General features: G+C 46.6%; 51 protein-coding genes and 1 pseudogene (1 of these 52 cut by a window edge). 19 read left to right on the top strand and 33 right to left on the bottom strand.

All coding sequences use genetic code 11. The features are described from left to right. The 9 genes from ACHZCY_RS06735 to ACHZCY_RS06695 all read right to left on the bottom strand — a co-directional run. A protein-coding gene (locus tag ACHZCY_RS06735; protein ID WP_319548282.1) for a hypothetical protein crosses the window boundary here: on the bottom strand, positions 1-891 show its 5' portion. The gene continues 396 nt to the left of window position 1, outside the view; only the first 891 of its 1,287 coding nucleotides appear in the window; its start codon is at positions 889-891; its stop codon lies off the left edge, out of view. Then, entirely contained in the window at positions 875-1,558 is a 684-nt protein-coding gene (locus ACHZCY_RS06730; protein WP_205221819.1) for an ABC transporter ATP-binding protein, read from the bottom strand. The genes ACHZCY_RS06735 and ACHZCY_RS06730 overlap by 17 nt, the downstream gene beginning before the upstream one ends. A gap of 201 nt (positions 1,559-1,759) precedes the next feature. Then, entirely contained in the window at positions 1,760-2,998 is a 1,239-nt protein-coding gene (locus ACHZCY_RS06725; protein WP_319548281.1) for an ABC transporter permease, read from the bottom strand. Positions 2,999-3,020: 22 nt separating this feature from the next. Beyond that, complete coding sequence (locus ACHZCY_RS06720; RefSeq protein WP_319548280.1) at positions 3,021-4,244, bottom strand: ABC transporter permease; 1,224 nt, start codon at positions 4,242-4,244, stop codon at positions 3,021-3,023. A gap of 2 nt (positions 4,245-4,246) precedes the next feature. Continuing rightward, positions 4,247-5,032: an outer membrane lipoprotein-sorting protein gene (locus tag ACHZCY_RS06715; RefSeq protein WP_319548279.1), complete on the bottom strand. Its 786-nt coding sequence runs from the start codon at positions 5,030-5,032 to the stop codon at positions 4,247-4,249. Positions 5,033-5,064: 32 nt separating this feature from the next. Continuing rightward, positions 5,065-5,790 (bottom strand): LutC/YkgG family protein, encoded by a 726-nt coding sequence (locus ACHZCY_RS06710; protein WP_319548278.1) that lies wholly within the window; start codon positions 5,788-5,790, stop codon positions 5,065-5,067. A 1-nt stretch (position 5,791) separates the two neighbouring features. Next, positions 5,792-7,258, bottom strand: a complete 1,467-nt coding sequence (locus ACHZCY_RS06705; protein WP_319548277.1) for a LutB/LldF family L-lactate oxidation iron-sulfur protein — start codon at positions 7,256-7,258, stop codon at positions 5,792-5,794. Continuing rightward, positions 7,251-8,000, bottom strand: a complete 750-nt coding sequence (locus ACHZCY_RS06700) for a (Fe-S)-binding protein (protein WP_319548276.1) — start codon at positions 7,998-8,000, stop codon at positions 7,251-7,253. The genes ACHZCY_RS06705 and ACHZCY_RS06700 overlap by 8 nt, the downstream gene beginning before the upstream one ends. Before the next feature lie 196 nt (positions 8,001-8,196). Beyond that, the gene (locus ACHZCY_RS06695; protein ID WP_319548275.1) at positions 8,197-8,676 is read right to left on the bottom strand and encodes an Lrp/AsnC family transcriptional regulator; all 480 of its coding nucleotides are present in this window, start codon (positions 8,674-8,676) and stop codon (positions 8,197-8,199) included. Between the two features lie 395 nt (positions 8,677-9,071). On the opposite strand from ACHZCY_RS06695, the gene ACHZCY_RS06690 reads away from it, so the two are divergent. The 3 genes from ACHZCY_RS06690 to ACHZCY_RS06680 all read left to right on the top strand — a co-directional run bounded on the left by ACHZCY_RS06690 (position 9,072) and on the right by ACHZCY_RS06680 (position 12,643). Next, positions 9,072-10,493: an aminotransferase family protein gene (locus ACHZCY_RS06690; RefSeq protein WP_319548274.1), complete on the top strand. Its 1,422-nt coding sequence runs from the start codon at positions 9,072-9,074 to the stop codon at positions 10,491-10,493. A gap of 81 nt (positions 10,494-10,574) precedes the next feature. Next, positions 10,575-12,029: a CoA-acylating methylmalonate-semialdehyde dehydrogenase gene (locus tag ACHZCY_RS06685; protein ID WP_319548273.1), complete on the top strand. Its 1,455-nt coding sequence runs from the start codon at positions 10,575-10,577 to the stop codon at positions 12,027-12,029. A gap of 176 nt (positions 12,030-12,205) precedes the next feature. Next, entirely contained in the window at positions 12,206-12,643 is a 438-nt protein-coding gene (locus ACHZCY_RS06680) for a hypothetical protein (RefSeq protein ID WP_319548272.1), read from the top strand. On the opposite strand, the gene ACHZCY_RS06675 is transcribed toward ACHZCY_RS06680, so the two are convergent. The 5 genes from ACHZCY_RS06675 to ACHZCY_RS06655 form a co-directional block, all read right to left on the bottom strand. Beyond that, positions 12,629-13,471 (bottom strand): hypothetical protein, encoded by an 843-nt coding sequence (locus ACHZCY_RS06675; protein ID WP_319548271.1) that lies wholly within the window; start codon positions 13,469-13,471, stop codon positions 12,629-12,631. The two genes, ACHZCY_RS06680 and ACHZCY_RS06675, sit on opposite strands and share 15 nt — an antisense overlap. 11 nt (positions 13,472-13,482) lie before the next feature. Continuing rightward, complete coding sequence (locus ACHZCY_RS06670) at positions 13,483-14,766, bottom strand: TRAP transporter large permease (RefSeq protein WP_319548270.1); 1,284 nt, start codon at positions 14,764-14,766, stop codon at positions 13,483-13,485. Continuing rightward, positions 14,766-15,245, bottom strand: coding sequence for a TRAP transporter small permease (locus ACHZCY_RS06665; RefSeq protein WP_205221806.1), 480 nt, complete (start codon positions 15,243-15,245; stop codon positions 14,766-14,768). Before ACHZCY_RS06665 ends, ACHZCY_RS06670 begins: the two co-directional genes overlap by 1 nt. Next, positions 15,246-16,277, bottom strand: coding sequence for a DctP family TRAP transporter solute-binding subunit (locus ACHZCY_RS06660; protein ID WP_205221805.1), 1,032 nt, complete (start codon positions 16,275-16,277; stop codon positions 15,246-15,248). It abuts the gene before it with no gap. A gap of 279 nt (positions 16,278-16,556) precedes the next feature. Continuing rightward, on the bottom strand, positions 16,557-18,695 hold the full coding sequence (locus ACHZCY_RS06655) for a hybrid sensor histidine kinase/response regulator (protein WP_319548269.1): 2,139 nt from the start codon (positions 18,693-18,695) through the stop codon (positions 16,557-16,559). A 405-nt stretch (positions 18,696-19,100) separates the two neighbouring features. On the opposite strand from ACHZCY_RS06655, the gene ACHZCY_RS06650 reads away from it, so the two are divergent. The 9 genes from ACHZCY_RS06650 to ACHZCY_RS06610 all read left to right on the top strand — a co-directional run bounded on the left by ACHZCY_RS06650 (position 19,101) and on the right by ACHZCY_RS06610 (position 27,217). Continuing rightward, entirely contained in the window at positions 19,101-19,385 is a 285-nt protein-coding gene (locus tag ACHZCY_RS06650) for a hypothetical protein (protein WP_319548268.1), read from the top strand. A 369-nt stretch (positions 19,386-19,754) separates the two neighbouring features. Then, entirely contained in the window at positions 19,755-19,922 is a 168-nt protein-coding gene (locus tag ACHZCY_RS06645; RefSeq protein WP_205221802.1) for a hypothetical protein, read from the top strand. A 56-nt stretch (positions 19,923-19,978) separates the two neighbouring features. Next, positions 19,979-20,803 (top strand): transporter substrate-binding domain-containing protein, encoded by an 825-nt coding sequence (locus ACHZCY_RS06640; protein WP_394713370.1) that lies wholly within the window; start codon positions 19,979-19,981, stop codon positions 20,801-20,803. 62 nt (positions 20,804-20,865) lie between these two features. Next, entirely contained in the window at positions 20,866-21,873 is a 1,008-nt protein-coding gene (locus ACHZCY_RS06635; protein ID WP_319548266.1) for an amino acid ABC transporter permease, read from the top strand. 27 nt (positions 21,874-21,900) lie between these two features. Continuing rightward, a complete protein-coding gene (locus ACHZCY_RS06630) occupies positions 21,901-22,632 on the top strand; it encodes an amino acid ABC transporter ATP-binding protein (RefSeq protein ID WP_205221799.1) in 732 nt (243 codons plus the stop codon). A gap of 21 nt (positions 22,633-22,653) precedes the next feature. Continuing rightward, positions 22,654-23,427: an EI24 domain-containing protein gene (locus tag ACHZCY_RS06625; protein ID WP_205221798.1), complete on the top strand. Its 774-nt coding sequence runs from the start codon at positions 22,654-22,656 to the stop codon at positions 23,425-23,427. A gap of 180 nt (positions 23,428-23,607) precedes the next feature. Next, complete coding sequence (gene lhgO / locus ACHZCY_RS06620) at positions 23,608-24,816, top strand: L-2-hydroxyglutarate oxidase (RefSeq protein WP_319548265.1); 1,209 nt, start codon at positions 23,608-23,610, stop codon at positions 24,814-24,816. Positions 24,817-24,826: 10 nt separating this feature from the next. Beyond that, positions 24,827-26,074 carry a lactate racemase domain-containing protein gene (locus tag ACHZCY_RS06615; RefSeq protein WP_319548264.1) on the top strand — a complete coding sequence of 416 codons (1,248 nt, stop codon included), beginning with the start codon at positions 24,827-24,829 and terminating at the stop codon, positions 26,072-26,074. Positions 26,075-26,356: 282 nt separating this feature from the next. Next, positions 26,357-27,217 (top strand): response regulator, encoded by an 861-nt coding sequence (locus ACHZCY_RS06610; protein WP_319548263.1) that lies wholly within the window; start codon positions 26,357-26,359, stop codon positions 27,215-27,217. Between the two features lie 137 nt (positions 27,218-27,354). On the opposite strand, the gene ACHZCY_RS06605 is transcribed toward ACHZCY_RS06610, so the two are convergent. Beyond that, positions 27,355-27,549, bottom strand: a complete 195-nt coding sequence (locus ACHZCY_RS06605; RefSeq protein WP_319548262.1) for a hypothetical protein — start codon at positions 27,547-27,549, stop codon at positions 27,355-27,357. A gap of 156 nt (positions 27,550-27,705) precedes the next feature. Next, positions 27,706-28,224: an HPP family protein gene (locus ACHZCY_RS06600; RefSeq protein ID WP_319548261.1), complete on the bottom strand. Its 519-nt coding sequence runs from the start codon at positions 28,222-28,224 to the stop codon at positions 27,706-27,708. 458 nt (positions 28,225-28,682) lie between these two features. On the opposite strand from ACHZCY_RS06600, the gene ACHZCY_RS06595 reads away from it, so the two are divergent. Next, positions 28,683-29,531: a serine hydrolase gene (locus ACHZCY_RS06595; RefSeq protein ID WP_319548260.1), complete on the top strand. Its 849-nt coding sequence runs from the start codon at positions 28,683-28,685 to the stop codon at positions 29,529-29,531. 11 nt (positions 29,532-29,542) lie between these two features. Here the strand turns inward: ACHZCY_RS06595 and ACHZCY_RS06590 are convergent, their stop codons facing one another. From ACHZCY_RS06590 to ACHZCY_RS06510, 17 genes and pseudogenes are all read right to left on the bottom strand, one after another. Further along, positions 29,543-30,988, bottom strand: a complete 1,446-nt coding sequence (locus ACHZCY_RS06590; RefSeq protein WP_319548259.1) for an NTP/NDP exchange transporter — start codon at positions 30,986-30,988, stop codon at positions 29,543-29,545. 30 nt (positions 30,989-31,018) lie between these two features. After that, positions 31,019-32,305, bottom strand: coding sequence for a serine hydrolase (locus ACHZCY_RS06585; RefSeq protein ID WP_319548258.1), 1,287 nt, complete (start codon positions 32,303-32,305; stop codon positions 31,019-31,021). Then, positions 32,302-35,106: a PEP/pyruvate-binding domain-containing protein gene (locus ACHZCY_RS06580; protein ID WP_319548257.1), complete on the bottom strand. Its 2,805-nt coding sequence runs from the start codon at positions 35,104-35,106 to the stop codon at positions 32,302-32,304. Before ACHZCY_RS06580 ends, ACHZCY_RS06585 begins: the two co-directional genes overlap by 4 nt. A gap of 545 nt (positions 35,107-35,651) precedes the next feature. Then, positions 35,652-36,425: pseudogene (gene map / locus ACHZCY_RS06575) on the bottom strand (type I methionyl aminopeptidase); the annotation flags it as partial. A 388-nt stretch (positions 36,426-36,813) separates the two neighbouring features. Further along, positions 36,814-37,470 carry a class I SAM-dependent methyltransferase gene (locus ACHZCY_RS06570; protein ID WP_319548256.1) on the bottom strand — a complete coding sequence of 219 codons (657 nt, stop codon included), beginning with the start codon at positions 37,468-37,470 and terminating at the stop codon, positions 36,814-36,816. Positions 37,471-37,621: 151 nt separating this feature from the next. Continuing rightward, a complete protein-coding gene (locus ACHZCY_RS06565; protein WP_205221792.1) occupies positions 37,622-38,095 on the bottom strand; it encodes a MarR family winged helix-turn-helix transcriptional regulator in 474 nt (157 codons plus the stop codon). Positions 38,096-38,398: 303 nt separating this feature from the next. Next, complete coding sequence (proX, locus tag ACHZCY_RS06560; protein WP_319548255.1) at positions 38,399-39,427, bottom strand: glycine betaine/L-proline ABC transporter substrate-binding protein ProX; 1,029 nt, start codon at positions 39,425-39,427, stop codon at positions 38,399-38,401. 16 nt (positions 39,428-39,443) lie between these two features. Continuing rightward, entirely contained in the window at positions 39,444-40,283 is an 840-nt protein-coding gene (locus ACHZCY_RS06555; protein WP_205221864.1) for an ABC transporter permease, read from the bottom strand. 292 nt (positions 40,284-40,575) lie between these two features. Further along, complete coding sequence (gene proV / locus ACHZCY_RS06550; RefSeq protein ID WP_319548254.1) at positions 40,576-41,793, bottom strand: glycine betaine/L-proline ABC transporter ATP-binding protein ProV; 1,218 nt, start codon at positions 41,791-41,793, stop codon at positions 40,576-40,578. Between the two features lie 470 nt (positions 41,794-42,263). Then, positions 42,264-42,575, bottom strand: a complete 312-nt coding sequence (locus ACHZCY_RS06545) for a hypothetical protein (RefSeq protein ID WP_205221788.1) — start codon at positions 42,573-42,575, stop codon at positions 42,264-42,266. Between the two features lie 256 nt (positions 42,576-42,831). Further along, positions 42,832-43,515 carry a class I SAM-dependent methyltransferase gene (locus tag ACHZCY_RS06540; RefSeq protein ID WP_319548253.1) on the bottom strand — a complete coding sequence of 228 codons (684 nt, stop codon included), beginning with the start codon at positions 43,513-43,515 and terminating at the stop codon, positions 42,832-42,834. A 744-nt stretch (positions 43,516-44,259) separates the two neighbouring features. Further along, positions 44,260-44,961 (bottom strand): ABC transporter ATP-binding protein, encoded by a 702-nt coding sequence (locus ACHZCY_RS06535; RefSeq protein ID WP_319548252.1) that lies wholly within the window; start codon positions 44,959-44,961, stop codon positions 44,260-44,262. Continuing rightward, positions 44,948-45,718 (bottom strand): ABC transporter ATP-binding protein, encoded by a 771-nt coding sequence (locus tag ACHZCY_RS06530; protein ID WP_319548251.1) that lies wholly within the window; start codon positions 45,716-45,718, stop codon positions 44,948-44,950. Before ACHZCY_RS06530 ends, ACHZCY_RS06535 begins: the two co-directional genes overlap by 14 nt. Then, on the bottom strand, positions 45,718-46,596 hold the full coding sequence (locus ACHZCY_RS06525) for a branched-chain amino acid ABC transporter permease (protein WP_205221784.1): 879 nt from the start codon (positions 46,594-46,596) through the stop codon (positions 45,718-45,720). Before ACHZCY_RS06525 ends, ACHZCY_RS06530 begins: the two co-directional genes overlap by 1 nt. Beyond that, entirely contained in the window at positions 46,596-47,468 is an 873-nt protein-coding gene (locus ACHZCY_RS06520; RefSeq protein WP_319548250.1) for a branched-chain amino acid ABC transporter permease, read from the bottom strand. The genes ACHZCY_RS06525 and ACHZCY_RS06520 overlap by 1 nt, the downstream gene beginning before the upstream one ends. 95 nt (positions 47,469-47,563) lie before the next feature. Next, positions 47,564-48,649, bottom strand: a complete 1,086-nt coding sequence (locus ACHZCY_RS06515; protein ID WP_319548249.1) for an ABC transporter substrate-binding protein — start codon at positions 48,647-48,649, stop codon at positions 47,564-47,566. A gap of 98 nt (positions 48,650-48,747) precedes the next feature. After that, positions 48,748-49,866: a M20 family metallopeptidase gene (locus ACHZCY_RS06510; RefSeq protein WP_319548248.1), complete on the bottom strand. Its 1,119-nt coding sequence runs from the start codon at positions 49,864-49,866 to the stop codon at positions 48,748-48,750. Between the two features lie 320 nt (positions 49,867-50,186). Between ACHZCY_RS06510 and ACHZCY_RS06505 the strand changes: the two genes are divergently transcribed. The 6 genes from ACHZCY_RS06505 (at position 50,187) to ACHZCY_RS06480 (ending at position 57,310) form a co-directional block, all read left to right on the top strand. After that, positions 50,187-52,019 carry an SLC13 family permease gene (locus ACHZCY_RS06505; RefSeq protein WP_319548247.1) on the top strand — a complete coding sequence of 611 codons (1,833 nt, stop codon included), beginning with the start codon at positions 50,187-50,189 and terminating at the stop codon, positions 52,017-52,019. Positions 52,020-52,137: 118 nt separating this feature from the next. After that, positions 52,138-53,724, top strand: a complete 1,587-nt coding sequence (locus ACHZCY_RS06500; protein WP_319548246.1) for a cation:proton antiporter family protein — start codon at positions 52,138-52,140, stop codon at positions 53,722-53,724. Then, complete coding sequence (locus tag ACHZCY_RS06495; protein ID WP_319548245.1) at positions 53,721-54,407, top strand: potassium channel family protein; 687 nt, start codon at positions 53,721-53,723, stop codon at positions 54,405-54,407. Before ACHZCY_RS06500 ends, ACHZCY_RS06495 begins: the two co-directional genes overlap by 4 nt. After that, the gene (locus ACHZCY_RS06490; RefSeq protein WP_319548244.1) at positions 54,404-54,985 is read left to right on the top strand and encodes a hypothetical protein; all 582 of its coding nucleotides are present in this window, start codon (positions 54,404-54,406) and stop codon (positions 54,983-54,985) included. Before ACHZCY_RS06495 ends, ACHZCY_RS06490 begins: the two co-directional genes overlap by 4 nt. A 182-nt stretch (positions 54,986-55,167) precedes the next feature. After that, on the top strand, positions 55,168-56,982 hold the full coding sequence (locus ACHZCY_RS06485; protein ID WP_319548243.1) for a putative Na+/H+ antiporter: 1,815 nt from the start codon (positions 55,168-55,170) through the stop codon (positions 56,980-56,982). A 52-nt stretch (positions 56,983-57,034) separates the two neighbouring features. Next, positions 57,035-57,310 carry a hypothetical protein gene (locus ACHZCY_RS06480; protein WP_319548242.1) on the top strand — a complete coding sequence of 92 codons (276 nt, stop codon included), beginning with the start codon at positions 57,035-57,037 and terminating at the stop codon, positions 57,308-57,310. The last annotated feature ends 361 nt before the right edge of the window (positions 57,311-57,671 follow it).

The raw sequence follows: 57,671 nt of genomic DNA, 5'->3' as shown, positions 1-57,671 counted from the left end.
CCAGGTCCACGAATAATCCAGGTTGGCTACCGCCGATAGATAGGTGCCTGCCTGGTCGCCTGCATCGGTCACGATAATATCCGAACGGAACAGGGCACTGCCCAGGAAGCGATTTATTCCCAGGCCATAAACAGTATCCTCATAATTGCGCATGAGATACAGGTCTATATCGTTTTCTAAAGCAGTAAACTTGAGTTTTACCCCAGCCGTAGACGTACTGGTCTCAACTTCTCCGGTCTCTTCGTCCCGCCGGGGAACAACGGCAAGCTGGACGTCGTTTATGCGGTTCGTGGTTACCTGATAAAGAGCCATATCACTGCCGACTTTATAGTCACGGATAATGTCGGACGGAGCAAAAGGGTTGACCAGGTCAGCAGGATTAAACAGCATGCCGTTTCCCCAGGTAAGTGCTTGCCTGCCCAATGAAAAACTGCCAATATCTGTTTGTAGCACTGCAAACAAGCGGTCCAGTCGGTGGTAGGCAATAACATCGCTGTCTTCTTTGAGAAGACCGGTTAAAGAAAACAGCTGACGACTGTCGTCGGGATAAGATGAGGCCGTGGAAAAGGGCGAACCAGAAGGTGCGTCCAGTGCCTGGAGAGCACGTCTGGTCTGCCCGCCCCCTATGGCGGCCTCATAACTACATTCCATAAAGAAAGAGGGCGTTGCCTGGTACTGCAGATTGAGCCTGCCGTCCAGAGCTCCATCAATAAAGGAGTGTTGGTCCTCGTTTTGGGAAAGAGCGTCCTCTCCATCCCGCAAAGAGGCAACTCCTTGAGCTCGTAATTGTCCTTGCCAGGTAAGCTCCGCCCAGGCGTTGAAAGGCAATGCAGTCAGGGGCAGCAATACCAGGCCGATTGCCGGCAGCAGCAAATTACTTGCGGATGTCATCTGCAATGCGGCCATCTTTCAGGGTGATAACCCTGCGCGCATAGTCCATGACCATCTTGTCATGGGTTGCAAAAACAAAGGTTACCTGCTTGTCGGTGTTCATTTGCTGCATCAGGTCAAGCAGTTTTTGCCCGGTTACCGAATCCAGGTTGGCGGTCGGCTCATCTGCCAGAACGATGGCAGGGGAGGCAACCACTGCTCTGGCTACCGCAATCCGCTGCTGCTGTCCACCGGAAAGCTCGCTGGGACGCTGGTCGGCCTTGTCGGCAAGCCCTACATCTGCGAGAATGGCTTTTACTTTTTGTCTGCGTATGGATGAGGGGATTTTTTGCAAGCGGAGGATGTATTCAACGTTTTCAGCGGCGGTTAATACCGGTATCAGGTTAAAGGACTGAAAGACAAAACCAATGTCCTGGAGACGCAGGTCGGCAAGCTCGCCTTTTTTCAAACTGCTGAGATCTTGTCCGTCGAGAAGGATGGTTCCCTTGTCAGCTGTATCTATGCCGCCTATAAGGTTGAGCAGGGTGGTTTTTCCGCTCCCTGAAGGGCCGGCAAGGGCTGTAAACTCTCCTTTGTTAATGGTCAGGGAAACATCATCAAGGGCTTTGAATTCGGTTTTTCCCTGATGGTAAATCCTACTGACATTGTTGACTGTTACAATCGCCATTAAATGATTCCTGTGGTGAATGTTCCGGAAGCGTGCTTATAAATGAGTCTGTTGATTTACTAGAATTTTCGTTCAAGGTCGAGGCATGATGAAAAAATAACCACAGGCATATATTTGATATTCCGAGGATTATTTTTTCATCATAACGAGGTAAGCGATAGACTCCGAGAGATTGGGCGAAAAGGCAGTAAAACAACAGGCTCATACGTGCCGCATGGTTTGTACCGGTGAAAATTTTGTAGCCCGAAGTGCTGGATACAGGCCGGTGAACATGCCCAGCAACAACACCACACTGTTGGCGGCAATAATGTCCCAAGACGTCAGCAATGGGTAAATTATTCTGCTGATACCCCAGAATTCTGCTCCTTCTGCGAAAATTGCGAGATCAATACCGGAAGAGAAAAAAAAGTGTACGGTTATGAAGGCCGCTACACTGGAAATGCTGCAACCAATGGTGAGCAGCAGCAACAGCTCGCTCATAACCATCTTGATGATGCATCCCGGTCGCATGCCAAGGGCCTGTAGCAGGCCAAACTCCCGCATCCGCTCGTAAACTGCCATGAGCATGGTGTTTACCAGGCCAAAGGCCATAGCCAGGAACACGATAAGATACCAAATCAGCATAAAGCCATCAAACATTTCAAGGTAGCTGCTGATTGCGGGAAGCATTTGTCGCCAGTTCCTGGCAAGGAGCTGTTTGTCGCTCACATTTGCCTGGAGAAAAGCTGTGGTGGCTGCCAGGTCAACAGGCGGGTTACCGTTATTGTCAGGCAACTGGATAGCTATTTCAGTAATGTCGTTGCCTACACCAAGCATTTGTTGCATGGTATGGAGCTGCACAAAGGCAAAGGCTCGTTCGGTACTTTCAAGCTCGGCGGCAAAAACGCCTTGTATGCGAAAAGCTTTGGCAATATTGGTGCCGTCAGCCCCCTGGCAGGTGATCACCACCTTTTGCCCCAGTTTACCGTTTATTTTTTTGAGCAAGCTGCGGCCGACGATAATACCGCCTTGGTTTTGGTTGCCAAACAGCGTGCCCTGCGCCGGCGGTCTGCCGATGAATGAAACGCCCTGTTCCAAATCAGGATCAATCCCCACCAGCACCAGGCCAACATGTTCTCTGCTGGTGCTGAGCATGGCGTCGGCGCGAATGCGTTGCACAACTCTTGATCCCGACGGCAGCATTGCTGTAATCTGACGGAGTAGCTTTTCCGGGGTAATAATACGATGTTCTATCGCCGGGTCAGCAGGGTGTTGCTGATGCTCAATTTTTATATGCCCTACCAGGTTATTGATGGAATTAGAAACCATGCCCTGGACAGTGCCTCTGGAAAAGGCTGCCATGACGATCATGCTGCTGATGCCGATGATCACCGCAGTGAGGATGATTAAGGTCCTGCGTCGGTTTCTCCAGAGATTTCTCCAGGCCAGGATTATGTACATATATCTCCTCTAAACATTGTATCTAACAGGACCTGAGCGCATCCACCGGTTTCAGGCCAGGTACTTTCAGTGCCGGAATAAGCGCTGTGAAAAATGTGATGATCAGCAGGAGGGCAGGGCCAAGGCAGGCGGATATCCATGAAAGCCGGGGGTAAAAACGATCTTCAAATCCATATTGGGCCAGGAGTTCACCACCATCTCCAAAGCTGATACCCTGGTGGCTGAAATACACGGTGAGACCTATACCGATCAACGTGCCGAGCGCAATACCGGTGAAGGTCAGGAGCATTGATTCCGTCAGGATCATTCGTACCAGACGAGCCGGCCTGGCACCAATGGAAAGAAGAACGCCGAACTCTCTGGTTCGTTCAAAAAAAGCCATGAAAAAAGTGTTCAGCACGCTAAAGGCAACCACCACCACCAAGATGATATACATGATAATGCCGCTGATTAAATCAAGCTCCATGGATTGCCTGAGGCCTGGTGCCAGCTTGTCCCAGGTGAGGATGGTGAGCGAACGGAAAGCTGGGTTGCTTTGCAGGGCCTGGGTAATGGGAGTAATGTCTGCAAGGTGCTCGGCGGTGATGATGACCCGGTGTGCAGCTTTTTCCATGAAAAAGATGTGGTTAAAGTCAGCAAAGGTGATGTGAACTGTTGCCCGGTCAACGGCATCAACACCGGTTGTGTAGATGCCGATGATGGTAAACAGGGCTGCGGCAATGGAGCCGTCCTTACCTTGACCAAGCATGGTGCATTCGTCGCCGATGGTCAGTTGGAGCCGTTTGGCAAGCAGAGAGCCGATCAAGGCAACGCCATGATCACCCTTTTGAAGGTATCGTCCTTGTTTGATTTGCCTGGGCAGGGTGGTGACCTTTTTCTCTTTTTCCGGCTGGATGCCGAAAATGGTTGTTCCCCTGCTTCGCTTTTCCCCAGACATCAGGGCAAAGGCCTCAGAACGGAGGGCTACGTTGTTTACCCCGTTAATGGGCTCTATCTCAGCGACAAGGTGTTGAGCGTCGGCAACCACAAGGTGCATTTCCTGGCGATCATGATAGCCAGGTGACTGCACTTGCAGGTGGCCCGTGCTTTGTCGCACGGTTGCATTGATCATATCCTCGTAGGAGCCGAACTGAAACGAGAGCATGAAGACGAGGAGGACGGCGGCAAAGACGATGGCAAGAATGGTCAGCAGCGACCTTCTCGGGTTGCGCCACACATTGCGCCAGGCCAGGATCATGTCACCCATCTTTAGCGTCCTTTTTGTTTAAGGCTCATCAGGGAGAAGGTGGTGTCGCTGATGTCCACATCAAAAACAATATCACGGTATTCGAGCCGGGTGTAATGATCTGCCTTGTCTGCCCGGCGTATCTCCCAGCGTCGTGGAAAAAGTCGGTCGTCGAGTGAGATAATATCGCTGCCGATCATCTCCTTCACCAAGACCATATCTTCGTCATAGAACGATTGACGGAGTAGGATATCGTCTTCGCGTACCAGTAATTCCTGCTTGCCCCACACCACAGGCGCTTCCTCTTTGGCAGTGGCCTCTATGGTATAATGGGTAAGGCCGTTGATGATTTCCTCGCTAATAATGCGGTGGGTGTATTCGTCGAGCACACTGTCGGATTTGGCAAGATCATTGTTGGAGAAATCCGATCCCATCCAGGATTGACTCATCATCGAGGGCGGCAATTTGATGACCCTGTTGATTTTGGGATTGTAGGTCCACATTTCCCGACCCTTTTTAAGGGTGCCGTTGCCGGCGTCTTTGGGAGGTTCCAGGACAAAAAAAAGGCCGTTCTGTCGCCCCTTTGTCCAGCCTTTCATGCGCATTGTACGTTCAAAGTCGGGGCGATGGATGGTAAGGGAAAAGGTGGCAATGGAGCTGGTGCCTCGCCAGTGGTCTATGGCATGTTCAAGAATGGTAAGAGCCTGGGAGGAGGAGTCGGCAGCACGTGAAGACGTACTCCATATCGTACAGGAAAGAAAAGTGTAAAGCAGGAAAATGTGTAAAACCATTCGAAGGGGAAAGCTCATAGCAGCGACTCCTTTGAGGTTAAGACCATATATTACACTGCTTTTCCCTCCGTATCAACCAGGATGGTATGCATTTCCTTGGGGCCGTGGGCACCGTGTACCATGTGGGCCTCGATGTCTGCGGTCTTGGACGGACCCGAGATAAATACAAAAGAGTCCGGCAAGGGTATATTCATGAGCATGGCATAGGCCTGCTCCAGGGTTGCGAGCAGTCTGTTTATCGGTAACACGCCAATGTGGATGGAGGGAACCAGGGAGGTGGATCTTGGGCGCCCCTCAGTCGTGAGTTGAATCAGGGTAGCTGACTCTGCCACCCCCCAATCAGCTATAGTGATGCCGATGAAACTGTTGCGAGTATTTTTTTGTATCTCGGCCCCGTTCCCGCTAGTCAGATGGAATGGAATCCGCTGTTTGGCAAGCAGTGGTCCCAGGTCCAACTGTCGAAGATCCGGGTGGTCGTGGGCGATAATTTCCTTTTGTGTGGTGAACTCCAGGCTGGCTTGTTGGGCAATGGCTGCGATGGTTGCAGCCGCGTCCTGCCAATCGGAGCAGCGGTGCACATGTAGGTTGAGTGGAATCGCGTTGTGCTGGAAAAGAGCAACCACGTCTTGCTGTATAGGCTCGCTGCTGTCGGTCACCGGGCAGGCAATTTGTTTGTGTGCCTCAGCCAGTTCAGCAAAAGTTGCCGCTGTTCTTTGTCCTTGATTTTGGCTGCAGATGGAATGTAGTTTGTTGAAAAACATTTCGTGGTTGTTCATGCTAATCCTTTTGCCCCTTACGGACAACGTTCTTGGAAGCTATCTTGTTTTGTAGCCATTTTTGCCTGAAAGAAGATTCGGCAATCGGAGGCAGGTCCCTTGTGGTGGTCCAACCATGGAATTTGCCTGGTAGCTTGGAGACCATGTTGTCTCTGCTTAGAAAGGGGCGCTGTAGTACTCCGCTCAGCCTGATCAGGAGGTGATATAGTTTTGGCGTTCGGACCAACCTGCTCCAGAGGCGGAAAAAACGATGCTCGCTTTTGTTATGCGGGGTAACATTCCATTGTGGATCACCGTAAGCCAGCTTATGGCGAAGGACAGAGAGCATCCGGGGGAGATCATTCTCCACAGGACACACTTCTTTGCAGGCACCGCACAAGGTCTCTCCCTTGCACAGATCTGCATGGTTGTTTATTCCGTGGAGCAGTGGGGTGATGACTGCTCCTATGGGCCCGCTGTACGGTGAGTTGTAGGCATGGCCGCCAATGCGTCCGTAGACGGGACAGATGTTGAGGCAGGCCCCGCAACGAATGCAGGACAACACCTCTTTGAAGTCTGAGTCAGCAAGAATCTTGGAGCGGCCGTTGTCGATAATCACCAGGTGAAATTCCTCCGGCCCGTCAGGGGAACCTTTTTCGCTCGGACCTCCCTGGAAACTGACATAGGTCGATAACTTCTGCAGGGCAGCCCCCCGGGTCAGGAGTTGTAACAGGGATGCATGTTCGTCCAAAGTGGCTGCCACCCGTTCCATTCCCATCAACGCTACATGGATTTTGGGCATGGTTGTCGCCATGCGGATGTTTCCTTCGTTGGAGACCAGCGATATGTGCCCGGTTTCTGCGCAGGCAATGTTGCAGCCGGTTATGCCCATGTCTGCAGAAAGGAGCTCTTTGCGCAGGGCTTTTCTGGCCTCCTGGGTCAGGGTTGGTGGATCATCGGTGTAGGGAATGTCCAGTTTTTCGTGAAAAAGACGGCCGATCTGCTTTCGGTCAAGATGGATACAGGGAGCGATAATATGGGAGGCTGTATCCTGGTTGAGTTGAACAATATATTCTCCCAGATCTGTTTCGACCACCTTGATTCCCGCCTGTTCCAAGGCCTCATCCATTCCGATCTCTGCCGAAGTCATCGATTTTCCTTTGACAACCCGCTGTACCTCTTTTTTTGAAGCGAGATCAAGCACATAGTTCACCGCATCCTGGGCCGTAGGGGCAAAAAAGACATTGCCGCCCCGTTGTTCGATGTTTTTTGTCAGTTCTTCCAAAACAATATCGAGGTGAGCGAGGGTGGATTCTCTTTTTGTTTTAACTCTTTTTCGTAGGCTGGGATCTGCAAAAGAGTCCCATATGTGCAAGGCTCCTTGGCCATATCGTTGCTGAATGCCTCGCAGGCCCTTTTGCAGAGGGGCATTCTTGAGCCCCTGGTGGGCAAGGTCGGTGTACGATGCCCGTTCAGATTGCTTACTCATGGGATCCTCCATGAACGGGTTCAAGCAGTTGCGCAATATGCAGTACCTGCAGCTTTTCTCCCCGTCTTGATGCCCGTCCCTTGATATTCATCAGACAACTGATATCACAGCCGGTGACCGTATCGGCACCGCTTGCAAGGATTGCATCCAGCTTGTCGTCCACCATGGCTGTCGATATCTCAGGATAGTTCACGGAAAAGGTGCCCCCAAACCCGCAGCATTTTTCGGAATCGTTCATTTCTACAAAATGCAGACCGCTGATATTTCGCAGGAGTTGTCGGGGTTGTTCTTTGATGCCAAGCTCCCTGGAAAGGTGGCAGGAATCATGATACGTCACTGTACCCGCGTAGGTGGAGCCCGTGTCTGTGATGCCTAAAATATCCACCAGGTATTCTGAGAGTTCAAAGGTTTTCGCAGCTGTCTGCTGCGCACGTTGAAGCATGGCCGGGTCGTCCTCAAAAAGCAGAGGATAGTGATGGCGGACCATGTGCACACAAGAGCCTGACGGGCAGACAATAACTTCAGCATCGGCAAACACATTCAGGAAGTGGGCTGCTGCTTCAGCAGCTTGTTTACGATAACCACTGTTAAATGCAGGCTGTCCACAGCATGTTTGATCTGCCGGGTAAGTAATCGGTATGCACAGGCGATCGAAGAGGTTGACCATGGCCTCGCCCACTTCCGGGAACATGGAGTCAACAAGGCACTGGATGAACAGGGAAACAGTTTTGGGTTGAGACATGGCGGTCCTCCTGACCGGATGAAATCAAGCTGAAAGAGTACATGGCATTCCATGCAGATTTTTTCGGAGATCTTTGTGGGTGCCGGGAAAAAGGTCGGCAGAATAACGAATTTTTAAAGGTGGTCTGTCAACTGGAGGGTGTATATATACGGAAATATAAAATTGGGCAAAAGAAACCGTAGTCTGTTTTTCTTTCTTAGCCTTCGCTGTTTGCTGTCCCCCAGTCGTATTTCCTTTTCAAAAACTCAAGGGTCAGGGTGGTTTCGACCTTGATTACGCCTTTAATCCGATTGATCTTATCGAGGATGGCTTCATTGAATTCCTCAAGGTCCTTAGCGATAAATTCAGCATCAATGCCGGTGTTGCCGCCGGTGGTGGCTACAATAAACCAGAGCCTGTCAATGGTTTTCAGGTGACGTGCTATCTCGTCGGTAAAGGCTGGTTCCGTATGTATTCTCAGATGGCCCACAATTGTAAATCCTAATTTAATGGGATTGCTCACTGCTACTATCTGGATGATCTCGTTTTTGATCAGCCTGCTGAGCCGACTCCTGACAGTTCCTTCTGATATATTGGTTTTTTTCGCGATATCGATATTAGAAATCCGACCATCTTGCTGGAGTAGGCTGATAATTTCACAGTCAGTGCGATCAAGCGGTTTATCTGCTTTTTTCATGGATCCTCTTGTCTTTCTCCTTCTTAAGGAGGGGTGTTTGGCTTTATACGCTGCAACGGAAAAAAGCTGCCGGCCGATTTGGAAGATGGGACTGGAATACTATTTCTAACGGATAAATTGGGTTGTGGCAATGCAAAGCAGCAAATAGATATATTTTTTTAAGGGATTGTAGTTCTTTTTTATGCTCAAAATTCGAATAACGTAATTAGCGTGCTTGACATTGGGCGTTTCGTCTTTTAGAGTACATGGAAATACGAATAACATTGTTTTTCAGCTTTACTGTTAAGGTTTATCGAAGAATTCCTGGTTGGTACAAAATGCCCTCCGGCCGGTAATCTGAGAAATAATACTGTCATCGAACCGGTAGGTTAACGTTTAGCAATAAGGAAAAAGCCATGACATCACCAATAGATGTAAACGACTATGATGTTGAAGAGATGGTTTCCCACGATAAAAACAGTCTGTGGCACCATCTCAAATCTCACACCTGCTTTGAAAACGGGGAGCAGATGATTGTGGTGGAAGGGGATGGGTTAAAGATTAAAGATATCCGGGGCAATGAATTTTTAGATGCCACCTCCGGCGGGGTGTGGAGCGTCATGGTCGGCTACGGACGCGAATCCATTGCCAGGGCAGTGTATGAGCAGTTGAAGGTAATGCCTTACTTTGCAGGTGCTTACGGTAATATCCCCTCCATCAGGTTTGCTGCTAAACTTCTTGAACTCCTCCCCAGGCTGGACAAGGTCTATTTTTCCAATTCCGGATCCGAGGCCAATGAAAAGGCGTTTAAAATGGTACGCCTGGCCTCTAATATTATTTCGTCGCGCAAAGGCAAATACAAAATCCTGTATCGGGATCGCGACTATCACGGAACAACTGTGGCAACTATGAGTGCAGGCGGGCAGTTTGAGCGTAAAAAAGGGTTTGGTCCGTTTGTTGAGGGATTTGCCGAGGTTCCGCATTGTTTGTGTTATCGATGCCCTTTTGACAAAACCTATCCTGAGTGCAATATCGATTGTGCACGGGCGGTGGAAGAGGTGATCTTGAAAGAGGGTGCTGATTCTGTAGGCGGTTTCGTGGTTGAACCAATCACCGCCGGCGGTGGTATTATTATGCCGGTCAAAGAGTACTTTCCCATTGTCCAGGATATCTGCAAAAAATATGGCGTGTGGCTCATCATGGATGAGGTGGTATGCGGTTTCGGCAGGACCGGTAAGTTTTGGGGCCATGACCATTTTGATGTGGATCCTGATATCGTGACCATGGCCAAGGGGCTGGCAAGTTCCTATGAGGCACTCTCAGCCACTGTGGTGAAGCAGGAAATATACGACATGTTTCTCAATGATCCCAACAACCCGGAAGAACAGACAAACTTTTTCCGTGATATTAGCACCTATGGTGGCTGTACCGCGCCTATGGCTGCCGCATTGGAGAGCACCAGAATTATTGAAGATGAATGTCTTGTCGAAAACAGCCGGAAAATGGGAGTCCTGCTGTTGGAAAAACTTCAGGCATTAACCAACTTGCCTGTTGTCGGTGATGTAAGAGGTATTGGCCTTTTCAGCGGTCTTGAATTGGTGCTGGATAAGAAGGATAAAAATCCGGTAAGCGAAGCGCAGATGGGGCAGCTGATGGCCAATATTCTGGCGGAAAAGGTGATTGTCGGTCGTACCAACTCAAGTCTCCCCGGGTTGAATACAACCCTCTATTTTGTTCCTTGCCTGACAGTGATTGAGGAGGAGATTGACGAGATTGTGGCTGCCGTGAAAAAGGCCATTGAAAAGACCTTTGCAGAGTATCTTGCAACAGCGGTTTAAATAAAAAAACAAACCAGTAGTGTTGGGCGAGTTTATTCAGGCCGTTTACAAGGCCATAGTCAGGAGTAAGGAGAAGTGACAATGAGTATCAGGGTAATGCAGAATTATATTAATGGCGACTGGGTGGATTCAACCACCGATGTTTTTGGTACTGTTTCCAATCCGGCTCTGGGAGAACAAATTGCCTCAGTCCCTTATGGAAACGCTCAAGACGTGAATATGGCTGTACAAGCAGCGGTTGATGCTTTTCCAGAATGGAGAGAGACGCCACCCCTGGCTCGTGCCAGGTATCTTTTTCGTTTGAAGGATGCCTTTGAAGAAGAGTTTGAAGAAATAGCCCGTGTCCTCACCATAGAGCAAGGAAAGGCTATTGATGAATCCAGGGGTGAAGTTCGGCGCATGATTGAAAATATTGAGCATGCAACGGGAGTTACCACCATGATGACCGGTTACTGCCTGGAAGACATTGCCCAGGGAGTTGATTCCTCCCTTTATCGGCAGCCAATGGGCGTTTTTGCCTGTATAGCCCCTTATAATTTTCCGGCCATGGTACCCTGGTGGTTTCTTCCCTATGCATTGGTGACGGGCAATACCTTTGTGCTGAAACCATCAGAGCAGGTGCCCATGACCCAGAATCGCATCTTTGAGGTGATCGATGATGTCGGATTTCCAGAGGGTGTGGTCAACATGGTGAATGGGTCCAGGGATGTGGTCAACGCCATTCTTGAGCATGAGGATATTGAGGGGGTTTCTTTTGTTGGTTCCACCCCCACCGCCAAATATATCTATGAACGATGTGGCGCTACCGGGAAAAGAGTCCAGTCATTGGGTGGCGCGAAAAATATTGTAGCAGTCATGCCTGATGCCGACGTTCAAGCAGGCATGCCTTCGCTGATTACTTCCTTTTTCGGCTGTGCCGGGCAACGTTGCCTGTCTGGTTCCATTCTCTCTCCTGTGGGCGAGGGGGCTGATGCTTTTGTCGATAAGTTTGTCGCCGCTACCAAGGCAATGAAGGTCGGTGATGGGTTGGATGAAAGCGTAGCCATGGGACCGGTAGTGAGCAAGGCGCATCAAGAGCGGGTTGTAGCATACATAGAAAAGGGAGTAGCTGAGGGTGCCGACCTGATTCTTGACGGTCGGAATTTTAGTGTGGCTGGGTATCCTGACGGGTTTTTTGTAGGGCCTACTATCTTTGATAATGTGACCCCGGACATGACCATTGCCAGGGAGGAAATCTTTGGTCCGGTGGTGAGCATCATTCGCTCCGAGACCTTGGATGATGTCATACAATTGGTCAATACCCGTAACTTTGCCAATGCTGCCTGTATCTACACCCAGAATGCAAAAGCAGTTCGTGAAATGCGGTATAAGGCAGCCCCGGGCATGATAGGGGTCAATATCGGCATTGCTGCTCCAATGAGCTTTTTCCCTTTTGGTGGCTCAGGCAATTCCATGTTTGGTGATATCAAAGGGCATGGAAGGGAGATTTTTCAATTTTTTACCGATACCAAGGTCGTGATTGAAAGGTATTTCTAACAGGGAAGAATGTTCCATTTCTCTTGTGAGTGTTAAGGGGACTGATTTTGTTCATGTCTATTGGTGAACATGAACCTCCCCCTTGTTTCATCTAGCGATAGAAGAAGATCAGTCCCCTTTTTTGTAAGAAAAAGGCAAAATATAATAACACATTATTAAGTCGTTAAGAGGTAGCTATGCCCCTTGTTAATTTTGGCAGTATCCTCGGCTTTGCTGAGGAAATAGAAAAACAGCATTTGAAATTTTTATCCCAGGCATCTGGTAATCCTGACTGTGACCAACACCGTGCTTTGTTTGAAGCTCTGGCAAAGAGCGCCAAAAAAAGAGTTGCTGAAGTACAGCGAGTGAGGCGGGAAAATGTATCGGAGATGGTACTGGCGGCAATAGAAGGGTTTGAGCGGGATGCATATCAGGTGAAGGTTGAAGATGGATCCGCTCCGGCGCTAGCCCAACTTGCAGCAAAGGCGGAGGCGTTGGCGGAACGTTCCGTATGCTATTATCAAAAGGCTGCTGAAAGATTACAGGGTCAGGCTGATGTGGCAAGGGCAATGAAGGGCTTGGCAAAAAAACACGCAAAAGAGAAGAAAAAACTTGCAGCACTACTTCTTAATTAGTGGTGAATAAGGAACCGTCGTTATTTTAGCCAGGATTTGGTTCAGCCGTTGCCGGAGAAATGTTTCGTAGAGTAACAAGTAGCAGGCAGAGGCCAGATACGACAAGAAAATTCCTGTGTACACCCCGGTGAGTGGATAAAGCAAGTGAATGCAGCATGCAAAAAGAATCAGGGCCAGCATGCCTTGCGGCAGTTCACGAAAAAGAGGGCCCATCACTGTGGGACCATAGCGGATGTGCAGGATGACCGCAGTGGGGAGAATGGTGGTCGGAAAAGCGGAAAACAAGCCTGACCACCCGGGGCCAACTATTGCAGCTGTGCCGGTTACAAGCAGGATAATAGCGGCAGCGGCAAAGGCTCGGTAACAGAGAATCAAAGGAGTTAATTGTATTTTCCTTTTTTTAACCCCGGAAGCAGAAAAGCGAAATAAAACAGCTGTTACAGCCAGCGTCAGTAATACCAGCAGGTGTCGTAGCCACATTTCGGATGGTATTCCCTGCATTATCATAAAGGCGGTTGCAAAATAGGCGGAGAGACTGGTCAGGATTGACAGGGTAATATTAAGCAGACGGGAGAGAGTCGCACTCATTGCAGCGGTATTACTGTACACCAGGCAAAATACCACGGCGGCAACGACTCCCTGGATAGACCAGAGAGCGCTCTGGGACGCAAACAAGGTCCCTTGCTCCAGTCCGATGAAAAACAGAGATAATCCCATTCCCAGGGGAAAGCCGAGCAAGACTCCAGCAAATCGAGGCGACAGGCGCTCGGCAATCCAGGTAATACCCAATACCATCAGGGCGGAAAGCCCTATTTTCCACAAAATCATCAGCAAGATATTTACATCAAGTCAAAGAACCTGGGAATGAACAGGGACAGATCTGGAAAGAGGACCACTGCCACCAGGGCAAGGATCATTGCCAGTACCATGGGAATCACAGCCTTGAAAGTATTCTCTATTCGGATGTTAGCCAGTTGGGTTGTAACGTAAAGGTTGACCGCAACCGGCGGTGTAAACTGGCCAATGGCAAGATTCAGCGTCATGACCACCCCAAACCAGACGGGATCCCATCCAAAGTGGGCAATAATCGGCATGAAGATGGGGAGGAAAATGTAGAAAATCGAGATGGCATCGATCAGCATGCCGCCGATAAAGATCAGGAGATTAATCAGGATCAGGACCACCCATTCATTCTCACTGATGCCCATCAGCATTCCGGCAAAGGTATCCAGGATACCTACAGTAGAGCCGGCCCAGGAAAAAAGACCGGCAAAAGCGACAATAAGCATAACAATGGCAGAGGCTTCAGATGCCTCAACCAGAATGGTGTAGGCAGATTGAAGCGTCAGGGTGCGATAAATAACAAATCCTAGCAGTAAGCTGTAAAATACGGCGACCACAGCCGCCTCAGTGGGGGTAAAAATACCTCCGTACAGGCCGCCGAGAATAATAATCGGTGCCAGCAATCCCCAAAACGCCTCTCGAAAGGCTTTGAGTAAACTTGGTTTTTCTTCCCTTGTCTCTTTTACCGCACCATATCCCTTTTTTCGTGCTACCCATACAGCTGGAATCAGCAACGAAAGACCGGCGAGGAAACCGGGAACAGCCCCGGCAGCAAAGAGGGCGGGCACCGAGGTATTGGTGATAGCGCCGTAGATGATCAGGGCGATGGAAGGGGGAACGATAATGGCTGTTGAGCCTGCAGCTGCGATGAGTGCCGCACTGTAACCACGGCTATACCCCTGGGCATACATGGCCGGGATAAGAATAGCCCCTATGGCTGCTGAATCAGCCGGGCCGGAACCGGAAACACCGCCAAAGAACACGCACACGGCAATGGCCACAATGGCCAATCCACCTTTTCTTCTCCCTACCAGCAAATTGGCGAAATGGATGATACGCTGGGAAATACCGCAACGCTCAAGGATAAAGCCGGCAAGTATAAAAAGGGGTATGGCCAGCAGGGGAAATTTGGCAATGCCTGCAAAAAAATTGGGGGCAATAACCGGGGTGCCGAGATCTGCTGCCCAAATGACCAGAAAGGTCGGCATGGCAATGGAAATAGCTATGGGCGCACCGGCAAGCAATAACGCAAAAAATCCGACAAAGAGCAGGATACCCATTATTTTTGCTCCCGAAAATCTGCAACAGCCGCCACCACTATCCGGTAAACTATCAAGCTGCAACCGATGGGAATACATGCTGTATACCACCATTGAGGAAGGCCAAGCGATTCAGAGGTGATTTCAAGCAACCGCTCATCAAGTAGTTGTTTGTAACCAAGATAGCCTAGGAAAGCAAACAGGCTGGCTCCTGCTAAACCGATCACAAAATTAAGCCGGCGTCTGACGGAACGTGGGAGTTTTTCCTGGAAAAAAAGCATACGTAGATGACGCCGTCTCCGAAAAGCACTGGACGTGCCGAAGAGGGTTAACCATACCAGGGCGTTAATTTCCAGCTCCTCGGTAAAAGCCAGGGGGTATTCAAAAATGTAGCGGGTCACAACGTTGGCAAAGGCCAAACATGCCATTCCGGCCAGTAACGAAGCACCGAGCACCTCTTCCAGGTGCTCGGCTATCCAGCGTAAACGTGTATGCATCATTTATTTTTGCGAAGCCTCAATCGCCTTTTCAGCTGTAGCAACCAGGTCTTTTCCTATCTTGCTGACCCACTTGTCGTATACTGGTTTGGTTTTTTCACGAAAGGCCATACGTTCCTGCTGGTTAAGTACGACAACTTCCATGCCATTGCTGCGTAGTGTTTCAAGAGCGCTCAAATCGGGGGCGATCAGCCCCTTGCGAACGATGGCCCGTTGCTCGGCCCCTGCTTCAATGGCAGCTTGGCGGATAATTTCCTGGTCTTCCGGGGTGAAACTTGCCAACACCTTGTTGTTAACGGTAAACATCAGTGGGTCAATAACGTAGCGCCAGATGGTTGCGTATTTATGGAATTGCCAGATTTTTACCGGGATCTCGATGGCTACCACCGGATTCTCCTGACCATCGACAACGCCTTGTTGAAACGCTACCTGGGCATCACCCCAGTTCATGTTGACCGGGTTGGCACCGAGCGCTTTCATTGTATCGATAAAGATCGGTGTACCGACTACACGTACCTTCATCCCATGCAGATCTTCCGGCTTGCTGACAGGGCCCTTGGAGTTGGTTAATTCACGAAAACCGTTTTCGCCCCAGGCAAGCAGCGTAACCCCTTTATCGTGGAGGAGATTTGCAATTTCGGCACCCACCTCTCCGCCTGTGACGGCATCCAGTGCTTTGTAGTCAGGAAAGAAGAAAGGGAGGTTGAAAAGGTTGAGTGGTTTTATGGTGGTAGACCAGTTGATGGTGGACGCAAAGCAAAATTCCGCCACACCCTGACGGTGAATCAGGAATTCATTGGTCTGTTTACCGGCCATGAGCGAGGAAGAAGTGTACACTTTGATATTAATTCGGCCATCAGTACGTTCGCGAACCAGATCGGCAAACTTTGTAGCACCGGCACCCCAAGGAAGTTTTGGGCCGACAACAACACTCATCTTGTATTCTTTTTTGTAGCCGTTCGCCGCCAGAATCGTACTGGGGATAATCATGCTCATGGCAACAAAAAGAAGAAACAACCCTGATTTCTTAAGCATAGCGACTCCTTAATTTTAGGTGAAAATGTAAACGGAATGGTAACGGTTGAGCGAATAACAAATACCCTTACTGTCACCTGAACCTGTAACTGTCCCGCAAAGTTCCTGATGCGCACAAGGAGGCTGGATAGCGATAAAATGTTATAGCTTCCATCCTGATACTGCGCAGGTGGACGGGTGCTGAAGTTACATAGGATATAATGGTCGCTGATGATAGAGGAAAGGGGGGGAGAGGTCAACCTTAAATCCAGTCGGACACGTTAGAGAAATACTCTGCTCTTATGTTGTGGTTTGCTTGGCAATCGCTAGAGTTTTGCGTGTTTTTTTCAGCAGATTTATCATTTGAAACGGCTTAGAGATAAAACCATCCGCACCAAGCTCGGTTGCCCGCTTGACGCTTTCAGTCGGGATGTAACCGCTAGCCACCAGAATACACACATTCGGGTCTAATGCCTTTAGCTTACGGATGGAATTGAATCCTCCCATGCCAGGCATGTTTAAATCCATGATTACAATATCGATTGTGTTTTTATTGGCAGCATAAATGCGGATGGCCTCTTCCCCGCTCTCGGCAAGAAGAGTTGCGTATCCATGGGTGGTGAGTATCTCAGCCGCTATTTCTCGAACAATGGCCTCATCATCAACGATCAAGACGGTTTCATCTCCACCCAAATCAACATCTTCTTTTTGTGGCTGTTTCGGGCGCTCATGTTGGCGGACAATGGCTGGAAAATAAATGGTGAACTCGGTCCCTTTGCCGGGGCTGCTAACGCACTGAATATATGCTCCATGTGATTGTATAATGCCATAAACTGTCGACAACCCGAGGCCTGTGCCCTGTCCAACTTCTTTGGTTGTAAAAAAAGGCTCAAAAATTCTCTCCAGGATAGCTTGATCCATACCAGGGCCGTTGTCGGCAATTTTCAGCATTACATTTGGCCCCTGGGTTGCTTGAAGGTGCTTTGCGCAAAAAGCAGCATCCAGACAAGTGTTTGCCGTGGAAATGGAAAGTGTACCTCCATCCGGCATGGCTTGATGGGCATTAATAGCCATATTGAGGATGATTTGTTCAATCTGGATCGGATCAGCGTTAATCGTATGCAGGGTCGGAGCAAGGTCTATCTTGATATCAATCATCTTGGGGATGGTATGGTCAAGAATGGTTCGGACCTGCGTGACTTGCTCATTGAGATTAAGCGGACCCAGGGCACTTTCTACTTTTCTGCTTAAGGTCAGAAGTTGCCTGATCAGATCAGCTGCCCGTTCACAGGCTTGGAGAATACCTTGGAGGTGTGAATAATTTTTGCTGGTTGGATCGCAGGTAGTGAGCATGAGCTGGGTATAACCTGATATTCCCTGGAGCAGATTGTTGAAATCATGGGAAATGCCCCCTGCAAGATTGCCTATGGCTTCCATCTTTTGTGACTGAAGCAGTTGTTCCCGGAGCATCTTGTTTGTTTGTTCTGCTTTTATTCGGTCTGTTATATCCAGAGCCAGGGAGGCAACGCCGACGAAATCGCCTTGACTGTTTAAAAGCGGGGTGTTGAACCATTCGCAGGTTTTAATTTTTTTGTCTTTGGTCAGATTGGTATTTATCTGCCGTATACTACCTTTCTGGTTGCTTATTTTTTTCCATAAAATAGATAGTTGTTCCTTTTCTTCTTCAGGAACGAGCAACTCAAAAGGCGTTTTGCCCATTGCCTCATCGCGTGAAAAACCAAAGATTACCTCTGCGGCTTTATTCCATTCAACGATTTGAAAATCGAGGTTCCACTCAATAACTGCAAGCGGGGTATGCTGCACGTGCATGGAGAGGTGCTGTGCCTGAAGGCGGAGTTTTTCTTCGGCTTTTTTTCGTTCGTGTACTTCTTGTTCCAATTTGGCAGTTCGTGCTAGAACCCGTTGTTCAAGCATTGCTTTTGCATCAAGCACGGTGAGAAACAACCAGATGGCCGTTAAAAAGAGCAGTAAACAGAAGAGAATATATAAAAACGGGTAAATTGATCTGCACACCAACTTGACATTAATGTGGCCAATGGTGGTACCGTTAAAGGTGATGGGTTCTTTCAGTTGGTAAGTACGGAGGAGACCAAGGGCTAAAAATAAGTTTTCGATTTGTGTATAGGGTTCTCCGTCAATGTGTAAAAACACCTGGTCCTGTTCGTCAAATATGGTTGCGTGCTCGTACCTGTTTGCTTTGACAGCCAGCATTAGATATGCTTTTGGGGCCTGCGATTCATAGGACCACAGCGATGTGCTGACAACCGTGGCATGGTTTTTTAACTGGTCGATTTGGTAAGCAATCACATGTCGTTGATAAAAGAAAGCAAAGAGGGAAAAGACCGTCAGGGAGAGTACAACCAGTAACCCCATGATTGCTTTAATGCTTAGACGTTTTTTAGTATGGAATGGGTGCATTCTTTTCCTCTTATGGAGCCGGCTTGCAATTCTTATTGAATTATATTGCTCATCGGGCCTACGGTTTTGAGAAAAATTCTTGTTTTAAGCAGGCAGAAGCAAGCAAGATTTTTTTTTGTGTGTATATTAAAATGAGTTTTAAGTGCTTAATTGCTGTTGTGATTTTATCATAATTGTAATTGTTACCATGTACTTATTGGTTGGTCGAGCAAATATAAAAAAATGCTGCCAGTCAGTGTGATGGTACTTTTGTTGCTTTGTCGTTCCAGCAAATTGCTATTGCCAAAGGATGGAATACTGTCCTCCAGATTCATATTTATACCCGTATCTGTTTAGGGCAATCGGTTCTGGGTTGGCATTTTTTCACGGTAACTTTTAACGGAGAATATTCTCCAGGGAAAAAAAATGGGTATGCTTCGTATTGTTGAAAAAGGCTCTGATTTTAACAAGGTGATCTCGTTCCCTCATTTTTATATGAATGATTTTTCTGTGTTGGGTCTTGTTGTAAGTGAACTCTCAAAAGCGGTGGACGCCCTGCAGGATAAAGGGATTCTTGTGCAGCAAGAACAAGAGACAACGTGGATCTCGTTTGCAGACAAACAACAATTGGACACCATCCTCGGAGAACTCACAGCCGGGCAGATCAGGTACACTCTTTCTGACCTTGTCAGCTGCACCTATCAAGGCTGATGAGCTTCTTTCCGCCGGTTCGGCGGGAAAAAGATACATGCTGTAGGGAAGTCTCCTTCATCCCATTTGTATGGCTGCTTTGTAGCTATTTAACAGTAACCTACGAAATCTGTTCTTACCTCTGCGCACGAACAAGCAGGAAAACATAAGCCTTGCTATTAAAGTTATCCAGCCTGTTTGTGCGCATCTGGAGCACCGTTGAAGCGTTACAACTCGAAGGGAAGGCGAGGTTTTTTGTTATTGGCTGAAAAGTTACGTTTCGTTTTGAAAAGAGTGAATGAAACAGAGTCCATTTTGTGATAGGAATTTCTTGCCTGGATTGTGTGTTGCGACTATAACAGGCCTTTCTTTTCGACGTGGAGATCGTGAATGACAAGAAAAGCAAAAGAAGAGCGGCAAAAAGCCGTTGAAGTTGTGTGCCCGAAATGTCGTCAAACTCAGATAGTCTATTTCCCTAAAGAGACGATGCCTGTCTGTCAGTATTGTCGAATTGAAATGGTGCTAAAAGAAATTTTGACCGAAGGGAAGTACGGCTGAAGGATAAAAGAGCTGTAAGAGCCTGAAAATTAAATGTATCTGCAAAGGAGAAAATGATGAAACAGGGAATGAGGCTTGTCGCACTGGCTTTACTCGGTGTTGTTGCAATGGTGATGAATGCGACAGCTGCTGATATAGACCTTGCCGGCAAATCTACCATTGAATCCATTTTAAAGCGCGGGGAACTGCGATGTGGGATTGACTCGGGTTACATGCCATTTGAAATGACCGATAAAAACGGAAAATTTATTGGATTTGAAATTGATCTTGCCCGTGAGCTTGCCAAGTCAATGGGCGTGAAGTATGTGCCTGTCAATATGGCTTTTGACGGTATTATTCCAGCCTTGCTGACTGATAAAATCGACATTATCACTGCAGGTATGACTGTAACCCAGGAACGTAATCTGAAGATTAATTTTGTGGAACCCTTCATTGTTATCGGCCAGACTCCTATGATCAACAGCAAGCATCAGGGTAAGGTGAAGAGTTACCGTGACTTGAACGATCCGGCATTTACGATTGTTTCCAAGCTGGGAACCACCGGCGAGATGGCAGCAAAACGGTATCTGCCCAAGGCTAACTACAAATCGTTTGAGACTGAAACCGATGCCGCGCTCGAAGTCCTGAACGGTAAAGCAGATGCCATGATTTATGATTTGCCCTTTACTTCTATCTTTACCGCAGAACAGGGGGGCGACAAACTGTTCCTGATTAAAGAGCCGTTTACTTTTGAACCGCTTGCCTGGGGTATTCGTAAGGGTGACCCCGATTTTATCAACTACCTGAATAATTTCATGCATCAGATCAAAAATGACGGCCGTTACCAGAAGCTGTATCATAAATGGTTTGAAAGCACTGAATGGCGTAAAAATATGCAGTAAGTCTTTTTTTTTACCGGGAGAGATTCTCTTTCCCGGTTTCCTTTTTTCCTGCGGTATCTTTCATGTTTGACTCATCAGCACGTGCTCAGCAAACCCGGAAGTATAATCTGTTTTGGTACAGCGTTTTTGTCGTTATAGTCATTGGTAGCCTTGCCGGGCTCTATGCTGCTACCCTGCAGGTTGATTATGTCTGGCGATGGAACAGGATTCCAAAATATTTTTACTACGAAGAACAGATTGATATTCGGACCGAAATTGAAGGGGTTGTTAGTAGTATAACGCTCAATGGTGAGACTGCCCAGATCGAAGTGTCCGGAGAAGATGAGTTCACTGAATCATACACTGTCCCTGCCGGCGGTATTGTCGTCAATGAAAACGATACTGTCTTTATGGGTGACGTGCTGGGTCGGGAAACCAAGTGGCAGGCAGGCCTATTACTCGTCGGGCTGTGGGTAACCTTAAAGGTTAGTTCTATTGCCATTGTTTTTGGAGTAATCCTGGGCCTGCTTACCGGGCTTGCACGGATTTCTCAGAATCCTGCATTGCGGATGTCGGCAATTACCTATATTGAACTGATCCGTGGCTCACCGTTGCTGGTTCAAATTTTTATCTGGTATTTTGTACTGGGTACTCTGATAAATTCAATGTTGGCAAATATAGGCCTTGGTCAGATTTCACCGCTGTGGTTCGGGGTGGCCTCCCTTGCCATTTTTGCCGGGGCCTATGTGGCAGAGATTGTGCGGGCTGGTATCCAATCTATTCATCCCGGCCAGGTGGAGGCCGCCCGCTCACTGGGAATGTCCAAGTATCGGGCCATGCGTCACATTATATTGCCACAGGCATTTCGAAGAATTCTGCCGCCTCTTGCCGGGCAGTTTATCAGCATGATTAAGGATTCCTCATTGCTGGGGGTTATTGCCATTCGCGATCTGACCAAGGCTACCAGGGAAGCCGTAACCAGTAGTTTGCAGCCCTTTGAACTGTGGTTTTTATGTGCAATTCTTTATCTGGTGCTGACATTTGCCTTTTCCATGTTTGTTCAGTATCTGGAGCGTAAATCCGTACAATAACCACTCTCCCGAGGGTAGAAATTTACAATGATAGAAGTCAAAAATATATTTAAAACTTTTTACGCCCCTGAAGAGATACAGGCGCTGTACGATGTTACCCATACCATTGAGCAAGGGCAGGTCGTTGTTGTTATTGGACCGTCAGGGTCTGGTAAATCAACTTTTCTTCGCTGTCTGAACCGATTGGAATACCCCGATTCCGGACATATTTTTATTGATGGGGTTGATATCCTATCGCCGAAAACAGATATTAATAAAGTCCGTGAAGAAGTAGGAATGGTGTTTCAGTCTTTTAACCTGTTTCCCCACAAAACGGTGATTGAAAATCTGACTATTGCTCAGCAGGTTGTGCGTAAGCGATCGAAAAAAGAAGCTGTGTCCATCGGGATGTCGCTGCTCAACAAGGTCGGTATCCGTGACAAGGCTGGTGTGTATCCTGCGCAACTTTCAGGGGGGCAACAGCAGCGGGTAGCCATTGCCCGTTCCCTGGCCATGGAACCTAAGGTTCTGCTTTTTGACGAACCCACATCTGCCCTGGACCCGGAAATGATAGGTGAAGTGTTGGATGTAATGAAAACTCTGGCCAAGGAAGGCATGACCATGGCGGTTGTCACCCATGAAATGGGTTTTGCCAGAGAAGTAGCCGACGAGGTGCTGTTTATGGATGCGGGGAGAATAATGGAAAAAGGTTCGCCCGAGCACTTTTTTATTAATCCTGAATCCGAACGTACCAAGTTGTTTCTCAAACAGATCTTATAAGTACGATTTTTTTGATATATTATGCAGGGCCGTACATCTCAATCCCGCTCATACGCCACGCCATGGGTATCCCTTGGCTATTCTCTCCGTTTTATTTTCCGCTATCCCAAGGTACTGAGTGTCAGCATGATGCTGGTAGTGGCTACAGGGTTGCTCACCTGGCTGGGCACTTACGAAAGTCTCGCCTTCATTGATTCGCTGACCGGTGATTTTTTTGCTCACCCGCCTGAGCCCGATCATTTCTGGAGTTGGCCGCTGGTGTGGGGGTGGAGCGCATTGCGGTGGCTTTTTTTAATCGTTTCCCGTGTGATAGCCTTTTATTTAGCCTTTCTGTTGGCCTACTGCCTGACCACGCCTGGCTATGTTTTTTTGAGTTTTCTTGCCGGAAATCGTTTTACCGGTCAGGCCAGGGAAGGAGAGGCATCCATGACACTTATCGGGATGTGCATTGATCTGATTGAGGGCGTAAAGATTGCAATGGTCGGTATTGTGGTAACCATTGTTGCTCTGCTGCTAAATTTTCTTCCTGTCATAGGCCAGGCAAGTGCCTTCCTTTTGTATGTTTTTTATTCCGCCCTGATGTTTATTGATTTCCCATCGTCGCGCTATCGCTGGAAACTGGGGCAGAAAATAGGTTGGATCAAAAAACACCGGAATCAGGCTTTTCGCCTTGGCTTGCTACCTGCGGTTGTCAGTATCATTCCATTGATCAATATCTTTTTTATGGCGCTGTTGTTTCCCCTTTTTACGGTTCATACCACTCTTAATTATCTGAGTATTGAAGGGCGGCGTTAATTTATAGATCGATTCGTCTTTTAGTATTCCCGCAGTTTCTCCTCTTTGCCGTCATCTTCACGGAAAGGATTCGACTCGTCTTGTGCATCTCGTTCTATTGGTTATTGTTTAAGTTTCAGGATAAATAACAGACACTATTTTTCGTAGCAGAAAGTAATCCCAGCCAACGAGTGAAGCCCTATGGAACATATATCAGCCGATTTGCTGGTTATTGGCAATGGCATTGTCGGTGCCTCCACTGCGCTTCAACTAAAAAAAAAGTATCCAAAGCTCAACATCTTGCTGCTCGACAAAGAGCAACATTGTGCCGGTCATCAGACCGGTCATAATTCAGGAGTTGTACATGCAGGCGTTTATTATAAGCCTGGCAGCCTTAAAGCTGAATTGTGCAAAAAGGGTGCTGAACTGACAAAAACGTTCTGTTTACAGCACAATTTGCCCTATGTGCAATGCGGCAAGCTTCTGGTGGCGACCTCTGATCTGGAAATGGCAAGGATGGAGGCGCTGCGTAAAAGATGCTATGAGAATGGCATCACTGTCCAAACCATATCTGCACCAGAACTCAGACGGCGTGAGCCAAATATTACAGGCAAAGGAGCTCTGTTAGTTAAAGCGACCGCGATTACCGATTATCCCGAAATCACCAGGCAGATGAACAGGTTATTTAGAGATCTCGGCGGTAAGACGCTTTTTGGTGCCGAAGTGGTTAAAATCCAGGAGGTGGAACAGGAGGTTCGGGTGCAAACAGCAGGCAATCGTATCCATGCTGTAAATGTGGTTGTTTGTGGTGGCCTGATGGCTGATCGACTGGCGAGGATGATGGCTATTGCTCTTACGTTTCAGATTGTTCCGTTCAGGGGAGAATACTACCAGCTACCATCTCGTCTAAGATCTCTAGTAAAACACCTTATCTATCCTATCCCTGATCCAGATCTTCCTTTTCTTGGGGTCCATCTTGCACCAATGGTTAATGGCTCGCTGATTGTAGGTCCCAATGCAGTATTGGGTTGGAAAAGGGAAGGGTATGGTCGTTTCAATGCGAGCATTAAGGATATAGCACAGATGGTACAATATAAGGGGTTCTGGAAAGTGCTAGGCCATAATTTGCATGCCGGAATTGAGGAGACGATCGACTCGTTGTATAAACCGGGTTACCTCAAACGGGTGCAAAAATACTGTCCCCGGATAAGGGCGAAAGATCTACTGCCCTATCCTGCAGGTATCCGAGCACAGGCGGTCATGGAAGATGGCAGCTTGGTGCATGATTTTCTTTTTGCAGAGACAGATCGATCGCTGCATGTCTGCAATGCCCCTTCACCGGCTGCTACATCGGCCCTTCCAATCGGCGACTATTTGTTAACCAAGGCTGCTGAAAAATTCAGTCTGTAAGAGGAGCGCAGTGAAAACAGTTGTCTTTAAGTATGGCAATAAGGAGGTAGCCATAAAGCTTCCTGGTCGGGCGCAACCGCTTTATGGAACCGAGCCGCCGGCATCAGTGGGCAAAGAAAAATTTGTCAGTGGTCTGGATCAACTCATCGGCAACCAGGCTATCAGGGGCCCCGTAGCAATCATCGTAGCGGATAAAACCAGGTTGTGCGGATATCCGCAGGTTCTCCCCTGGGTTATGGAAACCTTGAAAAAAAAATCCATAAATGATGATCAGGTTACTTTTTATATCGCCTATGGGACTCATTTACCACAGTCAGAAGACGAGTGCCTTGCGGCATACGGAGAAGTGTATCAAAAGTACCGGTTCATTCCTCATGACTGCACCCAACAGGATGCATTTGTTATGTTGGGAGCAACGCGCCAGGGGACGCAAGTAAAGGTTCGGCGGGATGTTGTTGAGTCCGAATTTATTCTTACTCTCGGGGCGGTCTCCCATCACTATTTTGCAGGGTATGGAGGTGGGAGGAAGTTGCTTTTTCCAGGATTGGGAGAAAAAAAGGCTATTTATACGAACCATGGACTTTTTCTGGATAAAGAAAACGCACGACTCGCTCAAGGATGCTGGCCTGGAAACCTTGATGGTAATCCTTTGGCAGAGGATCTTCAAGAAATTCACGAGATGCTTCCCAACTACCGATCCATCCATGCTGTTTTAGACAGCAAAGGTAAACCGGCTAGCTACCATTTCGGGAAAAACTACGACGATTTCCTTGTTGTCTGCAGGATGCTGGACGATTGTTATAAGATTGAAGTTGAAAAGCCATTTGATCTGCTTTTTGCCTCAGCAGGCGGTTTTCCTAAGGATATTAATATGATTCAGACACATAAATCTCTCCATAATGCTGCCAATCTGGTCCGAGATGGAGGGAAACTGGTCATGTTTGCAGAGTGTCGAGACGGGATTGGGTCAACAACCTTTTTGCCGTATTTTGAGATGGGCGGATGGGATAATGCGTTTAAGGCATTAGCAGATAATTATACCGGCAACGGTGGTACCGCTCTATCCATGATGGAAAAAACAAACCGAATCAACATAGCTTTAGTGACCAGTTTGCCTGGTGATATTTGTGCAAAATTACACGTCGAGAAACAGACACTCGAGCAGGCTGCCTGTTCCTTCAATGGTGTAACCGGCAGGATTGGAGTTGTGCAAAATAGTTCTCTCCTGGTTTCGGATCGTATGTCAACCGTTTCGTAGATTGAGTTGTTGATACCTGTTTATAAGATATTAAACAATACGTCTTGCCGGGAAATGGAAAAAATGTGGATCCTAAATAATCAGGTTTTTTGCCTATAGTGGAGGCATGCAGAAAAAAATGTCGCAACCATGTCGCTACTCTCGGAGCTTTCCCATACCTCTGAGAATATTTTCACATAATGAGGCAAGCGTCAGGCTCCGAGAAAGTGGATGAAAACACAATGATGCAAGATAGTCAGAAAACAAAGTCTGCAAAATCTTCTTTACTCATTTGAGAAAATAATGAAAGAGATTATTAAATGGCTCCGTGAAATTGAGCATTTAGCAAACAATGTATATTCGCAAGCCGCATTGATTTATGCAAACGACGAAAAATTTAAAAAATTTTTAGAGCATACGGCCGAAGAGGAAGCTTGGCATTATCACGTTATGGGAAGTGCGGCAGAATATCTGTCAGCAGAGCCTGACATTTTACCCGTGATTTGCGTTGATGATAAAACAAATCAAAAAATCACAAAATATTTTTTAGAAATCAGTTCAGGCAGTACGGAAGGAACTCTTTCCAAAGCAGAACTCATCGAGAAAATAGTCGAGGTTGAGCTTTCAGAATGGAATGATATATTTCTTTACGTCGTCAATTTTTTAAAAGATAGAACGTGTGAATTCAAATATCCAGCCGCAAGAATACAAACCCATATCAAGGAAATTGAACACTATTTAGAGACAGTGCAAGGACGAACGCAAGCACTGCAGAAAATAAAAGAATTACCCCCTGTATGGACTGAAAATATTTTAATAGTCGACGATGAAAAGATGATTACCGGACTTATTAAATCACTGCTTAACCGATCAGGGAACATTGATATTGCTCATGATGGGCAAGAGGCGCTCAACATGATGGAGAAAAAATTTTATAAATTAATAGTCTCAGATATCGACATGCCTAAAATGGATGGGCTGCGTTTCTACCATGAAGCGGTAGAAAAATATCCGTCGTCCAGCAATAGATTTCTCTTCATGACAGGGTATCTTTCTTCTGAGAGGCAATCCTTTTTCGATAAAAGGAATATCCAATATCTTGCCAAGCCGATGGACATTAGTGCGCTGAGAGAAGAGGCTGCAAAAATTATCCTTTTGAAATGAAACAGAGCGTCAGTAACTATCCTTCTGGGTGAGTATTTTTTTGTATAGATAACAATTTTTTGGAGTTTACTGGCTATGCATGCCAGAAATCCTGAAAAGAGCGATACCTGCTTTGTTATTGCCAGGCGTTCACAGCTTTATTTCACTTGGTGGTACTTTTTCTGCAAGCCAGGATGGCGGAAAACAAGTGCAGATAATGCCGTAAACAGGGCGACTCCACCGATTATAATAGCCAAGCGTACCCAAGGCATACCATATTCCTGGCGTAACTGAACCAGGTTAACCATGGTTCTTAACCATTCCAATGAATACAACACTAGCAGTACCTGCATAATTCGTGGGCTCCATGGTCTTGTAATAAAAAGCAGGCTGGTCGTGAGAAGACAAAAAACAGCAATGATTGCAGCGCCTGATCTTTGAAAGTGGGCAGCAATGAGAACCGAACTCAAAAAAACCGGAAGCAAGCGAACGAAGAGCATAATGACCCTTTATTTTTTTGGATAGGTTCTACCCGGCGCTACTTTGTTTACCACCAGCGCAATGAGCAGCATGAGAAAAGCACCGGTAGCAACGGGGAAAAGAGCGTATATATATCCAAGTTGATGAATATTCTCTCCTCCAATAACTGCAATAAGGGCAGTCGCCCCGCCAGGAGGATGTACAGTACCGGTAAACTGCATTACAGCTATCGCTGTCGCAACAGCCAAAGGGGCAGCCAACCATAGTTGGTCCGGAAGGATTTGGAATGCGGTAACCCCCACAATAGCAGATAGTATATGACCACCCATGAGGTTTCTTGGTTGAGCAAGGGGACTGTCCTCTGCTCCGTATATCAAAACTGCGGAGGCTCCGAACGATCCAATTATCAAGGTTAAACTTGTTCCCTCAAGTGCAAAGCGAGTGAGCAGCGATACTAAGGCGATTCCGATAAATGCCCCAATCCATGACCAGAGTATCTGCCATTTTGAGGTGATTGGTCGCGGGACCACTATTGTGTACATTCCCATTATTTATGCCCATGTTTTTTTGTTGAGGATTTTTATTATGCCTTCCGAACCAACGGCATTGATAAATAGCAGGGTAATGAGGATAATTCTTTTATACAGGTCAATTATTTATCAGCGATGCAGAAAATATTTTGGTTACCTAATTTGCGGCCTTGTGAATAAAGCTTGTAGAGATGCAACCGTTGGTTGAAAACGATACCAAGGCTACAGCTAATGGCATCATAGGGATACAAATCAAGGGTAAGGCGAGATTATTTGTAATTTTTACTTAATTGTTACTATTATTTTGGGACATGTTGATCATGTAAGTCCTTATTTTTATGTCAACCTAGGGCGATATACGCAACCTGCACTGAACATAACGATGCAAACTTTGGCTGCAAATTATCCATGAATTACTTCTTTTTTTATTGAAAACCCGTATGCATTTCTTTTTATCACTTTTTTTCGTGTGTATCGTGTCTTGCCTGCCAAGTTTTGCTGCAGATTTCAGCAATGTCCAGCAACCTGCTTTTCCAACGCTTTGGGAAGCAAGTGATGCTGTTCTCCAGCAAAAATTGGAAAAAGTTGTTAAGCAGCAGGGCTTATGGAGCCAGGTTACAAATAAACATCTTGCATTAGTCGTTGTTGAGATAAGTGCACTACAAACCCCACGCTTGGCACAGCTTAACGGCAATCAAATGTATTATGCCGCCAGCTTGCCTAAAATTGCAATCTTACTAGGGGCCTTTGTCGAGATTGAGGCGGGGAAACTGGAAGAAAGCGATGAACTCTATAAACAGATGACCGATATGATTCGCTATTCCAGCAACACTGCGGCGAGTTACGTGTTATCAATTGTCGGCGGAGAGCGGATTTTGCAGATCCTACAGGATCCCGATTTTGCCCTTTATGATCCGCAGCATAATGGCGGCTTGTGGGTTGGAAAACCGTATGGAAAAAGCGGAGCCTATCGTCGAGATCCCTTGTATAATTTTTCCCATGGAGCCACCGCTATTCAGGCGGCTCGATTTTATTACTTGCTGGAAACACAGCAGCTGTTAACAGCAGAATATACAGAAAAGATGAAGGAAATACTCAGTAAACCGGGAATTAATCACAAGTTTGTCAAAGGGTTGAAAAACGTGCCTGAAATAGAGATGTATCGTAAGTCAGGCTCTTGGAAAAATTGTCATGCCGACAGTGCACTGGTTCAGTGTAAAAACTCCAAGTATATTATTGTCGGGCTGTCAGATTCCACGCAAGGTGGAAAATGGCTGGAAAAGTTAGGTTTGCCTTTGCATACAATGATTACAGGTGAGCAGTAAAGATGTTGTCGCTATTCAACATTTTCTACAAGCTTACATCGCTCCCGAATGAGTATCACCGCACAAAACAGCCACAGGCAAACAAGACAAATATTAAAGACGAAAAACTGTACAGTAGACAAGGCAAAGACCTGTACCCCAAGTAAGACGGTTAAGGCCGCAAGACCGTCTCCAATGCGGACATATAACGTATCAATTGCCGGCTTAGCATGAAATGTACTGGCAGAATCCATTGGCAGCCAAAGCACGTGGCGAGCGGTATTGTTTAACGAATAGTCTGTTGAGTTTTCGGCAATTTTCATTATTTTTACGATTATGAGTATGGGTACAAGTGCCATAACCGTATATGATATCATCGCAATCACTGGCAGAATCAGTATGATTGTCCCAAAACCTCCATATTTCAGAAGACGGGAAGCGAGAAACGCTTGCAACAGAAGTGCAACTATATTGACCCAAAAGAAAAAATTACCGTAAAAGGCTGTGGTGCCGTTGCGTGTAAATTCCAGTATAGATTGAGGGTCATTAATTTTTTGGTGTACAGCCTGCTCTGTCAGCGCATTCTGAACGACCTGAAATAACAGGTTCTCGCCATTGGTATTGACCCAGTTGTTTAATAGGGTCAACAGTGCAATCGCCAACAGGAAACGACTTTTTAAAACGAGTTTTGCACCATTTAAAAGGAAGCCGAGCCCTTGTTGCTTCTTTTGTGAGGCGTCATCAGAGGTTTTTTGGGTATCATGCCCCTTCTGTTTTTGTGCACTGCAGGCCATGTCCACATGTACACCTGCCTGGTTGCGCTGTCTGGCATCAACAAGACGCGTCAGAACAATTGAAGCAAAGAGCGGTACCGTTCCGACGAGGAGTAGGGACTCAGAAGGAACAATCCCGCTGCCCACAAGGACATTAACGATTTCAGAACCAAATGCTGCCCCAGATGTTGCACCTATGGCAATCACTGGTAACAGACGCTTACCTGCTTCATCGTTATAGATGTCGGCACAAAAGGTCCAGAACTGTGCTACGACAAATACACCAAACATGCCTACCCAGAGGTAAAAAAGAATGCCTGAAAAGGGAAGTACTTCAAAAAACAAACCAGGCTGGACAGCCCAAAAAAACACCATATTAGCAATGCAAAAAAGGGTGGTTCGGGTTACCAGGGCTGAACGAGTCCATTTTTCAGATAACCTGCCATACCAGCCAACGATGAAAAGCAGCAGCATTGCCTGGAAAAAGCTGGAATAGGCTTTGACCTCCATCTTGGTTAATCCGGAAATGTCAGATACCGCAATCCAGCCTTCCCGCAGTGGTTTTATGAAATAATAGGCGCAGAGAATAAGAAAGACATTGGCAAACATCATGATTGCCGTTGTTCCCTCTCCGGGCTGTATTTGAGTAAAAAGTTGTAAAAACTTTTCTACGCGACTGCGTTGTGTTGTTGGTTTTTTATTCATTTGATGAAAAAATAATTTCAGTCGTCTGGTTTATTGTGTTGTTACCGAATGTTCTTTCTGCATCAGGCGATGGATACGGGTTGCCAGTGTCTGATGCTCGACTGCCGAGTTTTGCCGCAATACATTAGAAATAACAATCACCATATAATAGAGACTGCCTTCTTCCGGGGGGCTTTCGACAATGGCAACAGAGTTCATATAGTTGCGGACATTTCCCTTATACGCGCCGCACTTAAACCCTTCCTCTTTCTTGCATTTGTATAACGAGCCAGATTTAAAATAGACAGCTGAGTTAGCCAGCGCCGGAGCCGAGGCGTAGCGAATACGACGTTCCGTCATATATAGCAGTCGTTTTAGTTGTCGTGAGGAAAATTCATCGACCAGTTGGCCTTGTTCCATTTTAATCAGGAGTTCCAGCAATTGGTTTGCGGTTGCATAACTGTTACCGCCACCGTTGACCAGCCGTTTCCCTTCTCGAGTAAAAAAGCTACCTTGGCGCATCTGTTCAAGATCCAAACCATTGCGGGTAACCGGGTCCCAGAATGTTTTTTGGTAAAGAGCTGTCTTTTCTTTGGCAGGTGTCTCCTTAAAAAAACGCCGTATCTCTTTTTCACTTGGTTGAAAATCCTTACCATAATGGGTGAGCAGCATCCCCTGACGCTGGTTCATTGCCGCAGCCGCATTCGAACTGACAGACAGCATCCAGTCCAGAAATTCCCATTGTGATCCCTGATCACCTATTTGCATGGTTTTTCTGGTTAATTTTTTATTTTCTATATCAAAAATGCGGATGGTATGATGATCAGATTGGCTGAATTTGTCGGCTGTCACTAGCGTATTTTTTAAAACCCCGATGCGTTGCGCGGTGTCGTCGGGCCAGGTATCTGCCAACGCCTGAAAAAAGCCCAAAGCCACCAATATTTTACCGACACTGCCAACATTTTGTTTATGATCACCGCGGTGCACTGCATAGCGGGGGCTCGCGATGTCGGTTAAATCAAGTAAAGCAACACTGTATTCGTTGGTATGCTTGCCCAGCAGTGATGTAATTTGTGCTGAGAGTCCTGGGTCTGGAGACGGAATTTGAAAGTTTCCATGCTCCAGCAGGCGAAGATCTACCTGTTTGGTTGTCAACAAAGCGCCTGGTGGTTGTTTGACATCTGCAATGATCCCCTGGTTTGCCAGACGTGCACCTTCTGTTCGTCGTATGCCGGTGTCAGCGTATCCATCCAATGGATACGCATGAGCCATTGTTGAGGACAAGGCGAGCAGGAAGATCAGGGCGGTAACAATGTGCATCTTCTTGTATTGTTTCATTGTTTTGGAACTCCATTCATGTTTACACGTATGGAAGAGCTACTCTGCAGAGCTTTGTCCATATTCATCAAGTAGGTGGTTCCCTGTACCGCATCATTATCTAAAAAGGGGCGAATCTGGAACAAGTTCAATTGACCCTGAACAAAGCCAAATTCAACATCAGCTGGTGCTGGGCTGCCGGCATCGTCGACGATGGACGGGAACTTTTTCGGTAACTCATTGGCAAACTCTATGAGTTGTTGAATCTCTTCTGGCTGAAGAAGCGTATCAGATCCACTCACCGGGAGTTCTACTAACCCGCCTGCTGGAGATGGTTGTCGCCTTGTCGGAGCTGTAGCTGTCGCCAACACACGAACAGAAGCATCCTTTCTGTTGATGCGTAAAGATTCCGCTGATTGCCCGTCAACAGCACCGCCAACGCCTTCGTTCACCGCCACCGATAAAATATCCTGATTACCGGTATCGATGTCTGCCGTCACCATAACGCCGGACTGATCACTGGCCACTGAACGCAGCAGCAGGATAGAAGGGTAAACGTATTGGGGCTGTTCCATATGTGATTGGCGCCATGCAAAGGCTCGCTTTGTAAAAGGAGATGCCCACACTTGTTTGACTGCAGCAAGTAAATTGTCAAAACCGATAACATTTGGCAGGGTCAGGTTGAGGCCGGCCCCCGTAAAATTGGGTAAGTCTTCCACATTGGTATCGGAGCGCACAAACACACCTATCTCTGTGCTGCCAAATGTCTGTTCCAGAGAGTTGCGCAATGCATCAATAAAGGCTGGATCGAGTTGAGAGTGGAGAATAATATCATATAATTCCGCACGAAAAGCTTCTGTCTTTTGGCGGTGATTGACCGGATCGGATTGCAGTGAATGGAGAAAGGCATATTGTTCGGTCATCCACTCAAAAAGTGTCTTGGAGCTTCCTTTATATGGTTTGGTCAGCACCGATTGGTGGAAAACGCCAAAAGGTATAGCAACGCCATTGGCTACCTTATCAGGGTAAATATATTTGAGCTCACCAAGCTTAGCTGCCTTAGGCCCGACGATTCGTCCTGAGTCTGTGGCGCGCAGCTGGGTTAAATCGATGCATTTGTTAAATGTTGTGTCCAGTTTCTCCAGATCAGGCCGGATAACAACATTTTCCTTGTTTTTTACTGCCTCGCCAAAAAAGGCTCGCCATTTTTCATTATCAGCACTGATTTCCACCAAACCTGAAGGCGATACCGCCATGATAATAACCTGACCGTTATGTTTTTTTAATTCAGGAATAATATCTTCATTCACCGTCACATTGGGGATTCCCAGATTGCGAGCCAGCAGCTGCACATGGGAAAGTGGGTTTCCTTCGCCGGCAGTAATAATGCCTGATAATGGTGGAAGATCGGAAACCGTCTCAGGGAGCACGTAAATGCCGTCCGGTTGGATAGATGCAATGTTTTCACCCGACACATCGGTATAAAGCGTACCTCGTACCAGCCCCGGGTTAAGTGCATGAAATCCAACGCCGATTTTTTTACCGAAAAGGCTGTGTTTGACTCCTGATAATTGATTGACATCAATGGTCAGCCCGTTAAGGACCTGAGAGAAAAACAATAACGGGCTGCCCCGTAACTGATCCTGGATAAAGAGGTGGACAAGTGGTTCTATTTGCCCAAGTTTTTGCATTGAAGTGTAAAATTGAAAACGCATCGCCTGGGTGCCCCATCCCGGTACCCTTGCCAGGTAGCGTAATTCTTCACTGTAATCTGTGAGATTCAGCTCGCTTTTGTCCAATTTGGCAATGGAAGCAGCAGCTTGCTGATAGCTTCTATTGTTGATAACGCCTGTACCATAAGCCGCCAAAGCAGATGCCTGCAGCAGGCTGATGCGTTGCTTGCGGTGCATCTGACCAATATTTTTTCGTAGTTGTGTACTGCTGGCAAAATGGGCGGCTTCAACCTGTAGACTTAAGTCCAACAACTGTATCCGTGCACTTGGGCTTTTCACCTCAGGCAGGAAATCGCGTATATCGGCTAATGCTTTTCCGGTTGTACGGTATTGATTTTCCGGGCTGTTGTCTTTTTCCAAAGTTTGCGCTGTCTCACGCATCCATTTTTGGAGCCAGGGTGCTTTGGAATATATTTTTGCCTGAGCAGCTAAAGCATCAGAAAGATCAGGAGCTGTATATACCTGATCGATTTCATCTGCCAGCAGCAGGTATTGGGCATTATCTGTGACAGTTTTTGCATATTTCCTCACCAATGCAGCATCACCAGCATCGGGAGATCCATGAATTTTTACGCGGAGTGGTAGAAAACCTTTATCTTTTTCCGCTAGTGATGCTGAAAGCTGCCGAATATTTTGTGCAGAAGCGGTGTCTTTTCCGTGGGCCAGTAATCGTACTCCACTGTAAAGACTTAAAAAACGAGAGGTGAGCCAGCCCTTTTGAGTACTGAGTTTGGTTAACAGCTTTCTGGCCCCGTCTCTCTCATTTTCTTCCTGGATGGCACCACGATAGAATTGAGCTTTTCTCATGATCCATCCGTCGTCAATCTGGATCAGAAATTTTTCTATCAGAATTTGGTTATACTGATCAATAAAATCAGGTTCCTGCAGTACTTTTTCAATATCAAGGGCGGCCAGTATGTTGGCTATGTAATAGCCATTATCTCTCATAATACTGGTGCGTTCTGTATACGCTCCATGCTGCCGCCCACCGCCGTGCTCTCTGCAGGCATAAGGCTTGGGCGGCAGTACACTGCCGTCATTGCAAAACCACATCACTTTTTTAAAAGGTCCCCTGGGCTGTGCTTTCATGTCTTGCACCCAGGTGGAATATTCCTTGTTGGTAGTTGGAGTTGACTGATTGCTGGCCAAACATAGAGGCCCAGGAAGAAAGACGAGGAATGCGACGAAAAGTAGTGATTTCATAAGACACCCTTGAATCAGTATTGAATCTTCATGTGTGTTGTCCCGAAATATCGGTTATTTCACGGAGACGCTGCAACACCATACGACAGGGTAAAAAAGATGGCGGTGCTAACAACTTACTGCAATATTACCAGGACAGGCTGTCTGGGGATAGCTGTATTAAGCATCTGCATACCCAGTGTTTTTCAGCACCAGATGCAAGAAATGTCAGGATATCATATTATGGAGCATTTTGCATGCAGGGGCAACTGTAGTTTTCCTGCTTCTCACATTTACTACAGGATATCTTGAATAATTAGATTTTTGACCAAGATTGGTGAACTCGTATAAAATCCACCAATCTTAAAAAGATGGCTAAGTTAAAACACAGGTATACCAGATAAGCTGTAGATTTAGAGAGATTGGAAGAAAAACCATTTCTCAAGGTAATCTTATACAACACCGCTCTCAGTTAAGACTTCAACGCCTGAATTGGTCACTAAAACGGTGTGCTCAAACTGAGCTGAAAGCTGGTTGTCAACTGTTCTGGCGGTCCATCCGTCTTTCTTGTCTATAGCGGCCTCTGCTTTGCCAACATTAATCATGGGCTCAATGGTAAAAATCATACCAGGTTTCATTCTCGCCCCACTTTTTTTAGGTGAAATATGGTTGACCTGGGGATCTTCATGAAATTGTAAGCCAACGCCATGGCCACAAAATTGATACACCACGCTGAACCCATTGGCTTTAGCATGTTTGCCGATAACAAAGCCTATGTTCCCAAATCGTTTTTTAGGCTGTACTTGTTCAATACCTAAATCAAGGCACTCTTTGGTCACCTGGATAAGTTTTTTCGCTTGTGCAGACACCTCACCTATGGTGAACATACGGCTGGTATCTCCATAATATCCGTCCACTATAGTAGTCACATCTATATTGAGAATGTCCCCATCTTTTAAAATGGTTTCTTTAGAAGGGATTCCGTGGCAAATGACATTATTGAGTGAAATACAGGATGATTTAGGAAAGCCGCGGTAACCCAATGGTGCAGGTATACCGCCATTTTCAGATATGAAATCATGGATGAGGTCATCAAGAAATTCAGTGGATACGCCTGCCTCAACATATTTCGAAATATAATCCAGAGTGGCGGCTGCCAGTTTAGAACTAATTTTTATTCCATCTATTTGTTTTTTTGATTTAATTATGATAGCCATGTTCTCGACATTCTTCTGTTGATTTTTGAAAAAATTTCATATTGATATTTTTTTTGTAATTGTTCAGCAAGCGTAACTACTCAACGGGTTGACAACTCCTTGATTTATTACACCTAAAACCTGTAACTGCTTAGAGGAACCTTATGGAGTTTTCGTTTACCTATTTGGACAGGCGCTATTTTTCGCAGGTAAGCGACCAACGGGAGACTCCGTGGGGTGCCTGTGAGTAATTACATCCAATCTTTATTTTATATAGCTGAAATTACATGAAATAGCAAAAAACTCTTTTTTGCAGTCGTGTAGCCACAGTGCTATTCAATCATTTGGTAATATATATCGAAGGGAAGCTTGACGTATATACGCTGTAGTTCAAGATCAAGGTATGCGAGAGATGCTGCTACAGGCGGGGGGAGAGTTCAGACAGGAGAAGAGTATCAGAGATGATGAGCGGTTTCGCCAACGTCTTTTCACCGAGAAGTGCGTCAACTTGTTTTATCGTGGAAGGATGATGTTTCTGCGGATAAAAATCGTGTAACCAAGCGTATAATTCCTGTACATCCTCAAAAATCCACTCCGTATCGATTTGCTGGATCGATAGCAGATCAAAGTTACTGGTATGGATGGCCTCCATGGCTTCCATCAGCTCATTTGATTCGTCCCTGAATATATTGCATATAACTGAAATATGGCTGTCTATCGATGGCTCCAATGCCAAAACGTAACCATCGTGCGCTAGCACTCTTTCCGCCTCCAGTAATGCTTTACAACTATTTTGGTGGTGAAGAGAGAGACTGAATAAGACAATATCAAATTTTTCGTTTCCACAATCAAGCGCTTCGCCGGTTCCCTGTCGAAAGTCTATTTCCGGAAACTTTTTTCGGGCGGTGGTGATTGATTCTTTACAGGGATCGATGGCGACGAGCTTTTTGCATTTTTTATGCAATCCAATGGTGATTCTGCCGTCACCGCATCCGATTTCCAGCACGTTGAGATCATCAAAATTTGTACATGAAAGGATGGTGCGGACAGCGACGTTCTCTCTATCGATAATCATATAATACCAGGATGACTTTTTTTATACTATGTCGGCGGGTGGATATACATAACCCCGGAGATGGGGTTTACCTACGCTTGAAGAAAGAGCGAAGTGTTTAAGATAGCCAACTAGCCGGCAGGTAAAAAACGATTATTAGAGAAGAAAGTAATCAGGTCGGCTGAATTGGCATGAGACCGGCTTGCTCGTCATCATAGTGCATAGCTTCTAACAAGACACTAAAGCTCTGTTCAAGTTCGGTGAGTTGCTGTTGGGATAATTTATTTAAACTGGCGCTCAATTTTCCTTCGGGATGGGAAGGAGCCTTGGCAAGTATGGATTTACCTTCTTCAGTGATGTAGAGGTGAACTATACGTTGATCGGTTTTGCTCCGTTTGCGGTAAATGAGGTTATTGTCTTCCAGTTTATCCAGCATGTTGGAACAAGTAGATCGATGGATAGATAGTATTGAGGCAAGTTCTGAAACCTTTATACCTTCTGTCGAGCTAATTTCAAACAGCATCCAAAGTCTCACACTGCTTAATCCACATGATTTTTCAATACTTTTAGAGTGAGCTTGAATGGCTTTGAAGATTTTTCTGAGTTGCTGAGTTATAGTTTTTTCTTGTTCTATACGTTTGTCCATTGACCCTATTCAGGTTAAATACATTATGCCTGTTACCCAAAACTGCAATCTAAGCTTTATACCTTTTTATTAGGGCGACGACATCTAAAAAAGAATCAAGGGTATTGAAAAACACCCCTCGGAGCCTGTCGGGAATAACCTTTTTCCTCATCGTTGTTGGTAGAAATCCAATGCTCGCCGGTAAGCGTCAACTGTGAAATCAGTTTTAGGCTGCACTTGGATAGCTGTAGATGCTTTGCTTTGAGGATAAAAATATTATTCAACAGGCTCCTTGGATTCTTATACTACTTGCCTAGAGTCTATTTATTTTGCGGCAGCTCTTGCCGCATCAAGCCAGCCATTCCATTTTTCCTGATTTTTAGCAATCCATTCATCCGCATGACGGTTAATATCTTTCTGGCTTTTTTCGCCTTCGTTCATCAGCGTATTTTGTTCGCTAATATCACTGAGCGGCAAGGTGAAAAGTTCAAAAAATTTCTTGGCCGCAGGGTTCTTGGCCAAAAACTTTTTATTGGCAACAATCTGTATATCTGAAACAACAAAACCGAGCTTGACTGGATCAGAAACTCCTCCTTCGATGCCACTCACCACCATCCGGTCTTTGGCCGCCATCTGATCTTCTTTAGGCATGATTTTAGGAACATTGATCCACATTACGTCTTTGCCTGGCTGGAGTTTGAAGATTGTCCAGTTGGGCGCCCATGTGTAGAAAAAAGCAGGTTCTCCGTTTTTATATTCAGCAAGGGTGGCAGCCATACCTGCCTCATATGCAGCTTTAACGGGATTGATATGATCTTCAAGATCATAGACATTCATATGATGGGCGATTACCTGTTCGCATGCCCAACCAGGGGGGCATGCTGTAAGATCAGCCTTTCCATCATTATTTTTATCGAATGCTTTTTTTACCTCATCACGTTTAAAATCATCAAGTGATTTTATCCCAAATTCGTCCACATGTTTTTTGGATACAAGGTATCCTTGCAGCCCGCCTGCTTTGACGACATAGCCGACTTTTTCAGCCTTATCATAGAAATTTTTTGGCAGTTGGGCGTCATGCATGGGAAACCAACCGTTTGTCCAGTAATCAATATCACCAAGAGAAACCGATTTGTAAAATATAGGGTTTGCCAAGTCCTTGGGTTTATTCACTTTGTAGCCCAGTTCTTCCAGACCCTTACGCACCAATGCTTCTTGAAAAAAGCCGGTATTCCATGTTGCTCTGGCGGGTTGGAGTTTTGTCCCTTTGCCTGGTTGTGCGCTTTCAGCATAGGCTGAACCTACCAGCGTCATTGATGCTACTATAGTAGCCAGCAATAATTTTTTGAGCATGTTTTCTTCTCCTTTTTCAGTTTGATTTTGATCCCAGAGACTGGGTTATTCGATCTAAAACTATGGCAATAAGTACAATGGAAAGGCCACCAATGGTAGCCAGACCTATATCAAGGGTGTTTAACCCTAGGACCACGGGCGCGCCAAGACCACCGGCACCAATTAAAGCTGCGATGACCACCATGGAAAGCGCCATCATTATGGTTTGGTTTAATCCGGCCATAATGGTAGGCAATGCCAGTGGAATTTGCACCTTAAAGAGTACCTGGTTGCTGGTTGCACCGAAAGCCAGTGCTGCCTCAACAAGTTCCGGGTGAACCTGTCGGATACCCAGAGCCGTTAGGCGAACAATGGGGGGAAGGGCAAAAACAATGGTGGCTAGAACACCTGCAACATTGCCTATGGAAAAAAGCATGACAATGGGGACAAGATACACAAATGCCGGTGTTGTCTGCATTCCATCCAGTATGGGACGCATGAAAGATTCAAATTTGTCATTTTTCCCCGAGTATATCCCTAGCGGAATTCCTACAATGGTACAAAAGACAACCGAGGAAAATACCATTGCCAGTGTTATCATGGTATCTTCCCAAAAGCCGAGCAGCCCAATGAAGACGAGAGCTGCCACCGTAAAAATGGACAGCCGGATTCCAGACGTTCTCCAGGCTATGAAGGCCATTACAGCTATGATAAGGAGTGGCGGAATAGCTAGAAGCCCATTTTCAAGCCATGAGAGAGTTACTTCCACAGGCCATTTAATACCTTGGAAAAACCATCGATAGCCTTCAACCAACCAATCAATGAAAGAGGAAATCCAATCATCGAGCGGAATAAGCTTTTCTTCAAAATCAAACATCATGATCTCCAGAAAATTTAATAAATAGTGGGGTTAGTCTTGAATTCTCATTTGGTCAGACAGCGTCAGAATCAATGTCGTCGGATATATGCATAGGTAAGCGTAGACTCCGAGTAAGCGTAGACTCCGAGAGTCGTCTCTTTTCATTGCCGCTAAAACTGAGAAATATAACGCCGGACTGATGGCCCATAAGTGAACATTGCGTAAAATTGTCATTTCATATCACCTTACACAACATGCATAAAATGATTGCAATTGGACAAAACAAAACGATGCTCATTGAGAATTCGGGTTACAAGTTGCTGTTATTATCTGACCGATAAAGCGTTTTCAGGAACCTGTTCTTCGATACCACGCCCTTAAAAACAGAGTTTTCGTCAATCACGGGTATAGGCCATTTGTGGGATGCCACCTGAGGCAGAATATCTTGAAGAACTTCGGTCTCTTTTACAACCAGCGCTTCTTTAATAAAGGCATCCTCTATTTTCTTTTTCGCATCATGGGGAGGTGATTCAAGGAGAGTGCGAAGGGAATCTGTGGAAACAACTCCGAAAAAGCGGTGTTCCGAGTCGAGAACATACGCGTATTCTCTATCCCGGTTATTTAACAGCTCAAGCGTTGCCCGAGGGCTGCCCTGGGGAGTATGCCATATAACGGTTGGCTGATTATGGCGTACGATATCCCCTGCTGAAATAACCCCTGTGGGATCAACTCCTCTGAAAAAGGCTCGAACATAATCATCTGCTGGATTTTGCAGGATTTCTTCCGGGGACCCGACCTGAACAACTCTTCCTCCTTCCATGATTGCAATCCGATCACCGATGCGAAGAGCCTCATCAAGATCGTGCGAGATAAAAACAATGGTTCTTTCCTGTCTGTCCTGGAGTTTGAGTAATTCATCCTGCATTTCAGTACGGATGAGTGGATCTAATGCAGAAAAAGCCTCGTCCATGAGGAGAATGTCTGGGTCAACAGCAAGCCCACGGGCTAGACCAACGCGCTGCTGCATCCCACCACTCAACTCGGAAGGGAGCGCATTTTCCCAGCCATCAAGCCCAACCTGTTTGAGGGCATCAATAGCTCTTTCGGTGCGTACAGCTTTTTCGATCCCATCGAGCTCAAGCCCAAACGCGACATTTTGGAGTACACTTAAGTGAGGCATAAGTGCAAATGACTGGAAAACCATACTTGTTTTGCTTCTTCTGAACTTTACAAGTTCTGTTTTTCCCATTTTCAGGATATCTTGGCCATCGATGATAACTTCTCCGGCAGTAGGTTCGATTAATCTGTTTAAAGTCCGAACCAGGGTTGATTTGCCTGATCCGGATAAACCCATCACAACAAAGATTTCCCCTTTTTCGACCTCGAAGCTTGCATCCTGAACGCCAACAGTCATTCCTGTTGTTTCATAGATGTCTTCTTTGCTTTGCCCTTTTTCAAGGAGTTTCAGAGCCCTCTCGGGTGAATCACCAAATATTTTATAGAGATTCTTGACAGATATTTCAGGCATAACGATACGTTACTCGTCTTTTGAAGTTTTAAAATTGGAAGAATAATTTATGAATAGAATAGAGTACTATTTTGCAGAATATAATATTGACTAATATTGTATTGTGCAAAATCATACCAGGTATAACAATATTGGTCAATATTATATTGAGCAATATTGTATTGCGTAATACGATATTCTGTTCAGGCCTATTGTAAATAGGCTACCGGAAGTGATTTTTTTGAAAGTAGAGTCGGTATGAGCTGGGGCTACGGCAGAGAAGGTGGGTGACGAAGAGTATATATTATTCCAGCAAGAAATTAAGCGACTGTTGTCCAGATCCACGTTTTTATGACTGTCAGTTATCGTAGTCAAGCAAATGACAAACGACGTTTCCCGCCAAGCAAAGAATGGGGCGTGTCTCACCGGAAGCAAAAAGCAAAATTCCAAACCAGGGAGCTGTTAACTTCCGGTGCAGCAATGGCCGAAGGCTAGTCTTCACCCTCACCTACCGGTTCCTTGGAAGTTGATAAAAAACCACGGCCCTGGGCAAAGTAAATATACACAGGCTTTTCATTGCGTAACACATCCAATACACTCTGGAACATAGTAGACGGGAGGTGCATTTTTATCTGTCCCCCACTTTCGCTATCATTTTCAAAATGCATACCTGGATCATTAAACCTGATGTAGGCTATGGTTTTGCCACCTTTACCGTACAGCGCAATTTGTGCTCGATTTGTTTGATAACCAGAAGGGCTCCCATAAACCAAAGTGTGGTATTTCTTGACTTCAGTTGCCATTATATATCTCCTCTTTTAAATTAAAAAGTGAGCTATACTCATTGCGGCATGATTGCCGGCAAAGAGGTCTTGCCCATGTTGCATTCAGCTTTGTTACCTCGTGCCCTTCCGCAGATGGTCTTTAAGATTCGATGGCGGCGTTATGCGTAAGTTTTACCTTGACTTAGCTTTTCGTCATTTCCTCACCGCCTTTTTGATACTTTCGCACTCTCCATGTATATGAAGACTTTGTGCAGGGTTCCGTAAAGGTTGCCACCTATACTTTATGTGCTCGAAAATAAAGTAACGATCCATTCTCGCAGGGAATACGCTCAAATGTGAACCCATTCTCACTAAATATTTTCATCAATTCTTCTTCTGAGTGTATCTTCCCTCTAATGGTGCTCCCAAGCGTATTTCTTTCAGGCACAGGCACAGCACAGATAAAAACAGAGTAGGTGGTTATGACCCTTTTGACTTCCTTGAGCACCTTGTTAAGGTCATCAAAGAAATTTAAAGATAATATACAGATACATACATCAAATGATGCATCTTCAAAGGGGAGGCATTCGGCATCAGTTACATAGAATTCAGCTTGATCAAAGCCAACAGATCGGAACCGATTGACAGCCTTTGTAAGCAGCCCCGGACTGATATCCGTGCCAGTGTAACTGTTGCCGGTATGGAGAAAATTAACGGCGCTACCGCTTCCTGTTGCCAATTCAAGTACCCGTTTTCCATGGACATCCTTCAGCTCCCTGCACAGAATGTCGAGGTGTTTACCCATGTTGCCGCCAAATTTTTTGGGAAATATGGACTTCCTCATAATACAATCATAGAGAAACGAAAAAGAATCACCGAGCCAGGGTTTAAATACCTGGGGCTTGCCGTCGTTGCCCAGGAGGTAATTTACTCCTTTTTTGCTGATAACTTTCGCGCCCTTCTTGAGCATCTCCGCCATCGCCTCCAGAGTTTTTTTTATATTGTAACTTCCTCGGATGAAGGATGAAAAATGATATTGATTAGCTTAACTCCATCTTTGAACAACTCTCACTCAGCTTTCAAACGGTTGGCTTGCTGGTATTATATGAAAAAGCCTGCCGAACAGCAGATGCTGGAGTGCGTTATCAAGTGCTGCATCTTTGTTTCAAATCAAAGCAAATATTGCGCCATTTTGGTGGTGGATGTAGCCAAAGGAACGTGTTCAAATCTCACAGAGAACCTACAGCGTTAAAGGGACGATGAGAAAAAGAAATTGTGGTGCATATGCACCACAATTGGTGGTGCATATCAAGCAAGTGGTTCAAAATGAACAACCAATAAGCCATGGTTGCCAATTTTTTTTTAATGGGTTGTGAGATGGGGTGGAAAGGGAAAATTAAAAATTAAAACCACCAGACCCTGAATGAAAATAATCACTTGAAATAAACTGGATAGATATTGTCCTTTAAGCTTATTTTCAGGTCAGTTTGATTGGTAACTATTTGGAAAAATATCAAAAAATTTAAACATGCTGCTGATATGACATGGTGTATGCAATGTAGTGGGGCTGATGTTAAACTTGGGGCAGACAGCAGGTCTACAAAGGAAACATGGTCTAACTGTGTTGGCAGTACCTGTCTTGATGTATCAGTGGGTAATTGTGTCGTCTGTCATACACGGCAACACTTCCAGCATTGCTGAAGCAAGTAAAGCGGCAGCCCATTTACCCACCAAGGTAGAGTCTTTGAACCTCAGGGTCTTTGAGTAAGTGCCGACCAGTTCCGGTCAGGCGATTTTTTCCCGATTCCAATACGTAGCCTCGATGGGCAATGGAAAGTCCTTTGCTGGCATTTTGTTCCACCAGTAGAAAAGAAATACCCTGTTGATTGAGGCTGGAGATAAGAGCGAAGACCTCATCCACGATCAGAGGAGAGAGGCCAAGAGACGGTTCGTCGAGCAATACCAACTGGGGAGATAGAAGCAGAATTCTTGAAAGGGCAAGCATCTGCCGCAAGCCACCGGAGAGCGATCCTGCCGGATCACCAAGTTTGTCTTTCATCCATGGAAAGGTTGCAAGGACCGTTTCCATACGCTTTTGAAAGAGGTCCTCGGAGATAAAAATCTGGCTCAGGTTCAGGTTTTCTTTGAGGGAAAGGCTGGGAAAAACATTGCGACCTTGGGGCACAAAAAGAATACCCATTTTTATTTTTTCAAAACAATTTTTTCCGGAAACGTCGTGGCCGTTAAAAAGGACCTTGCCTTTGGTAGGGCGCAGCTGACCGGCAACTACTCGCAAAACCGTTGATTTACCGGCACCGTTGGGGCCGATAAGGCACACGGTTTCGCCTTTTTCCAGGGTAACGCTCAGGTCCGTGAGGACGGTAAGCTCGCCGTATCCGGCAGTAATGGAATCAAGCGTCAACATAGCCATCGCTCCCAAGATATGCCTGTATGACCTGTCTGTCTCTTCGTGCCGCTTCAGCAGTGCCATTAAAGATGAGTTCGCCTGCATCCAGGACCAGAACCCGGTCACATAGCTGACTCACCAGCGGAATATTATGTTCCACCAAAAAAAAGCGCATCCCTTTTTGTGTTAATGTCTGTAATATTTCTACCAGAGATTGGATAAGGGTCGGGTTAATCCCGGCGGTGGGTTCATCCAGCAGGACCAGTTTAGGATCGGTCATCATAACCCTCCCTATTTCCAGCAGTTTTCTTTGCCCGTAGCTGAGACTGCCTGCAGGCTCTTTTGCAAGTCGGCTAAGATGGAGCAGGTCCAGGATTTCGTAGGCTTTTTCCTTGATGGCCTTCTCTTCGCGCTGAACCTGGCGTGGAGAAAAAAAAGTTTTTATCAGAGATTCACCGGCTTGGGGGGTGGGGATAGCTGTCAGGTTATCGAGCACGGTCATGAAGGTAAGCATCCGACTGTCCTGAAAGGTACAGGAGAGCCCTTGGTGACAGCGTTTGTCCGGGGACAGTGTATCAAGCTGTTTGCCGTTAAAGTGTACCGTTCCTTTGTCTTGCTGATAAAAACCCATCACCACGCTGAAAAGGGTGGATTTGCCGGAGCCATTGGGGCCGATCAGTCCGGTTATCGGCGTATTGTCATCCAGGTCAATGGTTACATTATGCAACACCTGGTTGCCGCCAAACTGTTTAGATATAGAATGCAATTCCAGCATCAGGTTTCCTGCAGTAAATGTGATTCAGCTACTATTCCCTGAGGTCTGCGGAGCATGAGCAGTACCAGTACCAAGCCAAAGAGCATGCTTTGGATATGGGCGACACCGGCTGTCATGGAAGCGGGTAGAGGAAGAAAACGCAGTCCTTCCCCAACGGTAATCACCAATAGGGAACCAAGTATCGGGCCGAACAGAGTCCCTCTGCCGCCGAGAACAACGCATAAAATAACGAGTACCGTCAGTTGCAGGCTGAAATCATTGGGACTGATGTAGCCGATGTAATGGGCCCAAAGCCCTCCGGCAAGGCCGCCAAAAGCGGAGCCGACAGCAATGGTCCTGATTTTAAAGGAGACCACGTTTTTGCCAAATGCACGGGCCACGTACTCATCTTCCCTGATAAGTTTGAGTGTCCTGCCAAATGGAGAAGAAAGAATTATTTTGAAACAGAGCAGGGAAAGGGTGGTGAGCAGAAAAATAACGATAAGAGCCGCCATATTGGCAGAGAGTCCCAGGATTTCTATTCTTGGAATGCCGGGAATACCCATGGGGCCGCGGGTCAGCCAACGTTCATTGAGCAGGAGCAGGCGGATCATTTCCGCAAAGGCCAACGAAGCTATCCCAAAATAATCGCCGGTGAGCCGCAGCACAGGCCATGCAAACAACAGGCCTACCACAGCGGCAACCACCATACTTAACAGCAGACCTCCCCAAATAGGGTAACCGGCAACCGTGACCAGGGCTGAGCTATAGGCACCAATGGCAAAGAAGCCGACATGGCCGAAATTGTAGAGCCCTGCGTAGCCGAGCTCCAGGTTAAGGGAAGATGAAAAGAGAATATAAATAAGACAGAGGATCAGGATGTGCAGCCCGTATTCCATCAGCGCATTCCTCCTGTTGCAGACCCAAGTATCCCCTGGGGCCGGAAGAGCAGAACCAGGATGATGAGGACAAAGGCACTTAGGTCTTTATATCCAGGAGAAATAAATGCGGTGCCCATATTTTCTATGATACCGATGCAAAGCCCGCCTAAAAGTGCTCCCCACACATTACCAACCCCGCCAAGCAGGACTGCTGCAAAGGCTTTAATCATGAACGCAAGTCCCATCATTGGATCCAGGTTGGTGTCCAGGGCTAAAAGGAAACCCCCGGAAGCGGCAAAGACTGCAGAAATAGTCCAGACAAAGATACTTACCTTTTTGGTGGAAATACCATAAATGCCAGCAAGTTCAATACTGTCAGAGACGGCACGCATGGATTTACCGATCAGGGTTTTGGTAAGGAGCAGATAGAGGAGTAAGAAAAACAGGAGCGACAGCAACACCATGGCTATCTGCACATAGGTTATAAATATGCCGCCAAGCTCAATGCTTTCGTAAAAGACGGTTGTGTAGGAGCGTAGGTCTGAACCGAAATAGAGCTGCAGCGCACCCCGCAATAAAAACGATAAACCTATGGAGGCAATGAGCAGAGTAACCGGCTGAGAGTTTTTGAGCGGGCCGAAGACCAACTTATTCTGAAGTTGAGCAAGCACAATAACCAGCAACAGAGCAGGGACAACAGCTCCCCATAGGGGCAGATGAAAGGGAGTGGAGGCAAACAGCAGTACTCCATACGCGCCCCATGCAATTAACTCACCATGGGCAAAATTGATGAATCTGAAGATGGAATAGATCATCGTCAGGCCTACCGCAAAAAGGGCATAAACGCCTCCTGCGACAATGCCGTTTATAAGTAACTGTAAGTAATACACAGTATGTTGTTTTTACCTCTTGAGGAAGGACTGTGGGGTGCCGCGAGGGGGACAGGCGAATATGGAGTTAATATTCGCCTGTCTTGCGTGATGGATCAATATTCTACTATTTTGCCGTCCTTTACGGTCCAGCGACCATAGGTTGCTCCCACATCCCCATTTTCATCAAAGGTTTTATCACCGGTTATGCCAACAAAACCTTTAGAGGACTCCATGAGTGCAGCGCGAACAGCGTCTGCATTGATAGCCTCGGCATTGTTGAGTGCTTTGGCCAGCAGGTGGACCATGTCGTAATTGTATTCGCCGAAGATAGGGAGTTTTTTCTCGGGATATTTGGCGGCAAAGGCGGTTTTGTAATGTTCGTAGCGGTCGCCTTCCTTGGAAAAAGTAGGGTAGGTACCGATGATGCCTTCCGCTGTTTTTCCTGCGAGCTCTACCAGCTTGGGTGATTTTGCTGCGGATCCCATCAACCACTTAGGGGTAAACTTCATCTCGTACGCCTGCTTGAGCAGGGTGCCACCTTCCTTGATATAGGTAAGGTTGACAACTGCGACCGGTTTTTTACGCTTAAGCCGCATAAGTTCGGAACGGTAATCAGCCTTGCCTTCGTCGTGGGCAAATTCTTCTATAATTTTGCCATTGAATTTCTGTTTGAAAACCTCGGCTAGCCCTACGCCCCAGTCGTTGTTGATATAGGTGAGTGCTACTTCCTTATAGCCAAGCTCTTCTGCAAGCTCCGCTACCCCGATTCCCTGGAGCATATCAGAGGGAAAAACTCTAAACACATACGAGCCGCATTGGCTGATGTCGGAAGCGGCGGATTCGGAGCCGATAAAGATGGTTTTTTCGCGTTGGGCAATGGGGCATGCTGCCAGGAAGTTTGAGCTGGCAGCCGGTCCGATGATAACGGGAAGCTTTTCAATGGAAATTAATTTCTGCAGAGCAGACACCGTGCCTTGAGCTGTTGAGAGGTTGTCTTCATAAACAACTTCCAGGTTTTTCCCTTTAATTCCACCTGCTGCATTCACTTCCTCCACAGCCAGATTGATGGCTCGTTGAAAACCTTCTCCATACACTGAAATTTTTCCGGAAAGTGGTTGGACAGCGCCAATCTTTACCGTTTCCGCATACGCAGCTGTTGCCAGGAAAAAACAAAACAGGGCGCAAGTAATTCTTTTCATACATTCCTCCATGTTGAAACTTTTCAAAGTACCCTATGGTGTGCACTACTCCTAAAGGGTACAGGCACATCTTTTGAGCCAAAATTAAAGGACCTATTTTAACAACACAATCGAGATAAAATCTCAAGATATATATCAAGCCCTTCCCGTAAATCTGCAATAGCTACATGCTCATTCACCTGGTGAGCCATGCCCGATTCTCCGGGGCCTAAAATAATAACCGGCACCCCGCCAAGACCGGGGCCAAGCAAACCTCCATCTGTATAGAAGGGGGCAATTTGGGATTCATGTCGACAGCCGCGGATAAGGTCGCAGCAGTCAATCACCGATTTGACAATATCGAGTTCAGGATCTGTCCATAACGGAGGAAGATTAAAGATAGTCTCAATCTCCGCATCAAGATGGGCGAGCAATGTCTTAATTTTTGAGAGGATAGCATCGTTAGGCAACGCGATAGTGGAACGACTATCTATGCCGAGTTCTGCACGATCCGGGACTGAGTTATAATTGTCGCCGCTTGCAAGCTTGCTGGTAACAAGTGTCGGCTCTCCCATTGCCGGGTGAGAGTATCCACTCACAATACCATTGTTCAGTGTAACCACTGCCTGGGCTGCTTTAAGCAGAGCATTGTCCCCAAGATGGGGAAATGCTGCGTGGGCAGTGGTGCCATGAAAGGTCGCTTTTACCCAGAGAACACCTTTGTGACCAAGACACGGCACGTTGCCTGTGGGTTCCGCTACTAAGACACAGCGAGCCTGGGGCAGAACCTGTTCCTGAATGAGCCTGGAAACACCACCGCACCCAATTTCCTCATTGGCAGAGAGGATAAGTGTGATGGGGATATCGGTAACCTTTGCGGCAAAGTGGATGGCAGCTGCAACAAGAACAGCAACGCCGCCTTTCATATCTGCAGAGCCTCTGCCATAGAGTTTGTTATCGTGAACTTCTCCTGACAGGGGAGGTCTTTTCCAGGGTTGTGCACCAAAGGGGACGGTATCAAGATGACCTGATAAAATTACAGCAGGCTGGTCTAATCTTCCTCGGTGGGCTACCAATGAACTTCGGTTAGGACCGTATTGGTACTCCTTGATGGAAAAGCCTGCCTCCTTAAGCAAGGGGGCGAGGACTCGCACTGCATCGGTTTCGTTACCAGGTGGATTAACCGTGTTAATGCGCACCAGGTTTTGAGCTAATGAAAAGGCAAGGGTATGTGGCATAATACTATTATGGTTAGATGAACCGGTTATTTTGGGTAGACTTTTTTTGAACTCGTCATCTTTTAGTCAGTGATGGCGACTTTTGCAACCAAGGACAGGTAACAGGTTCTGCTGTCTCTCGTTGATTGGCAAGAGAGTGGGCAAGCAGTTCATGAAGCTTTGAGGAAGAGAAATGTATCCCGGTAACGGGTCTCTTAAATAAACGCTATGGAAAATTACTGAAAAATTAGTAGAGTGGAGATTCTATTACATTTTTTATCTATTCAAAGAGGTTTCAGGAACAAGGCAAGGGAAAAGAAGATTATAACAAAAGGGCAACCATGATTGGACAGGAAATGTTTCTTTCTTTGACACTTTTGACAGGTACAGTGTTTCTGTTGGTAACACAGCTCTTTCGGGCGGACCTGGTGGGGCTGCTTGTTGTGGTCGGGTTGATGATAAGCGGCGTATTGACCATTCCTGAGGCCCTTTCTGGATTTTCTAATCCTGTTGTTCTTATTGTTGCCTCCATGTTCATCGTTAGCGAGGCGGTTGTGCACACCGGTATTGCCCAGCGTCTTGGTGAGTGGGTAATTCAATACGGCGGCAAGAGCGAACTGCGGCTGATGATTTTGCTCATGGCCTTTGCCGGTTTGGTTGGATCTTTCATGAGTTCCACTGCCACGGTGGCTATTTTTATTCCTGTGACCATTGCAGTGGCTGAGAAAGCCGGCCTCAATCGAAAACGTTTGCTGATGCCGCTAGCTGCCGCTTCCTTAATCAGCGGCATGATGACCCTTGTCGCCACGTCCCCGAACATTGTCGTCAATAATGTGCTCAAGGAACACGGCCTTGAAGTTTTGCCCTTTTTTAGTTTTACCCCTTTTGGCGTATTGGTGCTGATTCTTGCCATATGCTTCATGGGAATATTCGGGCGAAGCATGCTTTCCAAAAAGGCGACCATGCCTGTTGGAAAACAGGGGCGTTCCATTAATGATCTTGATCAACACTATCACTTGGGGCAGCAAGTCTACTTGCTGGAGGTGCAAGCCGGTTCGCCCCTTATCGATAGGGCCGTAGCCAGGATTCAGCTACGGGAAAAGTATTGTGTCAACCTGGTTGCCATTGAAAAGACTGTAAATGGTAGGCCGGAATTTGTTGCAGCAAGGCCCGAGACTGTCTTTTATCACAATGATATTTTGGTGGTCCTGGGAGAGGAAGAACATCTTGATAAGTTGCTCAAAGAGTTAGGTGTAAAAAGGATGCTTCGCCCTTTCGACCCTTTCAGGCGCAAAGAGTTTTTCCAGGTGATAGGTGCTGCCGAGGTGATGCTGACTCCAGATTCCAGTTTAATCGCGAAAACACTCAGAGAAATAGGATTCCAATCCAGATTCAAGTGCCAGGTCCTTGGCATACGGAGAAAGATGGAGGCTATCACAACCGATATTGCTAACCTGCCCCTGCAATATGGTGATGTGTTGCTGGTGTGCGGTGCTTGGACTGATATCCTCCGTTTGCGAGAAAAGCGCGACGACTACCTGCTATTGACCCTTCCGGTTGATTACCATGAGGTTATTCCAGCAAGGAAAAAGGCGCCGCTGGTGCTCGCCATCCTGGGGGTGATGATCTCTCTGCTGGTGCTGAATGTAGTGCCGACCGTGACCGCAGTCATGCTGACCGGGGTGGCTCTTGTTTTGACTCGGTGTATCCGTCTTGAATCCTTATATAAGATAATTGATTGGCAGACAGTTGTTCTTATTGCCGGAATACTGCCTCTTGCTCTTGCGCTGCAAAAAACGGGGGTGTCTGGTGCGGCTACCGACCTGTTGCTCCTTATTTTCGGCAATGTCGGCCCCTTGCTATTACTTTCGCTTCTTTTTGTTGTTACCGCCTGCACAGGGTTGTTTCTATCTAATACTCCGACTGCAGTATTGATAGCGCCTATTGCGGTAGAAATGGGCCTGCAGCTTGGCGTTTCACCTCAGGCCTGCGCTATGACTGTGGCCATAGCCTGTTCCTCTGCCTTTGTGTCGCCGCTTGGGTCACCGGTTAATATGGTTGTTTGCGAACCAGGAGGGTACAGTATCAAAGATTTTGTACGGGTTGGAACACCACTTTTTGTACTGACAGCTATTGTTGCCGTTCTGCTTGCCTGGTTTATCTATATTTTTTAATCTGAAGAAACATCAGGGTCATGAAAGTGTAACCATCAGAATGGATAGTTAAAAGAGAGCTGCCGCCCTTTGTGTAACTTGCGGCCAGGCAGTATCAGGATACCATGTAAGAGGGAATATGGATACCGCATTTATTGTTACTGCCTTTGTTCTTGGTTTTTTTGTCAAACAAATTGGTTTGCCGCCGCTTGTTGGTTTTTTAGCCGGTGGGTTTGTTCTTAATGCCTTGGGATATACCGCCAGTGAGTTGCTCTATCAGCTTTCGGATATCGGTATTATTCTTCTTCTGTTCAGTATCGGCTTAAAGGTGCAGATCAAAAAATTGCTCCAGCCGCAAGTGTGGGGAACTGCTTCCCTGCATATGGGCATTACGGTGGTGGTGTTTGGGGCAGTTGTTTACGCTTTGAGCCTTGCCGGGTATTCCTATTTTAGTCAGCTCACCCTGAGTACCTCGCTCCTTTTTGCCTTTGCGCTCAGTTTTTCAAGCACTGTTTTTGCGGTGAAAATGCTCGAAGAAAAAGCGGAAATGGCATCCAATCACGGGCGGTTGGCAATCGGTATTTTGATCATGCAGGATTTTTTTGCCGTCATTTTCATTACCTTCTCCAGCGGCAAAGTCCCTTCACCACTCGCTCTGGGGCTGGTTGCGCTTTTCTTTCTTAAAAAGCCTTTGGGCATCATCCTTGATAAAAGCGGCCATGGAGAACTCCTGGTCCTGCTTGCCTGTATTTTACCCATTGCCGGAGCATCTGTTTTTGAATATGTGGGTTTGAAACCGGATCTGGGTGCGCTCATTTTGGGGATGATATTTGCCGGTCATCCAAAAACCGATGAACTTGCCAAGGCTATGTTTGGCTTTAAAGATCTATTTTTGGTTGGTTTTTTTCTTACGATCGGGATGGCGGATCTGCCCAACATACAGATGCTGAAGGTCGCCGGTTTGCTTGTCCTGTTTGTTCCTCTGAAGGTTATTTTGTTTTACCTGTTACTGACCAGGTATCGCCTTCGGGCAAGAACATCTCTGATTACATCGTTAAATCTAGCCAATTACAGCGAGTTCGGGTTGATCGTTGGTGCGTTAGGGGTAAGCCAGGGGTGGTTGGGGAGTGAGTGGCTGGTGATTATAGCAGTGGCTGTTTCCATCTCCATGATTGTCGCATCCCCGGTTGGCACCATGGCTCCAGCAATGTACGAGCGTTGGAATGGTTTTTTAAAGAAATTTGAAACCGCGAAAAGAATGGCTGGAGAAGAGGTCATCGATATTGGTTGCGCGACCATCGCCGTTTTAGGTATGGGGAGGGTAGGGTTAGGGGCCTACCAACATCTGGAAGAGCAATATGGGAAGCGGGTTGTCGGCCTGGATTTTGATGAACAACGGGCCGCCAAGCACCGCACAGCTGGACGTCGGGTAGTCTTTGGTGATGCCGGAGATTATGATTTTTGGCAGCGGGGGATTTCAAGGCCTGAGCAGATGCAGCTTGTGTTGCTGACCATGTCCCATGTGGCCAACCTGAAAGCTGCTAAAAGACTACAAAGTGTACCCCATGAGATTGTAGTAGCCGCAGCCGCACACTATGAAGATGAGGTCGAACAGCTCAAAGATGCAGGCGTGGATCATGTGTTTAACATTTTTGGCGAAGCAGGGGCAGGTCTTGCTGATCATGTGTGTGAGTTGCAGGGAATGCCCGCAGGAGAAAAACGATGATAAGGATTAAAATGAACTCAACAGAACAGACTGGGAGTTTTCTGACACTGCTCCTTTGTTTGGTCGGACTTATGCTGGTGGCGCCGTTTGCTGAATTCCGCCATGACACACTCATTGTTGATGTTGGTAATTCAGTGGTTTTTTTTGCCGGTATTTGGAGCCTTTTTCATAACCGTAAGATACTCTGGGTTGGGCTGTTATTTTTTTTCCCCACCCTTACAGCCCGTTGGTGCTATATATATTGGCCGCAAGAGTTTCTTCTTTATGTGATTTCGGTTGGAACGGCACTGTTCATGCTTTTTAATTCCTACGCCATTTTTACATATATCCTGCACCAGCGAAAACCACGGCCAGACACAATCTATGGTGGTGTCTGTATTTATTTCTTTCTTGGTTTTCTGTGGAGTGAACTCTACGCACTCACAGAGTTGTTTGCTCCTGGTTCTTTTTCAGTCAGTGCTGCAGGTCTCTCTCTTGCAAACATGAAGGCTGAACTTAGCTATTTTAGTTTTGTGACTCTTGCCACCTTGGGCTACGGCGAGATAACACCGGTTGGCGATATGGCCAGAACCCTGGCTGTTATGGAAGCGGTCGTGGGGCAAATGTTTGTCGCAGTGTTTATTGCCCGCCTTGTCGGTTTCCATTTGGCTGGGCCACTACAATCAAAAGGAGAAAACACATGAAGTCTAAGCTATTGTTGAGTTGTTTACTGGTTTTGGTTTTTACCTCTTCTACCCTTTTCGCATCAGGGCAGGAAAATACAGATTCTACAAAACCGGGAATCGTAGATGCTGTCGTTACAGTAGTTGAAGCGACTGTGGAAAAAATTGATCACCAGAGCCGAATGGTTACGCTAAAAGGGCCAGAGGGAAATTACATTGAATTAGAGGTGGATGAGGCTGTTAAAAATCTACCGCAGGTGGAAAAAGGCGATATTGTAACAGTTGAATATATAGAAGCTGTATCAATTCAAGTTTTTCCCAAAGGCTCTGCTGTCCCAGGTCTCACGGCTATAGGGACGGAAGCTTCTGCAGAACCTGGGCAGAAACCTGCTGGTGTTGTCATCGAAGAAATTACACTGGTCACTGTCGTTGATGCAATTGATTTACAACAACAACTGGTAACCCTTAAAGGTGCAGAGGGGAGGACTAAAACCTTTAAAGCTCGCAGCCCAGAACGGTTGGCTAAAGTCGAGGTCGGGGATACTGTACAGATAACACTCACTGAAGCAATTGGCATCAGCGTGACTGAAAAAGAATAACTTCTCCCAGACGAAAACAAAATAGGCAGGTATGAGGTCGTTGATTTAAGGGTGTCTTGAAAAATCTTATTATTCAAGACACCCTAGAGTGTATGTATAATCTGTCTCATAGAGTCAGTTGTATGCGGTGTTATACTCTTAGTTACCATTTATTCTTACAATACAAACGTGAGGTATTGTCCATGAAATTCATACGGGCCATTCTGGTGAGCTTTTTTTGTATAGCCCTTGTGTTTGTTATAATTGATCCGGCTTTATCGGCAGCTCCGGAAGGGGCTGGTTCGGTTGAATTTCCCATGCTTTTGCAAAACTATAATGATGCTGATATGGGCAGTATTACCGCTCAATTAGTGCATCGTATAAAAGTAAAACCCTTTAATATTTTCGCCACCCTCATTTTTGTGCTGGCCATTGTCCATACCTTTTTAACTTCAAAATTCTTGTCTATTTCCCATCGCCTGCAACGAAACCATGAAAAGTTGAAAGTTCGGGGGGAGGTACCAAAAAATTCGGTTTCACATAAAGCCGAAGTCTACCATTTTTTAGGCGAGGTTGAAGCTGTATTCGGTATATGGGCTGTTGCATTAGGCGTGACCATCGTGTTGTTTTTTGATTGGTCAACCCTCAAGTATTACTTAACCGATAGGGTGAACTTTACTGAACCCCTGTTTGTCGTCGTTATCATGGCCTTAGCCGCCACACGGCCAATCCTGAAAATCTCGGAATTGGTAATGGAAAGGATTGCCGGGCTCATGGGCGGGTCGCTTGTTGGGTGGTGGTTTACTATTTTGACAATAGGGCCGTTGCTGGGTTCCCTTATCACCGAGCCCGCAGCTATGACCATTTCAGCCCTGCTCCTGAGCAGTAAGTTTTATGAACTGGAGCCTCCTGAAGGGTTTAAATATGCGACTTTGGGACTGCTCTTTGTCAACATTTCCGTGGGCGGAACACTGACGCACTTTGCAGCCCCCCCGGTGCTGATGGTTGCCAATCCATGGGATTGGGGTACCGTCCATATGCTCACGCAGTTTGGTTGGAAGGCGATATTGGGCATTCTTGTTGCCAACGGTGTTTATTATGTTGTCTACCGTCGCACCCTTGGTGAATTGGCTGAAACGTTTGAGATGCGTCGTCTTAAGGATGAAATTCGTAAAAAATACCTGTGTCGAAACGAAATGGAGACATATATCGACACAATCGGTCCCAAGGTTAGACATGAGATGCAGTTTGATGAAAAACTTGAGCAACAAGTTGCTGAAGTTGTCTCCCGCGTAAGGAAAGAGCTGGAGCCCCTTTATCTCGACAAAGTAGCGAAAACCGGTGTTGACCAAGACCTCGCTCATAAGGCATTTGAGAAACGCCTTGAAGAGGTCAAGTTGTCCAAATTACGGGAAAATTTTCCTGGTATCCTTGCCGAGTCGCAACGGGCTCCCTACATCGATCCTGAATGGGATAATAGGGAGGATAAAGTACCAGGGTGGGTGACTCTGGCACACATTTTCTTCATGGCATGGACTATTTTCAATGCCCATTACCCCGAACTCTTTATCCCTGGGTTGCTCTTTTTCCTTGGATTTGCTCAAGTAACCGCTCCTTATCAAAACCGGATAGACCTCAAACCACCACTGCTGGTCGGTTTTTTTCTTGGTGGGCTGGTCATCCACGGTGGAGTGCAGGGGTGGTGGATTGAACCGGTGCTGGGCAGTTTGCCTGAGGTTCCCCTGATGCTTGGTGCAACCATTCTCACTGCATTTAACGACAATGCAGCGATCACCTTTCTCAGTACCCTTGTCCCTAACTTCACAGATAGCTTAAAATACGCCGTGGTAGCGGGTGCCGTTGCAGGAGGTGGCCTTACGGTCATTGCCAATGCTCCCAACCCGGCTGGGCAGTCTCTTTTAAAACGCCACTTCAAAAACGGCGTTTCCCCATTGGGGTTGCTGAAAGGAGCTCTCGTGCCGACAGTAGTTGTGTGGTCCGCCTTTTTGCTACTTTAGGGTATCTTAGAAACTTCAGCTCAAGATTGCGCTTAAGTGGGTGGCGTGAACAGTGACTTTTCCTGCCTTGGGCTATGGCGAGAGAATCCCGGTTGCTGATATGGGCGGAACCCCGGCTGACATGGAGGTGGTGGTTGGGCAGGTGTTTGTCGAAATCTCTGTTGCCCTTCCGACTGCATGTTATTTAGCAGGGACGCTGCAACATGGAGATAAAATACGCATTCCTCCTGTTCATCCCACTGTCATCTCTTTACCCGAAGTCTTTGTGTTTGCTTCATCAGGGCGTGATTGGAGACAGACGGCGAAAAAGAAAGGGCGTAACGCATAAAAGGTTCCTTGATGAAAAACATTGTCTGGATCAGGGGCTAGATGCCTTTTCGCTCCAAACTCTTTTCCTAAAGTATGCCACCAGCCTTTTAATGAACGGTTGCAGCTTTGTTAAAAGTATATGAGTGTTTAAAGAATCGGTTGCGGCAAGCGAGTATCTTTTTGCAGGGGAACTTGAATTATTAGTGAGTTCGTTTGAGATCAGGTAAGCAAAGACTCCGGTTGCCTCTCTATGCCTTGAAGTGGTAACTGTCCGAAGAGGTAAGCGACAAACGGGAGACTCCGTGGGGTACCTGTGAGGAGTTACAGGTACTTTTCAAATAGATGCCGGAGCCCCGTTTGTATTACTTTGAAGTGACACA

Origin of the sequence: Desulfogranum marinum (genome assembly GCF_963675105.2) — a bacterium.
GTDB classification, from domain to species: domain Bacteria; phylum Desulfobacterota; class Desulfobulbia; order Desulfobulbales; family Desulfobulbaceae; genus Desulfogranum; species Desulfogranum marinum.
Note: the sequence above shows the minus strand (reverse complement) of the source record. Positions and strands in the feature narration are given on the sequence as shown.

Excerpts from the sequence above, each read along its gene's own strand:
- ACHZCY_RS06685 (WP_319548273.1), top strand. The coding sequence starts at position 10,575 with ATGAGTATCAGGGTAATGCAGAATTATATTAATGGCGACTGGGTGGAT.
- ACHZCY_RS06705 (WP_319548277.1), bottom strand. The coding sequence starts at position 7,258 with ATGAGTAAGCAATCTGAACGGGCATCGTACACCGACCTTGCCCACCAG.
- ACHZCY_RS06700 (WP_319548276.1), bottom strand. The coding sequence starts at position 8,000 with ATGTCTCAACCCAAAACTGTTTCCCTGTTCATCCAGTGCCTTGTTGAC.
- ACHZCY_RS06650 (WP_319548268.1), top strand. The coding sequence starts at position 19,101 with ATGGGTATGCTTCGTATTGTTGAAAAAGGCTCTGATTTTAACAAGGTG.
- ACHZCY_RS06500 (WP_319548246.1), top strand. The coding sequence starts at position 52,138 with ATGGATACCGCATTTATTGTTACTGCCTTTGTTCTTGGTTTTTTTGTC.
- ACHZCY_RS06585 (WP_319548258.1), bottom strand. The coding sequence starts at position 32,305 with ATGAAACAATACAAGAAGATGCACATTGTTACCGCCCTGATCTTCCTG.
- ACHZCY_RS06530 (WP_319548251.1), bottom strand. The coding sequence starts at position 45,718 with ATGCTGGAATTGCATTCTATATCTAAACAGTTTGGCGGCAACCAGGTG.
- ACHZCY_RS06600 (WP_319548261.1), bottom strand. The coding sequence starts at position 28,224 with ATGGGAATGTACACAATAGTGGTCCCGCGACCAATCACCTCAAAATGG.
- ACHZCY_RS06670 (WP_319548270.1), bottom strand. The coding sequence starts at position 14,766 with ATGGGTATCCTGCTCTTTGTCGGATTTTTTGCGTTATTGCTTGCCGGT.
- ACHZCY_RS06725 (WP_319548281.1), bottom strand. The coding sequence starts at position 2,998 with ATGTACATAATCCTGGCCTGGAGAAATCTCTGGAGAAACCGACGCAGG.
- ACHZCY_RS06510 (WP_319548248.1), bottom strand. The coding sequence starts at position 49,866 with ATGCCACATACCCTTGCCTTTTCATTAGCTCAAAACCTGGTGCGCATT.
- proX (WP_319548255.1), bottom strand. The coding sequence starts at position 39,427 with ATGCTCAAAAAATTATTGCTGGCTACTATAGTAGCATCAATGACGCTG.
- ACHZCY_RS06590 (WP_319548259.1), bottom strand. The coding sequence starts at position 30,988 with ATGAATAAAAAACCAACAACACAACGCAGTCGCGTAGAAAAGTTTTTA.
- ACHZCY_RS06655 (WP_319548269.1), bottom strand. The coding sequence starts at position 18,695 with ATGCACCCATTCCATACTAAAAAACGTCTAAGCATTAAAGCAATCATG.
- lhgO (WP_319548265.1), top strand. The coding sequence starts at position 23,608 with ATGGAACATATATCAGCCGATTTGCTGGTTATTGGCAATGGCATTGTC.
- ACHZCY_RS06715 (WP_319548279.1), bottom strand. The coding sequence starts at position 5,032 with ATGAGCTTTCCCCTTCGAATGGTTTTACACATTTTCCTGCTTTACACT.
- ACHZCY_RS06730 (WP_205221819.1), bottom strand. The coding sequence starts at position 1,558 with ATGGCGATTGTAACAGTCAACAATGTCAGTAGGATTTACCATCAGGGA.
- ACHZCY_RS06610 (WP_319548263.1), top strand. The coding sequence starts at position 26,357 with ATGAAAGAGATTATTAAATGGCTCCGTGAAATTGAGCATTTAGCAAAC.
- ACHZCY_RS06660 (WP_205221805.1), bottom strand. The coding sequence starts at position 16,277 with ATGCTTAAGAAATCAGGGTTGTTTCTTCTTTTTGTTGCCATGAGCATG.
- ACHZCY_RS06635 (WP_319548266.1), top strand. The coding sequence starts at position 20,866 with ATGTTTGACTCATCAGCACGTGCTCAGCAAACCCGGAAGTATAATCTG.
- ACHZCY_RS06665 (WP_205221806.1), bottom strand. The coding sequence starts at position 15,245 with ATGATGCATACACGTTTACGCTGGATAGCCGAGCACCTGGAAGAGGTG.
- ACHZCY_RS06545 (WP_205221788.1), bottom strand. The coding sequence starts at position 42,575 with ATGGCAACTGAAGTCAAGAAATACCACACTTTGGTTTATGGGAGCCCT.
- ACHZCY_RS06505 (WP_319548247.1), top strand. The coding sequence starts at position 50,187 with ATGATTGGACAGGAAATGTTTCTTTCTTTGACACTTTTGACAGGTACA.
- ACHZCY_RS06630 (WP_205221799.1), top strand. The coding sequence starts at position 21,901 with ATGATAGAAGTCAAAAATATATTTAAAACTTTTTACGCCCCTGAAGAG.
- ACHZCY_RS06535 (WP_319548252.1), bottom strand. The coding sequence starts at position 44,961 with ATGTTGACGCTTGATTCCATTACTGCCGGATACGGCGAGCTTACCGTC.
- ACHZCY_RS06490 (WP_319548244.1), top strand. The coding sequence starts at position 54,404 with ATGAAGTCTAAGCTATTGTTGAGTTGTTTACTGGTTTTGGTTTTTACC.
- ACHZCY_RS06525 (WP_205221784.1), bottom strand. The coding sequence starts at position 46,596 with ATGGAATACGGGCTGCACATCCTGATCCTCTGTCTTATTTATATTCTC.
- ACHZCY_RS06580 (WP_319548257.1), bottom strand. The coding sequence starts at position 35,106 with ATGAAAGCACAGCCCAGGGGACCTTTTAAAAAAGTGATGTGGTTTTGC.
- ACHZCY_RS06675 (WP_319548271.1), bottom strand. The coding sequence starts at position 13,471 with ATGATTTTGTGGAAAATAGGGCTTTCCGCCCTGATGGTATTGGGTATT.
- ACHZCY_RS06625 (WP_205221798.1), top strand. The coding sequence starts at position 22,654 with ATGCAGGGCCGTACATCTCAATCCCGCTCATACGCCACGCCATGGGTA.
- ACHZCY_RS06710 (WP_319548278.1), bottom strand. The coding sequence starts at position 5,790 with ATGAACAACCACGAAATGTTTTTCAACAAACTACATTCCATCTGCAGC.
- ACHZCY_RS06570 (WP_319548256.1), bottom strand. The coding sequence starts at position 37,470 with ATGATTATCGATAGAGAGAACGTCGCTGTCCGCACCATCCTTTCATGT.
- ACHZCY_RS06640 (WP_394713370.1), top strand. The coding sequence starts at position 19,979 with ATGAAACAGGGAATGAGGCTTGTCGCACTGGCTTTACTCGGTGTTGTT.
- ACHZCY_RS06720 (WP_319548280.1), bottom strand. The coding sequence starts at position 4,244 with ATGGGTGACATGATCCTGGCCTGGCGCAATGTGTGGCGCAACCCGAGA.
- ACHZCY_RS06565 (WP_205221792.1), bottom strand. The coding sequence starts at position 38,095 with ATGGACAAACGTATAGAACAAGAAAAAACTATAACTCAGCAACTCAGA.
- ACHZCY_RS06690 (WP_319548274.1), top strand. The coding sequence starts at position 9,072 with ATGACATCACCAATAGATGTAAACGACTATGATGTTGAAGAGATGGTT.
- ACHZCY_RS06540 (WP_319548253.1), bottom strand. The coding sequence starts at position 43,515 with ATGGCGGAGATGCTCAAGAAGGGCGCGAAAGTTATCAGCAAAAAAGGA.
- proV (WP_319548254.1), bottom strand. The coding sequence starts at position 41,793 with ATGCCTGAAATATCTGTCAAGAATCTCTATAAAATATTTGGTGATTCA.
- ACHZCY_RS06485 (WP_319548243.1), top strand. The coding sequence starts at position 55,168 with ATGAAATTCATACGGGCCATTCTGGTGAGCTTTTTTTGTATAGCCCTT.
- ACHZCY_RS06555 (WP_205221864.1), bottom strand. The coding sequence starts at position 40,283 with ATGTTTGATTTTGAAGAAAAGCTTATTCCGCTCGATGATTGGATTTCC.
- ACHZCY_RS06495 (WP_319548245.1), top strand. The coding sequence starts at position 53,721 with ATGATAAGGATTAAAATGAACTCAACAGAACAGACTGGGAGTTTTCTG.
- ACHZCY_RS06680 (WP_319548272.1), top strand. The coding sequence starts at position 12,206 with ATGCCCCTTGTTAATTTTGGCAGTATCCTCGGCTTTGCTGAGGAAATA.
- ACHZCY_RS06645 (WP_205221802.1), top strand. The coding sequence starts at position 19,755 with ATGACAAGAAAAGCAAAAGAAGAGCGGCAAAAAGCCGTTGAAGTTGTG.
- ACHZCY_RS06695 (WP_319548275.1), bottom strand. The coding sequence starts at position 8,676 with ATGAAAAAAGCAGATAAACCGCTTGATCGCACTGACTGTGAAATTATC.
- ACHZCY_RS06605 (WP_319548262.1), bottom strand. The coding sequence starts at position 27,549 with ATGCAGGTACTGCTAGTGTTGTATTCATTGGAATGGTTAAGAACCATG.
- ACHZCY_RS06515 (WP_319548249.1), bottom strand. The coding sequence starts at position 48,649 with ATGAAAAGAATTACTTGCGCCCTGTTTTGTTTTTTCCTGGCAACAGCT.